The 57,671-nt window shown below is 50.0% G+C and carries 51 protein-coding genes, 7 tRNA genes, 2 rRNA genes and 1 riboswitch (1 of these 61 running past the window's edge); of the genes, 14 read left to right on the top strand and 46 right to left on the bottom strand.

Annotated features, from left to right (window positions below):
• The 9 genes from AC6R1A_RS02120 to AC6R1A_RS02080 form a co-directional block, all read right to left on the bottom strand.
• Positions 1-323, bottom strand: the 5' end (the start) of a protein-coding gene (locus tag AC6R1A_RS02120; RefSeq protein ID WP_487903369.1) for an ABC transporter permease. It extends 616 nt beyond the left edge of the window; the window shows 323 of its 939 coding nt (coding positions 1-323); the start codon lies at positions 321-323; the stop codon falls past the left edge of the window.
• 1 nt (position 324) lies between these two features.
• Entirely contained in the window at positions 325-1,302 is a 978-nt protein-coding gene (locus AC6R1A_RS02115; protein WP_334555460.1) for an ABC transporter permease, read from the bottom strand.
• Between the two features lie 150 nt (positions 1,303-1,452).
• Positions 1,453-3,003 (bottom strand): ABC transporter substrate-binding protein, encoded by a 1,551-nt coding sequence (locus AC6R1A_RS02110; protein WP_487903370.1) that lies wholly within the window; start codon positions 3,001-3,003, stop codon positions 1,453-1,455.
• A 91-nt stretch (positions 3,004-3,094) separates the two neighbouring features.
• Entirely contained in the window at positions 3,095-4,810 is a 1,716-nt protein-coding gene (locus tag AC6R1A_RS02105; protein WP_487903371.1) for a dipeptide ABC transporter ATP-binding protein, read from the bottom strand.
• Between the two features lie 931 nt (positions 4,811-5,741).
• Positions 5,742-5,818 (bottom strand) — tRNA-Pro (locus AC6R1A_RS02100).
• A gap of 3 nt (positions 5,819-5,821) precedes the next feature.
• A tRNA-His gene (locus AC6R1A_RS02095) sits at positions 5,822-5,897 on the bottom strand.
• 94 nt (positions 5,898-5,991) lie between these two features.
• Positions 5,992-6,068 (bottom strand) — tRNA-Pro (locus AC6R1A_RS02090).
• A 4-nt stretch (positions 6,069-6,072) separates the two neighbouring features.
• Positions 6,073-6,148 (bottom strand) — tRNA-His (locus AC6R1A_RS02085).
• Between the two features lie 37 nt (positions 6,149-6,185).
• Positions 6,186-6,262 (bottom strand) — tRNA-Arg (locus AC6R1A_RS02080).
• Positions 6,263-6,575: 313 nt separating this feature from the next.
• Here AC6R1A_RS02080 and AC6R1A_RS02075 point away from each other — a divergent pair.
• On the top strand, positions 6,576-6,989 hold the full coding sequence (locus AC6R1A_RS02075; protein ID WP_487902695.1) for a c-type cytochrome: 414 nt from the start codon (positions 6,576-6,578) through the stop codon (positions 6,987-6,989).
• Positions 6,990-7,102: 113 nt separating this feature from the next.
• Here the strand turns inward: AC6R1A_RS02075 and rep are convergent, their stop codons facing one another.
• On the bottom strand, positions 7,103-9,118 hold the full coding sequence (gene rep, locus AC6R1A_RS02070) for a DNA helicase Rep (protein WP_500630177.1): 2,016 nt from the start codon (positions 9,116-9,118) through the stop codon (positions 7,103-7,105).
• Between the two features lie 220 nt (positions 9,119-9,338).
• Here rep and AC6R1A_RS02065 point away from each other — a divergent pair, with 220 nt between their 5' ends.
• The 4 genes from AC6R1A_RS02065 to ubiK all read left to right on the top strand — a co-directional run bounded on the left by AC6R1A_RS02065 (position 9,339) and on the right by ubiK (position 14,626).
• Positions 9,339-9,920 (top strand): TetR/AcrR family transcriptional regulator, encoded by a 582-nt coding sequence (locus AC6R1A_RS02065; RefSeq protein WP_334555480.1) that lies wholly within the window; start codon positions 9,339-9,341, stop codon positions 9,918-9,920.
• Between the two features lie 18 nt (positions 9,921-9,938).
• Positions 9,939-11,045, top strand: a complete 1,107-nt coding sequence (locus tag AC6R1A_RS02060; RefSeq protein WP_500625331.1) for an efflux RND transporter periplasmic adaptor subunit — start codon at positions 9,939-9,941, stop codon at positions 11,043-11,045.
• A 12-nt stretch (positions 11,046-11,057) separates the two neighbouring features.
• Positions 11,058-14,168 (top strand): multidrug efflux RND transporter permease subunit, encoded by a 3,111-nt coding sequence (locus AC6R1A_RS02055; protein ID WP_500630176.1) that lies wholly within the window; start codon positions 11,058-11,060, stop codon positions 14,166-14,168.
• A 206-nt stretch (positions 14,169-14,374) separates the two neighbouring features.
• Complete coding sequence (ubiK, locus tag AC6R1A_RS02050; protein ID WP_334555452.1) at positions 14,375-14,626, top strand: ubiquinone biosynthesis accessory factor UbiK; 252 nt, start codon at positions 14,375-14,377, stop codon at positions 14,624-14,626.
• A 182-nt stretch (positions 14,627-14,808) separates the two neighbouring features.
• On the opposite strand, the gene ilvC is transcribed toward ubiK, so the two are convergent.
• Positions 14,809-16,293 (bottom strand): ketol-acid reductoisomerase, encoded by a 1,485-nt coding sequence (gene ilvC, locus AC6R1A_RS02045; protein WP_334555451.1) that lies wholly within the window; start codon positions 16,291-16,293, stop codon positions 14,809-14,811.
• Between the two features lie 143 nt (positions 16,294-16,436).
• On the opposite strand from ilvC, the gene ilvY reads away from it, so the two are divergent.
• The gene (gene ilvY, locus AC6R1A_RS02040) at positions 16,437-17,327 is read left to right on the top strand and encodes an HTH-type transcriptional activator IlvY (RefSeq protein WP_334555450.1); all 891 of its coding nucleotides are present in this window, start codon (positions 16,437-16,439) and stop codon (positions 17,325-17,327) included.
• 131 nt (positions 17,328-17,458) lie between these two features.
• Here the strand turns inward: ilvY and hemN are convergent, their stop codons facing one another.
• The 5 genes from hemN to AC6R1A_RS02015 all read right to left on the bottom strand — a co-directional run bounded on the left by hemN (position 17,459) and on the right by AC6R1A_RS02015 (position 22,117).
• Positions 17,459-18,847: an oxygen-independent coproporphyrinogen III oxidase gene (hemN, locus tag AC6R1A_RS02035; RefSeq protein ID WP_500632507.1), complete on the bottom strand. Its 1,389-nt coding sequence runs from the start codon at positions 18,845-18,847 to the stop codon at positions 17,459-17,461.
• 186 nt (positions 18,848-19,033) lie between these two features.
• Positions 19,034-19,525 carry a DUF2489 domain-containing protein gene (locus tag AC6R1A_RS02030; protein WP_487902700.1) on the bottom strand — a complete coding sequence of 164 codons (492 nt, stop codon included), beginning with the start codon at positions 19,523-19,525 and terminating at the stop codon, positions 19,034-19,036.
• 8 nt (positions 19,526-19,533) lie between these two features.
• Positions 19,534-20,103 (bottom strand): Der GTPase-activating protein YihI, encoded by a 570-nt coding sequence (gene yihI, locus AC6R1A_RS02025; RefSeq protein ID WP_487902701.1) that lies wholly within the window; start codon positions 20,101-20,103, stop codon positions 19,534-19,536.
• Positions 20,103-20,741 (bottom strand): class I SAM-dependent methyltransferase, encoded by a 639-nt coding sequence (locus AC6R1A_RS02020; protein WP_487902702.1) that lies wholly within the window; start codon positions 20,739-20,741, stop codon positions 20,103-20,105. The genes yihI and AC6R1A_RS02020 overlap by 1 nt, the downstream gene beginning before the upstream one ends.
• Positions 20,742-21,499: 758 nt before the next feature.
• A complete protein-coding gene (locus AC6R1A_RS02015) occupies positions 21,500-22,117 on the bottom strand; it encodes a c-type cytochrome (protein ID WP_334555445.1) in 618 nt (205 codons plus the stop codon).
• Between the two features lie 148 nt (positions 22,118-22,265).
• Here AC6R1A_RS02015 and yihA point away from each other — a divergent pair, with 148 nt between their 5' ends.
• On the top strand, positions 22,266-22,961 hold the full coding sequence (yihA, locus tag AC6R1A_RS02010) for a ribosome biogenesis GTP-binding protein YihA/YsxC (protein WP_500632508.1): 696 nt from the start codon (positions 22,266-22,268) through the stop codon (positions 22,959-22,961).
• A 554-nt stretch (positions 22,962-23,515) separates the two neighbouring features.
• Here yihA and spfP read toward each other — a convergent pair.
• From spfP to hemB, 4 genes are all read right to left on the bottom strand, one after another.
• Positions 23,516-23,563: a small protein SpfP gene (spfP, locus tag AC6R1A_RS02005; RefSeq protein WP_438356636.1), complete on the bottom strand. Its 48-nt coding sequence runs from the start codon at positions 23,561-23,563 to the stop codon at positions 23,516-23,518.
• Positions 23,564-23,756: 193 nt separating this feature from the next.
• Entirely contained in the window at positions 23,757-26,549 is a 2,793-nt protein-coding gene (polA, locus tag AC6R1A_RS02000; RefSeq protein ID WP_500632509.1) for a DNA polymerase I, read from the bottom strand.
• Positions 26,550-27,158: 609 nt separating this feature from the next.
• Positions 27,159-27,593 carry a GNAT family N-acetyltransferase gene (locus AC6R1A_RS01995; protein WP_334555442.1) on the bottom strand — a complete coding sequence of 145 codons (435 nt, stop codon included), beginning with the start codon at positions 27,591-27,593 and terminating at the stop codon, positions 27,159-27,161.
• Between the two features lie 72 nt (positions 27,594-27,665).
• Positions 27,666-28,709, bottom strand: coding sequence for a porphobilinogen synthase (gene hemB, locus AC6R1A_RS01990; RefSeq protein WP_334555441.1), 1,044 nt, complete (start codon positions 28,707-28,709; stop codon positions 27,666-27,668).
• Positions 28,710-28,891: 182 nt separating this feature from the next.
• On the opposite strand from hemB, the gene AC6R1A_RS01985 reads away from it, so the two are divergent.
• Positions 28,892-29,653 (top strand): TatD family hydrolase, encoded by a 762-nt coding sequence (locus AC6R1A_RS01985; protein WP_500629600.1) that lies wholly within the window; start codon positions 28,892-28,894, stop codon positions 29,651-29,653.
• Between the two features lie 94 nt (positions 29,654-29,747).
• On the opposite strand, the gene tatC is transcribed toward AC6R1A_RS01985, so the two are convergent.
• The 7 genes from tatC to rmuC all read right to left on the bottom strand — a co-directional run bounded on the left by tatC (position 29,748) and on the right by rmuC (position 35,905).
• Positions 29,748-30,488, bottom strand: a complete 741-nt coding sequence (gene tatC, locus AC6R1A_RS01980) for a twin-arginine translocase subunit TatC (protein WP_487902706.1) — start codon at positions 30,486-30,488, stop codon at positions 29,748-29,750.
• A 68-nt stretch (positions 30,489-30,556) separates the two neighbouring features.
• Positions 30,557-30,970: a Sec-independent protein translocase protein TatB gene (gene tatB / locus AC6R1A_RS01975; protein ID WP_487902707.1), complete on the bottom strand. Its 414-nt coding sequence runs from the start codon at positions 30,968-30,970 to the stop codon at positions 30,557-30,559.
• Positions 30,971-30,973: 3 nt separating this feature from the next.
• Positions 30,974-31,213 carry a Sec-independent protein translocase subunit TatA gene (gene tatA, locus AC6R1A_RS01970; protein ID WP_334555437.1) on the bottom strand — a complete coding sequence of 80 codons (240 nt, stop codon included), beginning with the start codon at positions 31,211-31,213 and terminating at the stop codon, positions 30,974-30,976.
• A gap of 44 nt (positions 31,214-31,257) precedes the next feature.
• Positions 31,258-32,892, bottom strand: coding sequence for a ubiquinone biosynthesis regulatory protein kinase UbiB (gene ubiB / locus AC6R1A_RS01965; protein ID WP_500632510.1), 1,635 nt, complete (start codon positions 32,890-32,892; stop codon positions 31,258-31,260).
• Complete coding sequence (locus tag AC6R1A_RS01960) at positions 32,889-33,494, bottom strand: ubiquinone biosynthesis accessory factor UbiJ (RefSeq protein ID WP_500632511.1); 606 nt, start codon at positions 33,492-33,494, stop codon at positions 32,889-32,891. Before AC6R1A_RS01960 ends, ubiB begins: the two co-directional genes overlap by 4 nt.
• 11 nt (positions 33,495-33,505) lie before the next feature.
• On the bottom strand, positions 33,506-34,297 hold the full coding sequence (ubiE, locus tag AC6R1A_RS01955) for a bifunctional demethylmenaquinone methyltransferase/2-methoxy-6-polyprenyl-1,4-benzoquinol methylase UbiE (protein WP_334555434.1): 792 nt from the start codon (positions 34,295-34,297) through the stop codon (positions 33,506-33,508).
• 57 nt (positions 34,298-34,354) lie between these two features.
• On the bottom strand, positions 34,355-35,905 hold the full coding sequence (gene rmuC, locus AC6R1A_RS01950; RefSeq protein ID WP_500632512.1) for a DNA recombination protein RmuC: 1,551 nt from the start codon (positions 35,903-35,905) through the stop codon (positions 34,355-34,357).
• 126 nt (positions 35,906-36,031) lie between these two features.
• Here rmuC and AC6R1A_RS01945 point away from each other — a divergent pair, with 126 nt between their 5' ends.
• A complete protein-coding gene (locus AC6R1A_RS01945) occupies positions 36,032-36,934 on the top strand; it encodes a DMT family transporter (protein WP_500630165.1) in 903 nt (300 codons plus the stop codon).
• On the opposite strand, the gene AC6R1A_RS01940 is transcribed toward AC6R1A_RS01945, so the two are convergent.
• The 3 genes from AC6R1A_RS01940 to ftnA all read right to left on the bottom strand — a co-directional run bounded on the left by AC6R1A_RS01940 (position 36,931) and on the right by ftnA (position 39,164).
• The gene (locus tag AC6R1A_RS01940; protein WP_500632525.1) at positions 36,931-38,124 is read right to left on the bottom strand and encodes a BaiN/RdsA family NAD(P)/FAD-dependent oxidoreductase; all 1,194 of its coding nucleotides are present in this window, start codon (positions 38,122-38,124) and stop codon (positions 36,931-36,933) included. The genes AC6R1A_RS01945 and AC6R1A_RS01940 overlap by 4 nt on opposite strands.
• A 118-nt stretch (positions 38,125-38,242) precedes the next feature.
• Positions 38,243-38,566, bottom strand: coding sequence for a universal stress protein UspB (uspB, locus tag AC6R1A_RS01935; protein WP_334555431.1), 324 nt, complete (start codon positions 38,564-38,566; stop codon positions 38,243-38,245).
• Positions 38,567-38,636: 70 nt separating this feature from the next.
• The gene (gene ftnA, locus AC6R1A_RS01930) at positions 38,637-39,164 is read right to left on the bottom strand and encodes a non-heme ferritin (protein ID WP_334555430.1); all 528 of its coding nucleotides are present in this window, start codon (positions 39,162-39,164) and stop codon (positions 38,637-38,639) included.
• Positions 39,165-39,321: 157 nt separating this feature from the next.
• Between ftnA and uspA the strand changes: the two genes are divergently transcribed.
• Together uspA and AC6R1A_RS01920 are read left to right on the top strand one after the other, a co-directional pair.
• The gene (uspA, locus tag AC6R1A_RS01925; RefSeq protein ID WP_334555429.1) at positions 39,322-39,747 is read left to right on the top strand and encodes a universal stress protein UspA; all 426 of its coding nucleotides are present in this window, start codon (positions 39,322-39,324) and stop codon (positions 39,745-39,747) included.
• A 57-nt stretch (positions 39,748-39,804) separates the two neighbouring features.
• Positions 39,805-40,674, top strand: coding sequence for a carboxylate/amino acid/amine transporter (locus tag AC6R1A_RS01920; RefSeq protein ID WP_500632513.1), 870 nt, complete (start codon positions 39,805-39,807; stop codon positions 40,672-40,674).
• Positions 40,675-40,701: 27 nt separating this feature from the next.
• Here the strand turns inward: AC6R1A_RS01920 and AC6R1A_RS01915 are convergent, their stop codons facing one another.
• A complete protein-coding gene (locus AC6R1A_RS01915) occupies positions 40,702-41,334 on the bottom strand; it encodes a hypothetical protein (RefSeq protein ID WP_500632514.1) in 633 nt (210 codons plus the stop codon).
• A gap of 144 nt (positions 41,335-41,478) precedes the next feature.
• Positions 41,479-42,258, bottom strand: coding sequence for a class I SAM-dependent methyltransferase (locus AC6R1A_RS01910; RefSeq protein ID WP_500632515.1), 780 nt, complete (start codon positions 42,256-42,258; stop codon positions 41,479-41,481).
• 166 nt (positions 42,259-42,424) lie between these two features.
• Here AC6R1A_RS01910 and asnC point away from each other — a divergent pair, with 166 nt between their 5' ends.
• On the top strand, positions 42,425-42,889 hold the full coding sequence (asnC, locus tag AC6R1A_RS01905; protein WP_334555425.1) for a transcriptional regulator AsnC: 465 nt from the start codon (positions 42,425-42,427) through the stop codon (positions 42,887-42,889).
• Between the two features lie 74 nt (positions 42,890-42,963).
• Here the strand turns inward: asnC and tsrA are convergent, their stop codons facing one another.
• Entirely contained in the window at positions 42,964-43,254 is a 291-nt protein-coding gene (gene tsrA, locus AC6R1A_RS01900) for an H-NS-like global regulator TsrA (protein ID WP_500632516.1), read from the bottom strand.
• A gap of 169 nt (positions 43,255-43,423) precedes the next feature.
• Positions 43,424-44,617 carry a multidrug effflux MFS transporter gene (locus AC6R1A_RS01895; RefSeq protein WP_500632517.1) on the bottom strand — a complete coding sequence of 398 codons (1,194 nt, stop codon included), beginning with the start codon at positions 44,615-44,617 and terminating at the stop codon, positions 43,424-43,426.
• Between the two features lie 119 nt (positions 44,618-44,736).
• Here AC6R1A_RS01895 and AC6R1A_RS01890 point away from each other — a divergent pair, with 119 nt between their 5' ends.
• Together AC6R1A_RS01890 and AC6R1A_RS01885 are read left to right on the top strand one after the other, a co-directional pair.
• Complete coding sequence (locus AC6R1A_RS01890; protein ID WP_500630160.1) at positions 44,737-45,678, top strand: LysR family transcriptional regulator; 942 nt, start codon at positions 44,737-44,739, stop codon at positions 45,676-45,678.
• 269 nt (positions 45,679-45,947) lie between these two features.
• Positions 45,948-47,741, top strand: a complete 1,794-nt coding sequence (locus AC6R1A_RS01885) for an aminopeptidase P family protein (RefSeq protein WP_500632518.1) — start codon at positions 45,948-45,950, stop codon at positions 47,739-47,741.
• A 107-nt stretch (positions 47,742-47,848) separates the two neighbouring features.
• Here the strand turns inward: AC6R1A_RS01885 and thiH are convergent, their stop codons facing one another.
• The 12 genes from thiH to AC6R1A_RS01825 form a co-directional block, all read right to left on the bottom strand.
• On the bottom strand, positions 47,849-48,976 hold the full coding sequence (gene thiH / locus AC6R1A_RS01880; RefSeq protein WP_500632519.1) for a 2-iminoacetate synthase ThiH: 1,128 nt from the start codon (positions 48,974-48,976) through the stop codon (positions 47,849-47,851).
• 10 nt (positions 48,977-48,986) lie between these two features.
• On the bottom strand, positions 48,987-49,763 hold the full coding sequence (locus AC6R1A_RS01875) for a thiazole synthase (protein ID WP_500632520.1): 777 nt from the start codon (positions 49,761-49,763) through the stop codon (positions 48,987-48,989).
• Positions 49,764-49,765: 2 nt separating this feature from the next.
• Complete coding sequence (thiS, locus tag AC6R1A_RS01870) at positions 49,766-49,975, bottom strand: sulfur carrier protein ThiS (RefSeq protein WP_500632521.1); 210 nt, start codon at positions 49,973-49,975, stop codon at positions 49,766-49,768.
• Between the two features lie 2 nt (positions 49,976-49,977).
• Entirely contained in the window at positions 49,978-50,742 is a 765-nt protein-coding gene (locus AC6R1A_RS01865) for a HesA/MoeB/ThiF family protein (protein WP_500632526.1), read from the bottom strand.
• Between the two features lie 2 nt (positions 50,743-50,744).
• Positions 50,745-52,007 (bottom strand): thiamine phosphate synthase, encoded by a 1,263-nt coding sequence (locus tag AC6R1A_RS01860; RefSeq protein WP_500632522.1) that lies wholly within the window; start codon positions 52,005-52,007, stop codon positions 50,745-50,747.
• Between the two features lie 10 nt (positions 52,008-52,017).
• Positions 52,018-53,961, bottom strand: a complete 1,944-nt coding sequence (gene thiC / locus AC6R1A_RS01855; RefSeq protein ID WP_500632523.1) for a phosphomethylpyrimidine synthase ThiC — start codon at positions 53,959-53,961, stop codon at positions 52,018-52,020.
• A gap of 161 nt (positions 53,962-54,122) precedes the next feature.
• A riboswitch (TPP riboswitch) is annotated at positions 54,123-54,221 on the bottom strand.
• A gap of 82 nt (positions 54,222-54,303) precedes the next feature.
• Positions 54,304-54,687, bottom strand: a complete 384-nt coding sequence (crcB, locus tag AC6R1A_RS01850) for a fluoride efflux transporter CrcB (protein WP_334555415.1) — start codon at positions 54,685-54,687, stop codon at positions 54,304-54,306.
• A gap of 109 nt (positions 54,688-54,796) precedes the next feature.
• The gene (locus AC6R1A_RS01845) at positions 54,797-56,179 is read right to left on the bottom strand and encodes a multicopper oxidase domain-containing protein (RefSeq protein WP_500646135.1); all 1,383 of its coding nucleotides are present in this window, start codon (positions 56,177-56,179) and stop codon (positions 54,797-54,799) included.
• Between the two features lie 151 nt (positions 56,180-56,330).
• Positions 56,331-56,407: transfer RNA gene (locus tag AC6R1A_RS01840), tRNA-Trp, on the bottom strand.
• A gap of 42 nt (positions 56,408-56,449) precedes the next feature.
• Positions 56,450-56,526, bottom strand: a tRNA-Asp gene (locus AC6R1A_RS01835).
• Positions 56,527-56,582: 56 nt separating this feature from the next.
• Positions 56,583-56,698 (bottom strand): 5S ribosomal RNA (gene rrf, locus AC6R1A_RS01830).
• A gap of 212 nt (positions 56,699-56,910) precedes the next feature.
• Positions 56,911-57,671, bottom strand: a 23S ribosomal RNA gene (locus tag AC6R1A_RS01825); the annotation flags it as partial.

Below are 57,671 nucleotides of genomic sequence, written 5' to 3'. Positions count from 1 at the left end.
GCCAAGAAGCCGATGGTGAGAGACAAACGTGAGCCATACAAAATGGTCGATAGGATGTCACGGCCTTGCTCGTCGGTACCAAGCACAAAGCGCTCTTCCCCGCCGTCCATCCACGATGGAGGCAGTTCTGAGTCCATAATATCAATCGATGACAAATCATACGGATCGCTTGGCGCAAGTACGGGCGCGGCAATCGCGACAATCAAGAAAATCATAAAAATGCTGAAACTTGTCATCGCGACTTTATCGCGCTTGAAGTAGTACAAGAAATCAGACTGTTTGAAACGCTCCCAATGAGAAGGAGCTGCGGCTGTTTGACTCATGTTATGCTCCTTTTCCTGTCAGATTAACCGTTGGGTTGATGATGCCGTAGAGTAAGTCGACAATCGTGTTGGTCACCACAAAGATAAGACCAACAAAAATTACGTACGCCGTAATCAAAGGTGTATCGACTCGGTTGATCGCTTCAAGGAAAAGAAAACCCATCCCAGGCCACTGGAACACCGTTTCCGTCAAAATGGTGTACGCCACCATAGTACCGATTTGTACCCCACCCACAGTCAACACCGGTAGCATGGTGTTTTTCAGTGCGTGTTGGTAATAGATTTTGTTCATCGCCAAGCCTTTAGCTTTAGCGAACTTGATGTATTCCGAGCTCAGCACTTCCAGCATTTCAGAGCGAACCAGGCGAATGAACAGTGGCAACATGATTGACGCCAGAGCCACACACGGCAAGATCAGATGCGCTAAGCCGTCTAAAGTAAAGTAGCCAGACTCCCAGCCGAGCCAGTTCGCAGTCTCACCGCGACCATAGGAAGGCAGCCAGCCAAGTTCGATGGAGAACACATACATCAGCATAATCGCCGTCAAAAAGACCGGAATCGAGATGCCGATACTGCTGCCCGCCATCACCACTTTAGTGAAGAAACTTTTTGGATGTATCGCCGAGTACACGCCAAGTGGAATCGACATAACGATGATGATCATCGTTGCACCAAACACCAACTCTAACGTCGCTACCAGCTTATCGAGAATTACGTCCACTGCAGGACGCTTGAAGAAGTACGATGTACCGAGATCGCCTTGCAGCGCAGCGCCGACAAAACGAGAATATTTGGTAATGAAGGGATCATTCAGGCCTAATTCATCACGCAGCGCTTGGCGCTCCGCCTCTGAAACAGACTGGCCCACCAACTCACGCAGTGGATCACCTAAGTTATCCTGAATGGCAAACGCCACTAGACTGATCACAAACATCACTATCAGTGCCTGAAACAGGCGCTTGACCAGAAACGAAAACATTCCTTGCCCCTTAACTTTCCATGGATTTCAGCCTTGCTAAAGCAGAGGGATCTGCTCGCAAAATTCAGTCTTAATGATGGCGCTTTGCCCGACTGAAACAAAGCAAAGCGCCAAATTCGCTCTCCCATTACTGAGAGCGAGAGACTCTCATTACTTGACCACTAGGTCGCCAAGGTATGGGAAGTTCATAGCGTTGACGATAGGTGCGATGTCCACGTTAGATTTCGCGCCCCACGCCAGGTTTTGCCAGTGTAGAGGAACAAACGCCGCATCGTTGTACAGGATGGTTTCCACTTGTTGTAGCATTTGCGCACGTTTCGCTGGATCCGTTTCTACGTTTGACGCTTCAACCAATTGATCAAGCTCTGGGTTTGAGTAGTGACCACAGTTGTACTGACCTTTACCTGTTTCTTCATTACGCGTCATGGTTAGGAACTCGGAGAAGTTTGCAGAATCTTCGGTATCTGAGTGCCAGCCGATCATCAGCATGTCTGCCGCACACTTATCAAACTCTGGCCAGTATTGCGCTTTTGGCATGGTTTTCAGGTCAACTTTAATGCCGATCTTAGACAGCATTGCCGCCGCCGCTTGAGCGATTTTCGCATCGTTCACGTAGCGGTTGTTTGGCGCCATCATTGTCAACGTAAAGCCGTCCTCGTAACCCGCTTCTTTCATCAGCTCTTTGGCTTTCTTCAGATCGAAGCGTGGCACAAGATCCGCGCTGTAACCTGCATAACCTTCAGGTCCTTGCTGACCCGCAACACTTGCGAAGCCTTTCATGATTTTATCCACAATGCCTTCGTTGTTGATCGCATGAACGATCGCCTGACGAACGCGGACATCTTTCAACGCTTCGTTGCTATTTTGGTTCATTTGGAACGTGATAATACGAGTACCAGGCAGTGTCACAAGATCGATATCTTTGGCGCCTTGTACACGCTTGTGGTCGTTTGGTGCAACCGGCGCAATCATATCAACGTCACCAGAAAGTAGCGCAGCCACACGTGTTGCGTCTTCTTTGATTGGCACTAGCGTTAGCTTGTCAACGTTACCTGTTGTGGTATCCCAGTAATCCGCAAAGCGTTGAAATTCGACTTTCACACCTTGCTCACGAGACGTCACAATAAACGGACCCGTACCAGATACGTTGGTCGAAGCAAACGAGTTACCGTGCTTCACAACTTCCGCTTTGTCTTTGCCATCTTCTGTTTGACCAGAGTAGAACTTGCTGTCCATTGGGAAGATGTAAGTCGCGGTTTGTAGAACCAGTGGGTAAGCGCCTTTAGACACCAACTCCACTGTGTAGTCATCCACTTTCACCATCTTCTCGTACGGTTCGAAGATCGCTTTAAAGTCTGGAGAGTTTTTCAGACGCTCGAACGTCCAAACCACATCATCCGCCGTTAGCTCGTTACCAGAGTGGAATTTCACGCCTTTGCGTAGCTCAAAACGGAATGTCGTGTCATCGACACGTTCCCATTTCTCAGCCAAACGAGGTTCAAAATCCAATTTTTGTGTGTAACGAACTAGCGGATCAAACACCATGTGAGACATTTGCAGAGTACCGCCTGATAGCTGCTCGTGTGGGTCAAGCGACACCGGGTCAGCGTCATAAGCGACAGTAATATCTGCTGCAGCGGCGGCAAAACTTAAGCCTGCTGCCATCAAAGCCACTGCTAGTTTGCTTTTCATGGTTTTCATGCATAACTCCTTATGCGGGATTCATCCCTAGTTGTTGTATTTGCTTCTGTTTAGCTACCCAACAAAACCGCGTTGGGCAAGGTATACGGCTTTAGGCCGTTTTTACTTCTTCTCTTAAGCCGGTGAACTCTGGCATCAGAGAAATCAGTTGTTGACTGTACTCATGCTGTGGTGAGTTAAACAGCTGCTCAGTGGGTGCCACTTCAAGTAGTGTACCCATTTGCATCACCCCAACACGGTCACACATCTGACGAATGACAGGTAAGTCATGGCTGATAAACAGCATAGTCAGATTGAGCTCATCTTGGAGATCTTTTAATAAGTTGAGGATTTGCGCTTGCACCGACACATCCAACGCCGACGTCGGCTCATCACAAATCAGCAAACGTGGACGAGTCGCCAGCGCGCGCGCAATCGAAATACGCTGACGCTGACCACCTGAGAATTCGTGCGGGTATTTCACCCCAGCCATTCGGCCCAAACCAACATGATCCAAAAGATCGTTAACGATCTGGCGTGTTTCGGATTCATTCTTGGTCAGCTTATGGAAACGAATCGGCTCGGCGATGATGTCGAACACCTTCATTCGAGGGTTCATCGAGGTATAAGGGTTTTGGAATACCATCTGCATTTGACGGCGCAGCGGACGACGCTCTTTCTCTGACGTCATCGCAGTAAGGTCAATGCCCTCAAAGCACACTTTGCCCGAGTTCGGCTGATAAAGACCGGCAATCACTCGCGCAATGGTCGATTTTCCTGAACCAGACTCACCCACTAGGCCAAACGTCTCACCTTCAAACACTTCAAAACTGACATTGTTCGATGCTTGAACGTACTCTCGGCGGCTTTCAAATAAAGAGTCTTTGGTGACAAAGCGCAGGTTAACGTTTTCGACCGTCAACAAAGAGCCAGAATAAGCACGCTGATCTTGGCTTTGACCCAACCAGTGATTTTTGACATCCAGTGGCTTCATCTCTTTCGCTTCCTCGATGTAACTCACCAGAGGGAAACGATCGAGTTTGATATCCGAACGAGGTACGGCAGAAATCAAGCTGCGCGTGTAAGCATGATCGGGGTCGCCTAGCACTTTGTTCGTCGGGCCAAACTCCACCAAATCGCCACGGTACATCACCGCCACACGATCGGTGACATTCGATACCACGCCCATGTCGTGCGTCACCAACATACAGCCGACGTTGTTCTTGATACACAATTCGCGAATTAAGTTGAGGATTTGGTCTTGAATCGACACATCCAAGGCCGTCGTTGGCTCATCAGCGATAATTAAATCAGGCTCACCGGCAAGCGCAATCGCGATAACCACGCGCTGGCGCATACCACCAGAGAACTGGTGCGGGTATTGTTTGAGACGGTTTTCTGGCTGAGGAATGCCCACCTGCTTCATCAATGACAATGCACGTTGATACGCTTCGTCGTCCGACACCTTCATATTGGCATGGATGGTCTCGGTGAGTTGCTGCTCAACGGTAAATAGTGGGTTAAGAGAGGTCATTGGGTCTTGGAAGATAAAACCGATTTTTGACCCGCGCACTTTGCGCATTTTTTCTGGTGTCAGTCCGGAGATCTTCTCTCCATCAAGATAGACGTCACCACTTGCGACCTGACCCGGAGGGCTCAGTAAGTCGATCACCGCATTACCTACGGTGGATTTGCCGGCACCCGATTCGCCAACGACGCCAACAATCTCGCCTCTCTCTATATTAAAAGAAAGCGATTTGACCGCTGCGTGTACGCCGTGACGTGACGGATATTCGATACGAAGATTTTTGACTTCTAAAAGTGCCATTAACCAGACCTCTACTGCTGCGGCAGCCTTCTGCCCTGTCTGAAAAGTGAATCCATTCAAAAAACCGGATCAGTATTCCGGCAATTTACAAGGTCATCAATTTGGCAAAAAATTCACAGAAAATCAACAATCTTAGGATAAAAAGTTGAGAACGCACAAATATCAAGCAGCTTAACAAAATATCTATGCACCTTAGCGATACGATGCATTGATCGGACCTGCTGCATTTTGGCCGTCATTTGCACAGTTTTAGCGCACTTTCACTGCGAAACTTTCAGGGTCAACGAGAAGCCGAAAGGCATAGTTATTCACCCATTATTCAGACTGCTCAATTAACAAAAATAACACACATAACCAGTGAGATTATTTTTATCGAGATCAAAAACTAGATATCAATCACGTGAGTGGTGTAATGAATTGAATAATCACTCTAATGCCATAGAAATGGTGGTGGGGGAATAAGGAACGTAGCAGAGCAGTGATTGAGTAAGTATCTGGGTTGTGGGTTGTGGGTTGTGGGTTGTGGGTTGTGGGTTGTGGGTTGTGGGTTGTGGGTTGTGGGTTGTGGGTTGTGGGTTGTGGGAGGGTTGGATAAAACATATAGATGGGACGCAAGAAATAACCGAGATGTGCACAAATTCTGGATCACGTAGATGTAAAAAAGCCCCGCTAATACTAGCGAGGCTTTCTAAAGTGGTCGGTGAAGAGGGATTCGATGCGACTGGGCTTCCAGACCCCGACCCGATATGTGCACAAATTCTGGATCGCAAGATGCAAAAAAGCCCCGCTATGATTAGCGAGGCTTTTTGAAAGTGGTCGGTGAAGAGGGATTCGATGCGACTAGGCTTCCAGACCCCGACCCGATATGTGCACAAATCGGTGATCGTGAGATGTAAAAAAGCCCCGCTAATACTAGCGAGGCTTTCTAAGGTGGTCGGTGAAGAGGGATTCGAACCCCCGACCCTCTGGTCCCAAACCAGATGCGCTACCAAACTGCGCTATTCACCGAAATGGGGTGGCTAACGAGACTTGAACTCGCGACAACCGGAATCACAATCCGGGGCTCTACCAACTGAGCTATAGCCACCATCAATTTTTGCTTCAACCGGCTTCTTGCCGTTGTCGTTCTTACGCGGTGATAAGAACAAACGATCACGCGATTGCCTAATCGTATAAATAAGTGGTCGGTGAAGAGGGATTCGAACCCCCGACCCTCTGGTCCCAAACCAGATGCGCTACCAAGCTGCGCTATTCACCGAGAATGGGGTGGCTAACGAGACTTGAACTCGCGACAACCGGAATCACAATCCGGGGCTCTACCAACTGAGCTATAGCCACCACAATATTTTTTTACCGATACATCCTCCGAGGCAAATGGCGCGCCCGAAAGGATTCGAACCTTCGACCTTTGGCTCCGGAGGCCAACGCTCTATCCAGCTGAGCTACGGGCGCATGCCCTATCGGCGGAGTGGAATAATACGTATATCACACTAGGGCGTCTAGTACTTTTTCAAGTTTTTTTCTCGTTTGACGCCTTTTTGGGCAATTAAAGTGTGATAAACCCCTATTTCCCATTAGATAACCTTGTGGAAGCGGTTATCTTGTTGTTTATTGCAACAAGTTATCAGGATATAATCACCCATTATTTACATTGATTTAACAGCATTATCTGCATTTTACACGCCCTTTGATGCTGCTTAGCTCAATGCCACATTAATAGAATAGGTAAGCACGCACTTACCTTCAGGAATGTAAAGTGAGTTTAATGGATATGTCTCGAAAATTATTAACGGCTCTTATCGCCGCTGTCACCTTTTCCAGCGCATCGATCGCAGCAAGCGTAAGCCAAGAAGAATACGATGCCATTGCTGAGCGCATTAAACCTGTTGGTGATGTTTATCTAGCCGGTGCCGAGCCTGTCGTGGCAGAGCCGAGTGGCCCTCGTGATGGTGCCACTGTGTATGGCACCTTCTGTATTGCCTGTCACGCATCAGGCGTGAGCGGCGCACCGAAAACAGGCAACGCAGATGATTGGGCGCCACGTATCGCTCAAGGTAAAGATGTTCTCGCGAATCATGCCATCAACGGCTTCAATGCTATGCCTGCACGTGGTTCATGTATGGATTGTTCAGATGATGAAATCATCGCGGCGATCGAGCATATGATTGAAGGTCTATAACCCGCCCTTTTATTTTCAAACCTCATTTTTGTAGCGCAATCTCTACAAGCAGAAATGAAAAAGCGGCTGACTTTAGGGTGAGCCGCTTTTTTGTTTATCTTTTTATCGATGAGTTATTTTTTAAACATCGCTCTTAAGTTGGCAATGTGGGCTTGGCCTTTCGCCATTCGCTCTTCTGCGCTTTGCGGCTTTTTGTTGACCTCCCACTCGACATCATCAAACGGCAGTTCATCCAAAAAACGGCTCTGGGTCGGTTTGATCAGCTCGCCAAACTGACGTCTTTCTTTACACATGGTGAAGGTGAGCTCTCGCTGCGCGCGCGTAATACCCACATACATTAAACGGCGCTCCTCTTCGACATTGTCTTCATCGATACTGGTTTGGTGCGGCAAGATGCCCTCTTCGGCGCCAATCAAATAGACGTAAGGAAACTCCAAGCCTTTTGATGCGTGTAATGTCATCAGTTGTACCGCATCACTGTCGTCATCTTCTTCGCCACGCTCCATCATGTCACGCAGCGTCAAACGCTGAACCACCTCTTTGAGATTCTTCTCTTCTTTGTCGTAGTTGTCGCCTTCAAGATCCGCCACAATCCAAGAGTAGAGATCGGAGACGTTCTTCATTCTCATCTCTGCGGCCTTCGGGCTCGAGGAGGTTTCGTACAGCCAATCTTCGTAGTTGATGTCACGCACTAGTGAGCGCACTGCACTGACGGTGTCGCCCCGCTCTGCTTGATCGGCAATCTTCACTAACCAGGTGGTGAAGCGACGTAAGTTTTCTAACCCTCTGCCCGTTAGGTGCTGCTCCAGCCCCATTTCAAAACTGGCCTCAAACAGACTCTTGCCACGCATATTGGCATAACTGCCCAGTTTCTCGAGCGTCACCGGACCAATCTCACGTCGCGGCGTATTGACGATGCGCAGAAAAGCGTTGTCGTCATCTGGGTTCACCAAAATTTTTAAATACGCCATGATGTCTTTGATTTCTGCGCGAGCAAAAAAGGAGGTGCCTCCTGAGAGTTTGTAGGGCACTCGGTTTTGCATCAGCGACTTTTCAATCAAGCGCGATTGATGGTTACCGCGATACAAAATCGCATAGTCACGATAGTCCGTGCGGTTGAGAAACTTATGGGCGATCAACTCCCCAGTCACACGCTGCGCTTCATTGTCTTCATCTTTCGCCATCAACACCTTGAGTTTTTCCCCATCAGGAATTTGCGAAAACAAGGTCTTTTCATACACGTGTGGGTTGTTGGCGATTAAGATGTTCGCCGCGCGCAAGATGCGGCTGGTCGAGCGATAGTTTTGCTCCAGCTTAATCAGGCGCAGGTTCGGGTAATCTTCACCAAGCAAGACCAAGTTTTGCGGTTTCGCCCCTCGCCAAGAGTAGATGGATTGGTCGTCATCACCCACCACAGTCAGGCGGCCACGTTCGCCGACGATCAGTTTGACCAACTCATATTGACTGGTGTTGGTGTCTTGGTACTCATCCACCAGCAGATAACGAATCCGATTTTGCCAACGCTGGCGCACCTCTTCATTAGTGCGCAGAAGAAGCACGGGCAGCGAAATTAAATCATCAAAATCGAGCGCGTTGTACGCCTTCATCTGCTTTTGGTACATCTCAAAACAGAACGCAAACAGCTGTTGCTGCTCACCTTGTGCCAGTGCCTTGGCCTGATCGGGCGTCAGCATGTCGTTCTTCCAGTTAGAGATCGCGCTGAGCAACTGGCGCAGCAAATCTTTATCCCCATCAAGCTGCTTTTCTGTGAGCTCTTTTAGCAGCGCCATTTGGTCTTGATCATCAAACAGCGAAAAGCCGGCCTTGAGCCCTAGCGCTTTGTACTCACGTTTGATGATGTTGAGACCTAGGGTGTGAAAGGTCGACACCATCAAACCTTTGGACTCATGCTTACCCAACGTCTGACCGACGCGCTCTTTCATCTCGCGGGCCGCTTTATTGGTGAAGGTCACCGCTGCAATATTGCGCGCCTTGTACTGACATTGCTGAACCAAATACGCGATTTTATTGGTGATCACACGCGTTTTACCTGACCCGGCACCCGCGAGTACTAGGCAAGGTCCGGAGACATATTTAACGGCTTCGTCTTGTCTTGGGTTCAGCTTCATTGTCGGCTCAATCTACATTGCTCAAAGAGAGTGGAATGGCGCTTATGATAATCGCCACCTCATCATATTGCCATGTTTTCGAGGTCACCGATAAGCTCACCTTCAGCCAACCAATAGGTTGAGTAAAAAATATTTATCAAATAAGTGTCATACTTTGTTGCAAAGATGGCTGGGATTCGATCTATAATGAATGAACGTTCATTCATTAACTGAAGTCATCATGCCGGAATCGTTAAATCCAGATAAACGAGAACAAATTCTCGCTGCCGCAGAAATCCTTGTGGCTGAGTCGGGATTTCAAGGCTTGTCGATGCAAAAACTGGCCAAACAGGCTGGGGTTGCCGCCGGCACCATCTACCGATATTTCGAAGACAAGGAACACTTACTTCGAGAGCTTCGTCTGTCGGTAGCGCAGCGGGTGGCGAACGCCATTCAAGCGGGTGTGGACGATGACATGCCACTGAAACGTCGCTACCGCACGATGTGGCTTAATATATGGAATATGGCTGGTTCCAATCTGAAAACCATCAGCAACCGTATTCAATATGAATCCTTACCTTGTGACAGCGGCCAGTCGACTCGTGAGTTGGAGCGCCAGATGTTCGACAAAGTCGACCTTCTTTTTGATCAAGGGAAAGCAGAAGGACTGTTTAAACCTCTCGCCAACGAGGTACTCGCCGGACTCAGTCTTGAAGCCAGTGTTGCACTTGCACGCAAACACGCTTTAGGACTTTACCCACTGGATCAAGAGGCACTTGAAGCCGCGATTGAAGCCAGCTGGGACGCCATTATCACACATTAACTTGGAGTTCTTATCGGAATGAAAAAGTGGACTTTCTTTATGTTACTTATCGCCGTGCTGCTGTTTGGCAGTGTGATAGGTTTCAATCTCTTTAAGCAGCAGAAGATTGCTGAATACATGGCGAATCGCCCAGAACCAGAGTTTCCGGTGACAGTCACCGAAGTCGCCTCTATCGATTGGGTTCCTGTGATTGAAGCGATCGGTTTTATCGAACCAAACCAAGGTGTCACGGTTGCCAACGAAACCAGCGGTGTGATTGACCAAATTGCATTTGAGTCAGGTACTCAAGTGGAAGAAGGCCAACCTTTAGTTCTGCTCGACTCCGATGTAGAAAAAGCCAACTTAAAAAGCGCCAAAGCGAAACTGCCTGCGGCCGAAGCCAAGTATAAGCGCTACCAAGGCTTGTACCAAAAAGGCTCAATTTCAAAAGAAGCGTACGACGAAGCCGAAGCCAATTACTTCTCCCTGTTGGCGGATATCGAAAGTTTGAATGCCTCGATTGACCGTCGTGAAATCAAAGCGCCATTTGCTGGCGTGGTCGGGATTCGTAACGTTTACCTTGGTCAATACCTGCAAGCGGGTACGGACATTGTGCGTTTAGAAGACACCAGCGTGATGCGCCTTCGTTTCACCGTGCCGCAAACGGACATCTCTCGCATCAATATGGGCCAAGAGGTCGACATTTTTGTGGATGCCTACCCTGCGATTGCGTTCAAAGGCTCAATTACCGCCATTGAACCCGCCGTCAATATCCAAAGTGGTTTGATTCAAGTCCAGGCTGATATTCCAAACAGTGATGGCAAACTGCGCAGCGGTATGTTCGCGCGGGCCAACATCATCCTGCCTAAGCTGGAAAACCAAGTGGCGCTGCCACAAACCGCCATCACGTTTACCCTCTACGGTGACAATGTTTACCTTGTCTCTGAGGAAAACGGTGAGAAGCGCGTTAAGCAGCAAGTGATTAAAGTGGGTGAACGCACCCAAGACATCGCACACATCCTCGATGGGGTGCAACCGGGCGATGTAGTCGTGACATCAGGTCAAGTGCGTCTCAGCAACGGTGCCAAAGTCCGCGTCGTAGAAAGCGATGCGACCACACCACCTGAACAAACCCCTATGCTGTAATGTGGAGGATTCATGCGCTTTACTGATGTTTTCATAAAACGTCCAGTTTTAGCGGTATCGATCAGCTTTTTGATTGCCCTGCTTGGTCTGCAAGCGGTGTTCAAAATGCAAGTTCGTGAATACCCTGAAATGACGAATACGGTGGTGACGGTCACCACCAGCTACTACGGTGCCAGTGCCGATTTGATCCAAGGCTTTATTACTCAGCCTCTGGAACAAGCGGTCGCTCAGGCCGATAACATCGACTATATGACCTCACAATCGGTGCTGGGTCAGTCGACGATTACGGTCAACATGAAGCTCAATACCGATCCTAACGCGGCGCTATCGGACGTGTTGGCGAAAACCAACTCGGTTCGCTCGCAACTCCCCGGCGAGGCGGAAGATCCCACGGTGACCATGTCGACGGGCTCCACCACTGCGGTGCTGTATATTGGCTTTACCAGTGATGAGCTCTCATCGAGCCAAATTACCGACTACCTAGAGCGAGTGGTCAACCCGCAGCTCTTTACCGTCAATGGCGTATCGAAAATCGACTTGTACGGTGGGATGAAATACGCCCTACGCGTCTGGTTGGATCCAGCGAAAATGGCCGCGCTTGGCCTGACCGCTACCGATGTGATGAGCGTGCTCAATGCCAACAACTATCAATCTGCCACCGGTCAAGCGATTGGTGAATTCGTGCTGTACAACGGCAGTGCCGATACGCAGGTGTCGAATGTCGCGGAACTAGAGAATCTTGTTGTTAGCTCGGATGAAGGGGATGTGACCCGTTTAAGTGACATCGCGAAAGTGACGCTTGAAAAGAGTCATGACACCTATCGCGCCAGTGCCAACGGGCAAGAAGCCGTGGTAGCCGCGATCAACGCCGCGCCAAGTGCTAACCCGATCAACATTGCCGCCGACGTGCTAGATCTGTTGCCTCAACTTGAGCGTAACTTGCCAAGCACCATCAAGATGAACGTGATGTACGACTCCACCATCGCGATCAATGAGTCCATCAGCGAAGTCATCAAGACTATCGTTGAAGCGGCGCTGATTGTATTGGTCGTTATCACCCTTTTCTTAGGCTCTTTCCGCGCGGTTCTTATCCCGATTGTCACCATCCCGCTGTCACTGATTGGTGTTGCGATGGTGATGCAGGCGATGGGCTTCTCGTGGAACTTGATGACGCTACTCGCGATGGTATTGGCCATCGGTTTGGTGGTGGATGATGCGATTGTCGTACTGGAAAACGTTGACCGCCATATCAAGCTTGGCGAATCGCCGTTTCGCGCGGCCATCATTGGTACCCGCGAAATTGCTGTACCTGTCATTGCAATGACGCTGACCCTCGGCGCGGTATACGCTCCGATCGCCTTGATGGGTGGCATCACGGGTTCGCTGTTTAAAGAGTTTGCCCTTACCCTTGCCGGTTCGGTCTTTGTCTCGGGTATCGTCGCGCTAACCTTGTCGCCAATGATGTGTTCAAAAATGTTTAAGGCTAATGAAGAGCCCAACAAGTTTGAGCAAAAAGTGCATCACGTATTGGATCGTATGACCAACCGCTACTCACGTATGCTCGGTGCGGTCATGCAGCGTCGTCCTGTCGTGATTGCCTTTGCACTGATTGTGTTTGCTAGCTTGCCGATGCTGTTTAAGTTCATCCCAAGTGAGTTGGCTCCGTCGGAAGACAAGGGCGTGATCATGCTGCTAGGCACGGCGTCATCGAATGCCAACCTCGACTACATGCAAAACACCATGAACGACGTCAACACCATCTTATCGGATCAACCGGAAGTGGCGTACGCGCAGGTGTTTACTGGTGTCCCTAACTCCAACCAAGCGTTTGGTATTGCATCAATGGTGCCTTGGAGTGAGCGCGAAGCAAGCCAAGCGGAAGTCACCAACCGAGTGAGTGGACTGGTGTCAAATGTTCCGGGTATGGCGGTCACGGCATTCCAGATGCCTGAGTTGCCAGGTGCGGGTTCAGGTCTACCGATTCAGTTCGTAATCACCACACCTAATGCATTTGAAAGCTTGTTTACCATCGCGTCTGACATCTTGCTCACGGTGCAATCGAACCCGATGTTCGTCTACTCGAACCTGGATCTAAACTACGATTCAGCGACGATGAAAATCAACATCGACAAAGACAAAGCCGGTGCCTACGGTGTGACCATGCAAGACATCGGTATCACATTGAGCACCATGATGGCCGATGGTTACGTCAACCGTATCGACCTCAATGGCCGCTCGTACGAAGTGATCCCTCAGGTCGAGCGTAAATGGCGTCTCAACCCAGAATCGATGAACAACTACTATGTACGCGCCGCGGATGGCAAAGCTGTACCTCTAGGTAGCCTCATCACCATTGATGTGATTGCTGAGCCTCGCTCGCTGCCACACTTCAACCAGCTTAACTCGGCCACCATCGGCGCCGTTCCGGCTCCGGGTACCGCGATGGGCGATGCAATTGCTTGGTTTGAAGAGACCGCAGTGAATAAATTGCCAAGCGGTTACAACCATGACTACATGGGTGAAGCTCGTCAGTACGTGACAGAAGGCAGCGCGCTATACGCCACCTTTGGTTTGGCGTTGGCGATCATCTTCTTGGTATTGGCGATTCAGTTTGAGTCCGTAAAAGATCCGCTGGTTATCATGGTCTCGGTTCCGCTCGCCATTTGTGGCGCCTTAATCGCCCTTGCCTGGGGCGCGGCATCGATGAACATCTACTCACAAGTCGGTTTGATCACCTTGGTTGGTCTTATCACCAAGCACGGTATCTTGATTTGTGAGGTTGCCAAAGAAGAGCAGCTGCACAATAAACTGAGCAAAACTGAAGCGGTGATGGAAGCGGCGAAAGTGCGTCTGCGTCCGATCTTGATGACAACGGCGGCGATGATTGCTGGTTTGATTCCACTGATGTACGCCACTGGCGCTGGCGCGGCGCAGCGCTTTAGTATCGGTATCGTGATTGTCTCTGGTTTGGCGATTGGTACGCTGTTTACTCTGTTCGTACTGCCAGTGATCTACAGCTACCTGGCTGAGCAGCACAAGCCTCTACCGGTGTTTGTTGAAGATGACGAACTCGAGGCGTTAGCGCGTGAAGATGAGCAGCGCGCCGCGCAGCAGTCGTCATAAAACGCACACGCCCTCATTCAATATCAAAAGGTCACTTCGGTGGCCTTTTTTATTGTGATTCGACGTTTATCGTTATTCGACTTTTATTGCTGTTCGACCAACTATTGCTATTCCACCCACGCGCGCACGCTTTTTACGCAACACTTGACGACTTTCCCCGTCCGATTACGTAGAATACAGACAAGAATAATAGGAGTAGTTGCCACATGTTTGACCCAAAGAAACTGGAACAAATTGCCAAACAAATTCATGACTCTATGCCCGCCCCTGTTAAAGAGCTCGGCGCGGACGTTGACCAAAAAGTACGCCAAGTAATTCAAGGCCAACTCAACAAGCTTGATGTGGTTAGCCGTGAAGAGTTTGATGTTCAAACGCAAGTTCTACTGCGCACGCGTCAAAAGCTAACGGAAATGGAACAAAAGCTCGCAGAGCTTGAAGCCAAACTGGCCGACAAGTAATCGGCTCAGTGCCCACTCTCGAGTGGAATCGCGTACGAAAGAAAAACAAAAGGCTTGGTCTACTGACCAAGCCTTTTTATTAGATGTCGTGTTTTATTTTGTATTTATCACCCCAGTCTGCCTGGAGTTTATTGACTGCGCCAAACTCGCCTAAGCCGATGACGCAGTGAAAATTGCAGTGATTAGCCGCCAACCGCGATGCGTTTCATGTCTGTCATGTAACCACGCAGCTCTTCACCGATGTACTCAACCGGGTGGTTGCGAATGGTTTCATTCACTGCGATAAGCGTCGCGTTGTCCACTTGGTTCGATGTCTCACCTAGGCCTTTACCAATTACATCGGTGTTCACCGCTGGCATAAACTTCTCGCGCAGTAGCGGCGTCGCTACATTCGCAAACAAGTAGTTGCCGTATTCCGCCGTATCAGAGATAACAACGTTCATTTCGTACAGACGTTTACGAGCAATGGTGTTCGCAATTAATGGTAGCTCATGCAGCGACTCGTAGTACGCCGATTCGTCGATAATGCCAGAAGCCGTCATCGCTTCGAATGCCAACTCTACCCCAGCGCGCACCATAGCCACCATCAAAATACCGTTGTCGAAGTACTCTTGCTCAGAGATCTCAACGTCAGTTTCTGGGTAATTTTCGAATGCCGTTTCACCGGTCTCTGCACGCCAGCCTAGTAGGTTAACGTCATCGTTCGCCCAGTCTGCCATCATGGTGCTAGAGAAGTGACCAGAGATGATGTCATCCATGTGCTTGTTGTACAGCGGACGCATCAACTCTTTTAGCTCTTCAGAAAGCTCAAACGCTTTGATTTTAGCTGGGTTAGAGAGGCGATCCATCATGTGCGTGATGCCACCAAACTTAAGTGCTTCCGTGATGGTTTCCCAACCGTATTGCAGCAGTTTACCTGCGTAACCGGGATCGATACCGTCGGCGATCATTTTCTCGTAGCAGACAATAGAACCCGCTTGCAGCATGCCACATAGAATGGTCTGCTCACCCATCAGATCCGATTTTACTTCAGCAACAAATGAAGACTCTAGACAGCCTGCGCGGTGACCGCCTGTACCGGCCGCCCATGCTTTGGCGATGTCCCAACCTTCACCTTTCGGGTCGTTTTCTGGGTGAACCGCAATCAGGGTAGGAACACCAAAGCCACGCTTGTACTCTTCACGCACTTCGGTACCTGGACACTTGGGCGCCACCATGACAACCGTCAGGTCTTCACGGATCTGCATGCCCTCTTCCACCACGTTAAAGCCGTGAGAGTAACCCAGTGCCGCGCCTTGCTTCATCAAAGGCATAACCGTTTCTACAACGTTGGTGTGCTGCTTGTCTGGTGTTAGGTTAATCACTAAGTCTGCTTGAGGGATCAGTGTTTCGTAGCTGCCCACTTCAAAGCCGTTGTCTTTTGCATTTTTGAACGATTGACGCTGCTCGTCGATCGCTGCTTGACGCAATGCGTAAGCCACATCCAGACCAGAATCACGCATGTTCAAGCCTTGGTTAAGACCTTGAGCACCACAACCCACGATGACCACTTTTTTCCCTTTTAGGTAATCCGCTTCTGATGCGAATTCGCTGCGGTCCATAAAACGACAACGACCCAATTGGTCTAGTTGCTCACGTAAGTTCAAAGTATTGAAATAGTTAGCCATGTGGCGCTCCTTTATAGAATTTTTCCGTATCGGTCGGTGGCTTGGCACCGAATGAGTCCATACTAAAGCAGGTATTTAATTGCCTAAAGTGATATATTCACAATTAGTAATTGCAATTAATGCAACAAGGAAATGACGGTTTTATGAATATCAAAAGTCTCCAGCTGTTTATCCATTTGTGCGACAGCCAAAGCTTTGCCAAAACCGCCAGCGCGATGCACATCAGCCCATCAGCGCTCAGTCGACAAATTCAAAAACTGGAGGCGGATACCGGTCAAACGCTGTTCGTGCGAGACAACCGCAGTGTAGAGCTCACCCCTGCGGCAAAAAAACTGCTGCCAGTTGCGCTGTCAATTCAAGGCGAGTGGCAGACGTACCGTGCGCAGCTCAAAGGACAGGACGCGGAGTTGCGCGGCGAGATCCGTCTTTTTTGCTCTGTGACCGCAAGCTACAGTCACCTGCCTGATCTCTTGTCTGAATTTCGTCTCCAACATCCGTTTATTGAATTCAAGCTCTCCACTGGCGATCCTGCACAAGCGATTGACAAGATCATCAATGATGACGTGGACGTGGCGATTTCTGCCTTCCCCGAACAACTGCCAGCGCGAGTCGAGTTTGAAACCATCAGCGAAATCCCTCTATCAGTGATCGCTCCCACCGGCGTGAGTCACTTTGCCCACTCGCTTGGCCAAGACAAACCGGATTGGGCCAACATCCCCTTTATTGTCCCTGAGTCTGGCACGGCAAGAGATCGGGCGAATGCCTGGTTTAAAGCGATGAAGATTAAGCCCAATATCTACGCGCAAGTGTCGGGGCATGAAGCGATCGTCAGTATGGTGGCGTTAGGCTGTGGCGTGGGGATTGCGCCGGATGTAGTGATCAACAACAGCCCAGTCAAAGAGAAGATTCAGCGCTTAAAAGTGGCGTCGATTGAACCGTTTAAACTCGGTGTGTGCTGCAAACGATCGCAGTTGGATAACCCGCTAGTTAAGGCACTGTGGGAGGTGGCACAAGCAACCTATATTGCGCCCTAATGACCATACCTACCCTGCTCCAAGATAAACAAAAGCGCGACATAACGCCGCGCTTATCTCTCTACTGATAGTCTTTCTTATCAAGGGCGAACTGGGCATCCCCTGACTATCTCTCGTTGCCGTCGAAGCATTTAAATCACCCGTGAGAATTGCTGCTGACGCGCTTTGGCTCTTAAGTATTTGTCAAAACACATGCATATGTTGCGGATCAGCAATCGACCACGCAGGGTCACCTGAATCGAGGTGGCGTCTTTCTCCACCAAGCCATCATCGATGAAGGTTTGCAGCAATTGCAAATCTTGCTTGAAGTACTCATCAAACGTGACGTTAAAGCCTTGCTCAATAGCGCGGATATCGAGAGAGAAATTACAGATCAGTTGCTTAATCACTTCACGTCGAAGTAAGTCATCACTATCAAGGACCACACCTTTCCATAAGGCATGGCGCTGGCCACTGACTTGTGCGTAGTACTTTTTCAACTCTTTCTGATTTTGCGCGTAAGCGTCACCAATCATAGAAATGGCTGACACGCCAAAACCGACTAAGTCACAATCACCTTGAGTGGTGTAGCCTTGGAAGTTGCGATGCAGCTCACCGCGGCGCTGCGCCACCGCAAGCTCATCATCTGGCAGCGCAAAGTGATCCATACCAATGAACTGATAGCCGGCGCCAGTCAAAGTGGCGATGGTGTCTTGCAAAATCGCCATCTTCTCTTGGGCAGCAGGCAGATCGTCATCTTTGATTTTACGCTGCGCGGCAAAGAGGCTCGGCATGTGGGCGTAGTTAAAGACGGACAAACGCCCCGGCTGCATCTTCAACACTTGCTCAAGAGTCTTAGCAAACGAGGCTTGGGTTTGCTTAGGCAAGCCATAAATCAAATCTAGGTTGGTCGAGCGAAAACCCAATTGCTTGGCACGCTCAACCATGGCGACGATGAACTCTTCATCTTGCTCTCGATTGACGAGCTGTTGCACCTCTTTGTTGAAGTCTTGCACGCCGATACTCAAGCGGTTGAAGCCTTCGCTGCGTAGGTGATCCAGCATGTCGAGCTCAATTTCGCGTGGATCAACCTCAATACTGATTTCCGCGTCAGTGTCGAAATAGAATTCGGCGCGCAAAATCGCCATCAAACGGCTCACTTGCTCCTTGCTTAAGAAGGTTGGCGTTCCGCCACCAAAGTGCAGTTGGGTGACTTTGCGTTCATGGAGTAACGACGCACGAGTGCGGATCTCAAGCTCCAGCACATCCAAGTACTCATCGGCCTTGTGCGAGTGGCGGGTAATGACCTTGTTGCAGCCGCAGTAGTAGCAAAGCTTATGACAAAACGGGATGTGGATATAAAGCGAGAGAGGACGCTGAGGGTACTCAGTACACGCCATATCGTAATCCGAGATGGTAAAGGCCTCATGAAACTCCAGCGCGGTGGGGTATGAGGTGTAGCGAGGACCCGAATAGTTGTACTTATCAAGAACCGCTTGGTCCCACACGATTTGCTGACTGGCGACAACTGGCTGCGACATGATGATATTCCGTTTGGGCTATAGGCCATGACTGAGCTTGGCTCTAGCAAAAAAGAGACGTCTTATTATGGCCCGCTATTTTGCCATACAAGTTGGCAACCCGTAGAGCGGCACGAGGAATTTTGAGCAGCAATGCTCAGTTTTGATACCTCGATCACTGCCACTTTGGGGTGATCGAGGTGCGAATTAGCCGATCGTCTGAATATTGATCTGGTTATTCAAAGGTTGAACGTGCTTTTGCAAACGAGTTAACTCAGCCACAATCGCGTCTTCAAGACGGGATTCTGCTTTGTGTCGCTCTAAATTTTGCTTCATGCGTTCTTTTTTCGGTAAGGCTTGACGCTCGTCACCACGAGCCATCTCTTTGACAATATGGTAAAGCTCAGAGGTCGCTGGGTACTCACTGTCAAAGTCGACGCGCGATTCCCCTTGGACGTAATCCATAATGTTGTAGAGGCGAATGCTGATTTCTGATAAATCGCATTGGCCCTGGATGCCGGCTAAACACAAGGTGCTGACACTCTCAAAGATATTGGCGTTGCGCTTGTCGATCGCCAGCTTTTGATGGTGCAGTTGCAAAGCCTTTTGCTTTTTCAGTTGCAGCAACAGGTACCCTGCGTAAGAAGCGAGGCCGAGAATGACAGCGCCACCAGCGATGGCTAACAAGGTGACATTCATTGGGCGTGTTATCCTTTAAATTGGTTTAAATCCAAGTCTTCGAACTGCGAGAGAAGTTCATCATCGGTGGCCAATTTCTTGCTCGACTTTTTACTCGCAGGCACAACAGGTTCACTCTCTTGCTCTGCGTCGTCGTCCATCTCGTCGTCTTCTTGGTAGAGACCAAGTTGCTTCATCAGCACTTCGATACGCTCTAGCTTCTCATCGACGTATTTCTGTAGACCGGCGCCTAAACTCTCACCGTTGTCGAGACGGTCAAGCAACACGTTCAACTGCGCGTCGTTTTCCAGCATCTCCAGCTCTTGCTCCGCATTGAGACGGCGCTGCGCTTTGGTCTGCTTTTTCGGCGCATCCACAATCAGCGGAATCTTCTTTTTGCTGCCCAAACGTGGGTCACGCGCGCCGCCCGAAGTGTGCTGCTTCGCTTGCTTGGCTTCTGAGTTACGGTTACCGGTCTTTAGACCTTTGCGTTTTTTGTCTTTCTTACGTAGACGTCCTTCAACATCAGACTCTGTACGATTACGAACGACAATCAGGTCACCATTGCCACCTGATCGGGCTTTTTTACTACGGCTCATTACTGGGGTTTCCTCAGTAAAATTACATCATTTCCAATAAATTCTAGCTCGAGCTGATCCCGCTCTGCCAAGTAGGCAAACGTCGCACGACTAAAGAAGATCACGTGGGTGGGATCATTCTTGTAGTGCCAGTTTGCAAACGCGTCGACATCGATGACCATCTTCGTCATCAACCCTATCCAGCCACCAGGCTTAACCAAATTTAACCATTGCTTCCACACGATGTCGGGCTGATACAAATGCTCGATCACTTCGGTGGAGGTGATGAAGTCGTATTGTCTCTCTAATACCGTCACATCAGGATAATAGTAAAGATCATACACACTCATCGTGTGTCCCTGCTCCTCCATCATCAATGACAATGTCGGGCCAGGGCCACAACCAAAATCTAACCCGTGAGAATGGGGCGCCACTCTGTGTAACATGGGGTCAGCCACGCGCGATAAAAAGCGCCGGTAACCGACATCGCTGGGCGAGTTCTCATGTTGATCATAGTGGGCTTTTTCTGTCGCCGCATCCAACCTTTGCAAAGCCGGTACAAACACCAACTGGCACTGCGCGCACTGTAAATAGTCACGACGTTTATCAGAAACATACGCGTGGGTATCCACACTGTGACAAAGGGGACAAGGTTCCATAATGACATCCTCAAACAGGGATGCGAAACATACCAGAAACTCGACCTAGAGTGGAGGGCTATTGTACAAATTCCCATCAATTGATGAAAATATTCTCTATGAGTGAAAGAAAAGAAATGGCGAATATGTCGCGATGTAGAAGAGATAAAAAAAGCGATAGGAGCCCTATCGCTTTCTAAATGCCTGACGGCGAAACTGTGTTGCATCGATATCAATGCATCAAATGTCCTTTTGTTTTTGGTGCTTTCCCTGCAAAAGGTGTTGTTTTTCACTGTCCGAGTGAATTTTGGCTTTCCGTTGGCGACGTCCCGTCACTGAGCTCATCCTGAGCCTGATCCCTTTCGCTGTCTAAACCATCAGACAAGTCGATCATCCATATCCAGCAGGCATCCTGCCTACCCTTTCCATATCAACTGCCGAGTTTCCGTTACTCGCATCCGTGGAGACCATCTTGGTCTGTCATCCTGATTCAGCGCCCTGCCGATGTGTTCACTCTACCCCAATGATTCGCTCAGACAATCCGGCTCAGACTTTTATTGCACTTTTTTTTCGCTCTTGTTTTCCACTCTTTATTTTTCATTAGGTTAGCGAATTGTCCGTCTGAATTACGTCATTCGATATAGCCAATGTCTCACAACATCGATAGCGAGATGGCGTATCGAGCAGAAAAACGGGGTGTGATCGAGCTCAAACGAAACAGCCCAAACCGATCGGCTTGGGCTGTTTCTCTACTGCGATGCTCGAACAGGCTGAGGTGATCAGTGCAGACCGCCTACGTATTTGGATAGGGTTTCGATATCATCATCCGTTAACTTTTTCGCAATATCACGCATCATGGCATTCATGTCATTGGCGCGTGTGCCGTCACGGAATTTTAGTAATTGGGATTTAATGTAATCGGCGTGCTGACCGGAGATCTTAGGGAATCCAGACAGTTCAGTACCGTTACCACGCGGGCCGTGACATGCGATACACGCCGTCAAACCGCGCTCTGCATCGCCAGCGGTGTAAAGGGTTTTGCCTTTCTCCACCACATTTTCAGGTGTGGTGTTGTGCGAAATAGGCAGAGAAGCGTAGTACGCCGCAAGATCTTGCATGTCCTGCTCTGACAATGGCATCGCCATGCCACTCATCACAGGGTCCATACGGCCTTGCTGGCCATTGCTGGTCATACCCAGTTTCAGGTCTTTTAGCTGCTTTTCGATATATTTAGCATGCTGACCTGCCAATTTCGGGTACATGGCGAGTTGACTGTTGCCATCAGCACCATGGCAGGCAACACACGTTTGAGATTTTGCTTTACCAGCTTCGATGCTGCCTTGGGCCCACACAGAGCAGCTGGCTAAAAGACTCAAGATTAGCGCTAATTTCTTCATGACATTCCATTATAATTATCAAGCTTCCAGTACCACTCTGCGTTGCCACTCATGGTACAATAGGCGACCTTATGCCGAGCACGGTTATTTTACACAATTTCACAAAAAAGTAATCAATCGACTACACAAAGTCGAGATGGAGTTAACAGTGAGCGTAAAAATTCATTATCAAAACACGCATTTCATCACCAGTGCACCTGATATTCGTCATATGCCAGAAGATGAAGGCATCGAAGTTGCGTTCGCAGGACGTTCCAATGCGGGCAAGTCCAGCTCGCTCAATCGACTGACCAACCAAAAGAGCTTGGCGAAGACGAGTAAAACACCTGGCCGTACTCAGCTAATTAACCTATTTAAGGTTGCAGACGGTTGTCACATTGTCGACTTGCCGGGCTATGGCTTTGCCCAAGTCCCACTTGAGATGAAGAAAAAGTGGCAGAAATCCCTTGGTGAATACCTGCAAAAGCGTCAATGCTTGAAAGGGTTAGTGGTACTGATGGATATTCGTCATCCGATGAAAGATCTCGACCAGCAGCTGATCTACTGGGCGGTCGATTGCGGCATTCCAGTACAAGTTTTGTTGACCAAAGCGGATAAACTGAAAAGTGGCGCGCGTAAAGCGGCCGTATTGAAGATCCGCGAAGCCGCCCTTGGCTTTGGTGGTGATGTCAGCGTCGCCGCCTTCTCCTCATTGAAAGGACTGGGCGTCGATGTGCTGCGCAATAAACTCGATGAGTGGTTTGCCCCAGCCTTTGCCGAGAGTGCGCTTGAGGTGCTCGCAGAAGAGGAAGCAACCTCCGCTGACGAGTCAGCCGACGAGCAACCGTCAGATCCAAACGCCTAAAGCGTTCATCCCACTCATATCCAATCACATATCCAATGAATAGGCTCTATCCATCGATAGGGCCTTTTTTCTGTCTCAATAGAAGCGCTGAACGTGAGGTGCGGTGAGTTAGCCAGCGAAACAATAAAAACGTTAACGCCAAAAACAAAAATCCCCACCATCCTGGCGGGGAAACGGGAGAGAAATAACTGGTAATAATTATTATGCGCCTAGCATAAGCCAAGCCCGCTAAAATGCAATCGCCCTACTGCTGAAGTCACAGCGCAAACAAAAAACCAATTATCCCATTAATTACAATCACTTATAAATATATATAACGAAAAATATGCACACCTACACACATGATTTCTGAGTCAAAATAACCAAAGTGTGATTGGTGTTTTCCTACATCTGATGAAAAGAAAACAAAACGAATGAAATCAGCTGACAGGCGATAAGCCAAGTGAATGGAATAGAGAATAAAGGCGTGTTTTTAGGCAGGATGTTGAATTATTGGGATTTTTCTTTCGCACAATAAAAAACGCCCCAGTCAAAAACTGACTGGGGCGGCTGAATCAGCCTAATCCAATAACGTGAAACAAAAGGTCTGAAAGATAGAACATCTTACCTCTGTACCCTACGCCTCTTAATGTACAACAATTGGTCAGAAAGTGAAACCTTTTTTGTAATTTTTTTTCATTAAAGTTTTATTAAGCAACATTTGATATAGCTATGCCGGATCTTATTTAGAGGCAAAAAAAAGTCAGCGTTTGTGCGCTGACTCAACTTATTTCACCAATTTAGTGCAAATTATGCTTAGTGTGCCTGATCCCAGTTGTCTCCATGCCCTACTTCGGCGATCAGAGGGACATCTAATTGTGCAGCCGATTCCATCAATTCTTGTACTTTACTTTCAATTTCGGCTAACGATGACTCTTCGACCTCAAACACCAGTTCATCATGCACTTGCATCAATAATTTCACTCGGCCTTGGCCTTCGTTTTGGATCCACTCATCGACAACCAGCATCGCTTTCTTGATGATGTCGGCGGCCGTGCCCTGCATTGGTGCATTGATCGCGGCACGCTCTGCTGCTTTTCGGCGCATACCGTTGCGTGATGTGATCTCAGGAAGGTGCAAGCGTCGACCAAACAAGGTTTCTACATAACCTAGCTCAGCCGCTGTGCTGCGCGTGTCTTCCATATACTGCATAACGCCTGGGTAGCGCTCGAAATAGGTATCCATGTATTGCTGCGCTTCACCACGAGGAATCCCTAGCTGCTTGGCCAAACCAAAGGCACTCATCCCATAGATCAGGCCAAAGTTGACGGCTTTCGCTCGGCGACGCTGCTCACTGGTCACTTGCTCGATATCGACGCCAATAATTTCAGCGGCGGTCGCAGCGTGGATGTCTTTACCTTGTTGGAAGGCATCAAGTAACGCTTTATCGCCTGACAAGTGCGCCATAATGCGCAGTTCAATTTGCGAGTAGTCGACCGCCATGATTTTGTACCCGTGCGGCGCGACGAACGCTTGGCGAATACGGCGTCCCTCTTCGTTACGAATCGGGATGTTTTGTAAGTTCGGATCGGTTGAGGACAAACGCCCTGTCGCCGTGACAGCTTGATGGTACGAGGTGTGTACTCGGCCCGTTTCAGGATTGATCATCTTAGGCAGCTTATCGGTGTAGGTCGATTTAAGCTTCGCCATACCGCGATACTCTAAGATTAGCTTCGGCAGTGGATAATCCAGCGCAAGCTCTTGCAGCACCTCTTCGTTGGTCGATGGTGTACCCGATGGTGTCTTCTTCACTACAGGTAGTCCCATTTTCTCAAACAGAATCGCTTGCAGCTGTTTAGGTGAGTTCATATTGAACTCTTGCTCTGCCACCTCGTAGGCTTTTTGTTCAAGCTCATCAAGACGCTTTGCGATCTCTTGAGATTGCGCAGCCAGCTTCATGTCATCAATCAAGACACCGGTGCGCTCAATCCGCGATAGGACAGGCACGAGCGGCATCTCTATGGTTTCATAGACCGACTTTAGCTTGTCGTCTTGCTCGATGTTTTCCATCAAGCGATGGTGCAGACGCAAGGTGACATCCGCATCTTCTGCGGCATAAGGCGCCGCTTGGTCCAATTCAATTTGGTTAAACGTCAGCTGCTTTTTGCCTTTACCCGCGATCTGCTCAAACGAGATGCAGCTGTGTTGCAAAAAGCGCAGCGCGAGGCTGTCCATGTCATGCTTACCGCCGACACTGTTGTAGACATAAGACGCCAACATGGTGTCATGTTTGATGCCTTTCATGTCGATGCCATAACGTGCCAGCACACTCGCATCGTATTTTAAGTTCTGGCCAACTTTGGCTTGCGATTCATCTTCGAGTAAAGGCTTGAGCTGTGCGAGTACCCAATCTCGGTCAAGCTGAGCCGGCGCATCAAGATAGTCATGCGCGACAGGCACATACGCCGCGACACCTTCTTCGGTCGCAAAAGAGACACCTACTAAATTCGCCACCATGTAATCGAGGCTGTCGGTTTCCGTATCGAACGCAAACACCTTGGCTTCGCGTAGAGCGTCTAGCCACTTAGCGAACTGCGCTTCATCCAAAATAGTTTCATACTGACTGCGATCGATGCTCGCTGCGGCGACATTGAGCTCCGGCGCTTTGGCTGACGAGCTGACTTCACGTTGCCCGGATTTTTCGTTCGCTTCCACTACGCCCGTGCCGCCTTCGAGCAGCTCATTGAGCCAAGATTTAAACGCCAGCTCTCCATAGAGTTTGACCAGTTCATCCTTATTCGGCACAGACTTCACCAACGCGTCTAAACTCTCTTCGAGCTCAACGTCGAGCTTAATCGTCGCCAGCTCGTAGGAAAGGTAGGCATTGTCTTTGTTATCCAGCAGCTTTTTCGCCATGGTTTTCGAGCCACGGAAACCGAGCGCGGCAATGTCATCCAATTGTTGGTACAGCTTGTCTAAACCACCAATGCCTTGTAGCAAAGCTGTCGCGGTTTTGTCACCCACGCCAGGGACACCAGGAATGTTATCGACTTTATCGCCCATCAGTGCGAGGTAGTCGATAATCAGCTCAGGGCCAATTCCGAACTTCTCCACCACCCCTTCTCTGTCCATCACCACGTTAGTCATGGTGTTGATGAGGGTCACGTTGTCATCCACCAGCTGAGCCATGTCTTTATCACCGGTGCTGATCAACACCGGCATACCCGCTTGAGACGCTTGATGCGCCAGCGTACCGATCACGTCATCGGCTTCCACGCCCGGCACACAAATTAAAGGAAGCCCCATAGCACGAATCACATTGTGCAAAGGCTCGATTTGGCAACGCAGATCATCCGGCATAGGCGGACGATTGGCCTTGTACTCGGCGTACAGATCATCGCGAAACGTTTTGCCTTTCGCATCAAAGACCACCGCGATACGATCACTGGCAAATTGACGCATCATACTGCGCAGCATGTTCACCACACCATAAACGGCGTTGGTTGGGATCTCCCCGTTGCTCATCGTGCCTGGGTAAGCATGAAATGCGCGATAAAGGTAAGAAGAGCCATCAATTAAGATCAAAGGGTTGTCTGGGATACGAGCCATAGTTTGTTATCTGCCTGTCCAAATTTCTGCTTAGGATGCCATGACTCAAGCAGTGAATCCATGTTCTGTCGAGGAATCGCGATCACACAGCGTGTTGGTGATCGCCTCTTGTCTTGCTCACGCTGTGGATAAGTCTGTTTATACTATTTTCCACTGCGATGTGAAATTTGACAAAATGATGCTAAGTAACACCTTAAACCATTGTAATACAACAAAAACAACCAAGATCGATCATGCAAGGATCGATCTTTTTGAGATCTTCAACTGTGGAAAAGACACCTGGTGTCCTTTTATTCACCTCAAATAGCAGGCATAAAAAAAGCGACATCGTGAGGATGTCGCCTAGCAGAAAAGGTCAAAGCATGTTCATGCGAATCACACTTTGCCGTAAAGCTATAAATTACACTGGAAGCAATGTGAGCAATGTCGTGTCAAAAGAAACGTGTGCAAGTTCGTTAGAGTCTGGCATCACCTTTTCCATATCGAATCCGGTTCTACCACGTCCTTGTGAACTTCTCTCATTCCCTAAGACGAGATAAACAATAACCATTCTCATTTATCCCGTCAATAGTTAAATGAGAAAAAATCTCATTTAATTTTTATGACCACTCACATCGTCTTTACAAAATGAATGCGCGACTCGATTAAAGGTGCTTTTTCTTCAAAGTGTTCGATCAGATAGCCATTGCGCAATAGCAATCTCAGCATGGCTGGAAATTGGTTGCGAGATTTCACTTTCAAGCGCAGATAGCCCTGCTTCGCCACCCACGCCTCTTGTACGTCGAGCAGCGTTTGCGCCACGCCTTTATTGCGCGCTAACGGCGATACGCCGCCAAACCAGCTGTAGAATGTCTCAGCATCGAGCTCGTAGCCAATTTTGAAACCGAGCAACTGCTCCCCTTCTTGCGCCACTTGAATCAAGTAACGGCGCCCTTTCAACCTCGCCGCCAAGCTCTCAACCGTTTCCTTTTGAGCAAATTCATTGATTTGGTTGACCACCTCGACACACTCTTCTAACGTGCCTTCTCGATACTGCACACTCATTGCGATCTCTTCTCTGGGTTAGGTTAAAAAGAAAAAGGCCGGCATACGCCGACCTCAGTATTGTCGCTTCGCTTACTCTTGCTTTAAAAACGTCGCCGCTTGCGCTTGCTCCTGCGCCAACCATTGCGCCACATCTTTAGCAAAGTAGGTCAAAATGCCATCGGCCCCCGCCCGTTTAAAGCACAGTAGGGATTCCATCACAGTGTCGCGCTCTTTAAGCCAGCCATTGGCAAACGCGGCTTTGTGCATCGCGTATTCACCGGAAACTTGATAAGCAAACGTCGGTACTTGCAGCTCAGATTTCACACGGCGAACCACATCCAGATACGGCATGCCCGGCTTCACCATCACCATATCGGCGCCTTCGTTGATGTCCATCGCCACTTCATGAATGGCTTCATCACTGTTGGCCGGATCCATTTGGTAGTTCTTTTTGTTGCCGCCTTTAAGGTTACTCGCCGAGCCAACCGCATCGCGGAACGGGCCGTAGTAACAAGAGGCGTATTTCGCCGAATAGGCCATGATTTGGGTATTGATGTGACCCGCTTGCTCTAGCGCTTCACGAATCGCGCCAATGCGGCCATCCATCATGTCAGAAGGCGCGACCACATCCGCCCCTGCTTCGGCGTGCGATAGTGCCTGCTTGACCAATACCTTAGTGGTTTCATCATTGAGTACGTAACCTTCGTCATCGATGATGCCATCTTGACCGTGGGTGGTGAACGGGTCGAGCGCCACATCGGTGATCACCCCCATCTCTGGCACATGCTCTTTGAGCGAACGAACGGCACGCTGAACTAAGCCCTCTGGGTTGTACGCTTCTGCCGCGCACAAGCTTTTGGCATCTTGGTTCACCACAGGGAACAGCGCAATGGCGGGGACACCAAGCTGCGCGAGGTATTGCGCCTCTTCTAACATTAAATCAATGGAAAGACGCTCAATACCCGGCATCGAATCGACAGTTTCTCGGCGATCTTTGCCCATCAGAATAAACATGGGATAAATCAGATCATTCACTGAGAGTTGATTTTCTGCCATAAGGCGACGACTGAAATCATGCTTACGCATACGACGCATGCGACGGCCAGGAAACTGACCTTGAATAGAAACTGACACTCGATTCTCCTTGTGTGGTGAAAGTGCTTGTGTCGCATCATATCACTCCCGCTCTCTTGCACCAGCCAACAAGGCGAAAAAATCACGCAAAATACGACCTAGGCAGATTGGCGCCATTTGCTGCATCTTCTACTCAGACAGGTATACTGGCTCCATTGACGTTTTATCCAGAGACACATCCCATGATCGACACCCATGCCCATATCTACGCCAGTGAGTTTGATGGCGATCGCGACGCCGTGGTGGCCCGCGCATTGGAACAAGGCATAGACCGCATCTTATTACCTAACATCGACCTTGATTCTATTGGCCCTATGTTGGCCACGGAGCGTCAGTTTCCCGATGTATGCCGCTCGATGATGGGGCTCCACCCTTGCTACGTCGATGGCAATGTTGAGCAAACCCTTGCGCAAATTCATGCCTGGTTTAGTCAACATGCGTTCATTGCCGTGGGCGAAATTGGCATCGATCTCTATTGGGACAAAACCTATCGCGCCGAACAAGAACACGCGTTTGTCACGCAGCTGCAATGGGCCAAAGCAATGGATCTACCGGTGGTGATCCACACCCGTGACTCCATTGAAGAGACCCTCACTCTGCTTGAAAAAGAGCAAGACGGGTCCCTCAGCGGGGTTTTTCACTGTTTTGGCGGTAGTCTCGAGGAAGCCAAGGCAATTAATGAGTTGGGTTTTCACCTTGGCCTTGGTGGCGTCTCCACCTTTAAAAATGGTGGGATGGATAGCGTCATCCCACATTTGGATATGAGTAAAGTGATTCTGGAAACCGACTGCCCTTACCTCGCACCTGTGCCTCATCGCGGTAAGCGTAATGAGCCTGCCTACACCCATTTGGTTGCGCAGCGTGTTGCCAGCCTTCGCGATATCTCGGTCGAGGAAGTAGACGCGATTACTACCGACAATGCCAAGGCCTTGTTTAGGCTATAGCCAGCAACGCGTGTTCCCCTCGACTCTTTAGTGCCAAGATATTGGACTCGATAAAAAAGGCTTGCCCATCGGCAAGCCTTTTTTATATCAGCGACTACTCGCTCTGTTCGTCCTCTTTTCGCACATAAAAACGGGCGAAAAACAGGCCGACTTCAAACAACAAACACATGGGTATGGCAAGTAAGGTCTGAGAAATCATGTCTGGCGGTGTCAGCATCATTCCCACCACAAACGCGCCGACCACAATATACGGGCGCTTCTCGCTGAGGCTTTTAGGATTGGTTGCGCCAGTCCAACACAGCAAGATGATCGCCACTGGCACTTCAAAGGCGATACCAAAAGCTAGGAAGAGAGCTAACACGAAATCCAGATAGCTGGAAATATCCGTCGCAAACTCAACGCCACCGAGTGAAATCGCAGTAAAGAAGCCAAACACTAGCGGGAACACGACAAAATAGGCGAACGCCACACCACAGTAAAACAGCAGTGAGCTGGAGAACATCAGCGGCATGATCAATCGACGTTCATGCTTGTAAAGACCCGGCGCCACAAACGCCCACACTTGGTACAAGATGAAAGGCACCGCAATAAAGATGGACGCAATCAGGGTGAGTTTGAGCGGAGTAAAAAACGGCGACGCCACATCGGTGGCGATCATCGTCGCCCCTTCAGGCAGGCGCTCCACCAAGGGCGCTGAGACAAATTCGTAAATGTCGTTGGCAAAGTAAATCAAACCAACAAACACCACCAATACCGCCACGAGTGCGCGCAGCAAGCGGTTTCTCAGTTCGAGAAGGTGGCTAATCAAAGGTTGTGTCTGCTCAACAGAAGACATGAAGACCTCAACTATTGGGAATCAAAAGGAGCAGCGATTGGCTGCCCCTCAATAATCAGAGTGGTGAACTACTCAGGCTTTTTATCTGTTGTAGCCGGGGCAACATGCAAAGACTCTGTGGCGTCGGCGGAAGGCGCTTTTGACGCTGCCTCTTCAGAGGGCTCAGTCTTGGCAGGCTCGTCGCTTTTCTTGGCATAAGGGCGCTGCACGTCTTGCGCGGCTTGCTTTAACTGGTCAACGGAGGATTTCAACTCTGGCGAGAGATCTTCCATGCCCATCTGCTCAGCTTTACGCAAATTCTCTTGCAGCTCTTGCACCTTAAGCTCATGGGACAATTCGTCTTTGACGCTGTTTGCCATGTTCTTGGCCGCACCGACAAAACGAGTGACACTGCGAATCGCATGCGGCAATCGCTCAGGGCCGAGAACTACCAGCCCCACCACAGAGATCAATACCAGTTCCCAGAAACCGATATCAAACACGAGTTATGCCTGCTCTTTGTCTTTTTTAGTGTCAGCAGTGGCGTCTGTTTTCTGCTGTTGCTCGATGTTTTTTGGCTCAAAGTCGGCGTCTTTCTTTGCAGGCTCTTCGTCGTTCATCGCTTTCTTAAAGCCTTTTACCGCACTACCTAAATCGCCACCAATGCCACGCAGTTTCTTCGTACCAAATAGAAGTACCACAATCACCGCAATGATAAGCAGTTGCCAAATACTAATACCACCCATTCTTTTTACCTCGGGTCTAACTGTTGAATTCTTAAGTTTACCGCCTAACGACGGTAAGCTCGCCAACTAAGCAACCAAAATGTGACGCCACCTAAGGCGCTGACCATAGACAGTTGCTCATACGGAGTGTTGACCAATATTGCCGAGCATACGACTAATGTTGCGCCAACACCAAACAAAAATTTCCCTGTCGCTTGCTGACGCTTCGACTGACGATACCCTTGATAGAGTTGATCGATACGCTGATTCATCATCTTGCCTTGGCGCAGGCTGTCGTAGAGAAGCTCTGGCAACTCTGGCAGCTTTTCCGCCCAAAACGGCGCGCGATCTTTCACCGCATTGATCACCGCTTTTGGCCCGACTTGGTTCATCATCCACTCTTCAAGGAACGGCTTGGCCGTCTCCCACAGATCCAACTGAGGGTAGAGTTGACGACCCAGTCCTTCCACATACAGCAGCGTCTTTTGCAACAACACCAGCTGAGGTTGCACTTCCATATGGAAGCGTCTTGCGGTGTTAAATAGGTTCAACAACACATGACCAAACGAGATCTCACACAGAGGTTTGGCGAAAATCGGCTCACACACGATGCGAATGGCAAATTCAAACTCATCAATATTGGTTTCACGTGGAACCCATCCCGACTCGACATGCAATTCGGCAACGCGGCGATAATCTCGATTGAAAAACGCCAGAAAGTTTTCCGCAAGATAGCGTTTGTCTTCGCTATTGAGTGTGCCAACGATGCCACAATCTAACCCGATCCAACGCGGATTCTCTGGGTGCTCACGTTCAACAAAGACGTTACCCGGATGCATGTCCGCATGGAAAAAACTGTCTCGGAAGACCTGAGTGAAAAACACGCTGACTCCACGCTCGGCCAACAGCTTCATGTTGGTGCCATTGGCGACCAAGCCCTCGATGTCCGACACTTGGATGCCATATATTCGCTCAGAAACCATGACAGTTTTATTACTGAAATCAGTAAAGACTTCAGGCACGTACAGCGATTCACTGTTGTCGAAGTTACGTCTCAGCTGGATGGCATTCGCCGCTTCTCGGCGCAAATCTAGCTCATCGAGCAGGGTTTTCTCGTACTCGCGCACCACCTCGACGGGTTTGAGGCGTCTTGCCTCTGGCAGCATCTTGGCGACAATGCGCGCCATACGGTACATGAGTTTAAGATCGGCATCGATCACCGGTCGAATATCGGGCCGAATGACTTTTAACACCACTTCTTGTTGCGTCGACTTGAGCTTCGCCGTGTGCACCTGTGCAATCGATGCGGACGCCAGCGGCTCAATATTAAACTCGTCAAACCAGGTTTCAATTGGACCGCCCAATGCCTGTTCGATGGTCTGCTTAGCCAGATGGCCGTCAAAGGGGGACACTTGATCTTGCAATAGGGCAAGCGGATCGGCGATATGAGGAGGAAACAGATCGCGCCGAGTAGACATCATCTGTCCAAACTTGATCCACACCGGTCCAAGTTCTTGCAGTGCGAGACGCAGTCGCTCGCCTAAGGTTTTGTCCGGATGCTGATTACGAATCCAAAACAGACCCTTTCGTGCCAATAACGGCGCTTTGGCGAGTTGATGATTGGGCGCCAGCTCATCCAATCCATATTCGAGCTGCACCTTGATGATGCGGTAGAGGCGTTTTAGCTCCGCTAACGTCATACTCGCTCCAGTAGTTGATTCAATTTCGCTTCCACACGCGCCGCTTGGCTCTTGATCTCATCCACTTGGTCGCAGAAATGCGCCACTTCTAACGGCGGCGGCGCCAAACGCCACTCTTCGGTGACCACTTGCGCAAGGTAATCTTGCTGGTGACGAAGCTGAGTGCGGGCGAACTGGCCAATCTGCGTCACGCCTTGCACTAAGGTGTGCGCCACAACATCGCCGGTGACACGTGAGATCCACTCTTCAATATCGGGTTTGCATTGGGTGATCAATTGCGAAAAGCTCTGCGCCAGTTGGATGTCGCCATCCAGATCCAACTTATCCTGCTTGATGAGTTTGGTGATATTGGATTGATCTTTCAGCTCAGGCAATACCGACACATTGAGAGATAAGGTGCAATCGGGTGTGCCTTCGTAGTGGGCTAACACATCGACTTGTTGACTGAAAACGAAGGTTAAGCGCTTATCGAACTCTTTGAGATGCACTTGAATGACCTGACCTTTCAGTCGCGCCAGTCGGCGCACCAGATCAGGATCATCTTGAATGAGAGTATTCAGTGACGTTTCGATGACCGCCGTCATCAGAGGCTCAAAAGGCATGCTCGGCTCCTTTAGAACTTGTAGCCGCGGTGCAAGGCGACAATGCCGCCCGTTAAGTTGTAGTAACGCGTATTTTCAAAGCCCGCGTCGTCCATCATCCCTTTTAACGTCTCTTGGTCAGGGTGCATGCGAATGGATTCCGCCAAGTAGCGGTAGCTTTCTGCATCATTGGCCACCAGCTCACCCATTTTCGGCAGCAAGTGGAACGAATACGCATCGTAGACTTTAGAGAGTGGGTCAAAGACAGGTTTGGAAAACTCCAGCACCAACAGGCGACCGCCAGGTTTCAGTACGCGGTACATCGAACGCAGCGCTTTGTCTTTATCGGTTACGTTACGCAGACAGAAGCTGATCGTAATTGCGTCAAAGTAGTCATCGGGAAACGGCAGTTCTTCAGCGTTCGCTTGAACATAGTGCACATTGCCCACAATGCCGATATCGCGCAGTTTGTCACGCCCGACATTGAGCATCGAGTTGTTGATGTCAGCGAGTACGACGTGGCCTTTGTCACCAACAATACGAGAGAACTTCGCTGTCAAATCGCCAGTGCCACCTCCTAAGTCGAGGATGCGTTGTCCAGGACGGGCACCGCTGCAATCGATGGTAAAGCGCTTCCACAAGCGGTGAATGCCTCCCGACATAAGGTCATTCATAATGTCGTATTTGGCGGCCACTGAGTGAAACACTTCCGCTACCTTGGTGACTTTTTCCTCTTTCGCTACCGTGGTAAAACCGAAGTGGGTCGTTTCTGCGTCTTGCTGAGATTCTAGAGCTGTCGTCGATTGCACACTAATATCCGTCATTATGATTCCTCTTTTAGCAGTGCTCTCTATTCAATACGGCCAAAGCACTGCGGGCGATTAGTTTACTTTATCCTCAGCCGGATGTCTTTCTAGTAAGTGGTCATTTTCACCGCTAAGCTGTGATTCTGGCAGCGTTTCTTGCTCCGCCAGTTCCACCAAATTCATCGAGATTGGTCGTTTGACCTCCACCCCTAATTGCTTAAAGCTCTCCGCTTGTCGAATCACGTTGCCGCGCCCAGTCACCAGTTTATTCATGGCGCCTTGGTAGTTTTGATTGGCCTTATCTAAGGCGCCGCCGAGGCTCTCCATATCATCAACGAATAGGCGCAATTTGTCGTAGAGCTTACTGGCTCGCTGCGCGATGATTTTCGCGTTTTGGCTCTGTCTTTCGTTGCGCCACAAGTTATCGATGGTGCGCAGTGCCACCAGCAAAGTGGTCGGACTGACGAGAATGATATTGTGCTCCATCGCATCTTTGACCAAGCTAGGGTCGGAGGAAATCGCTACTTGGAAGGCAGGCTCGACGGGGATAAACATCAACACATAATCCAAGCTCTGAATGCCTTTGAGTTGATGATAATCCTTGTGTGAAAGCCCTTTGATATGGCTGCGAATAGCGAGTAAGTGCTCACCTAAGGCCTTGTCACGCTGCTGATCGGTCTCGGCATTAAAGTAGCGCTCATAGGCGACCAGCGCCATTTTGGCGTCAATCACCACCTGCTTATCATTGGGCAGATGCACAACCACATCTGGCTGATAACGCTTACCCGCTTCGTTTTGCAGATTCACTTGGGTGTGGTACTCATGCCCTTCCCTTAGGCCAGACTCAGCCAATACTCTCGCCAGAACCACCTCTCCCCAGTTGCCTTGCTGCTTGTTATCACCTTTGAGAGCTTGGGTCAGGTTGAGCGCCTCTTTGGCCATCTGCTCGTTAAGGCGCTGCAAGTTCTTCAGCTCATGCACTAAGGTGTGGCGCTCTTTGGCTTCCACAGTAAAGCTGTCATTGACTTGCTTGCGAAACCCTTCCAACTGCTCTTTGAGCGGCGACAGTAAGGCATCCAAACTCTGTTTATTTTGCTGATCAACGCGCGCCGTTTTCTCATCAAACAGCTGACTGGCGAGGTGTTCAAACTGCTGTTTTAGCCGCTCTTCGGCTTTCTCGAGCAGGGCGAGTTTCTCTTGATTAGCTTGGGTGATCTGCTCATGACGAGCTTCTTGCTCTCTCAAGGTCGCTTCGAGCTGCGCCTTTTCATCACGCATCAGACCAAGTTCGTCGAGGTATTGCTGACGCTCTTGCTTAACGCTGTCAAAGTAACGCAGCTTCTCTAGCACCGCCATCAACTTGCCGTGAGACTGCTTGAGCTCAAATGCCGCTTTGTCCCGCGCTGCATCCAACGCTTCCAGCTCTTGCTCGGCCTCCGCTAAGGCGTTTTTTAACTGGGTGATTTCACTGTGTGAGAGTTGTTGCTGAGTATCAAGCTTGGCACTAAGCAATTGCTGTTGCAAGCGCATTTTCTGGGTGACCCACCAACCGACGACGACGCCACTGGTGACGGCGCTGCCAGCCGCGGTGATAAGAAGAGAAGCGTTATCAAAAATCCATTGCATGAGCGGCGTACATTCATCAAATTCAAGTCATTTGATGGTATTTCACTACTGGATAAATGTCCAGTTTGTAGGGCAATTGGCCTACCGTTAGACTAGCGCATCACTTCACCGTTTTTTAGGCTTACTATGAATGAGCGCCGCGCGCTGGGCTTTGGTTTGTCTGCTGTTTTGCTCTGGTCGACAGTAGCCACCGCGTTTAAATTAACCTTAGCTGAGTTTACTCCAATCCAGATGCTGACGGTCGCCAGTATCGTCTCTGCCCTCGCCTTAACCCTCATCTGCGCCGTGCAAGGCAAGCTCAATACGCTGGTGACCACCTTGACCGCCAATCCGGGCTATTACCTATTACTGGGGATCATCAACCCGCTGGCGTATTACATCATTTTGTTTAAAGCCTACGATCTCCTGCCTGCCTCACAAGCGCAGGCGATTAACTACAGCTGGGCAATCACCCTCACCCTAATGGCGGCGGTATTTTTAGGTCAAGCCATCCGTAAGCAAGATTGGGTCGCGTGCTGTTTGAGCTACCTCGGCGTCATTGTTATCGCCACCAAAGGCAACGTATTGGCGCTCGATTTTGATAGCCCGCTAGGGGTTGGGCTGGCGTTGCTCTCAACGCTGCTGTGGGCAGGGTATTGGATCTTAAACACCAAAAACAAAGCCGACCCTGTGGTCGGCGTGTTGCTCGGTTTTCTCGTCGCGATCCCTTTCGCTCTAGGGCTGACGTGGTGGGAAGGAGCTAGCTTTGCCGCCATTTCTCCTCAAGGTTGGCTGGCGGTCAGCTATGTCGGACTGTTTGAAATGGGCGTCACCTTCGTCTTGTGGCTCAGCGCCTTAAAATCCACTCACAATACCGCGAGAATCAGTAACCTTATCTTCGCCTCGCCGTTTATCTCTTTGATCTTACTGGCGACCATCATCGGCGAAGCCATTCACCCCAGCACTCTCATCGGCCTTGTGTTGATTATTGCCGGGCTCGTCATTCAACAGGTGAAGTGGAAAAAGAAAGCGCAATGGGCGCGAGATTAAACCCACTGCCCCGCTACATAACCGGAGCTCCAGCACCACTGGAAATTGTAGCCCCCTAGCCAGCCGGTGACGTCGACGACTTCGCCGATAAAGTAGAGGCCTGTGATCGCTTTGCACTCCATGGTTTTCGACGATAAGTGATCGGTATTGACGCCGCCTAGGGTGACCTCGGCGGTGCGGTAACCTTCTGTCCCATTGGGGGCAATGCTCCAATGCTCTAACGTGTTAGCCACGTCTTCCAGAGCCTTGCTGCTAAATTGCTTTAGCGGTTTGTCTTCAAGGGTTTTGCGCTCGATCAGCACTTCAACCAGTCGCTTGGGGAGCACTTTCGCTAAGGTGTTTTTCAAGGTTTGATTAGGGTGTTTTTCCAATGAGCGCGTTAGCAAAGCTTGCACATCGACATCGGGCACCAGGTTCACTTCAACCGCTTCGCCCGGGGTCCAGTAGGAGGAGATTTGCAATACCGACGGGCCAGACAGACCACGGTGGGTAAACAGCAGCGCCTCTTTGAATTTGGTGTTGTTTTTAGCGGTGATTTCAACCGGAATCGCAATCCCTGACAGCTCAGAAAAATCGTCTTTGTCTTCTTTATGCAGCGTAAACGGCACCAAGGCCGCACTGGTTGGAAGGACCTCAAGGCCGAACTGCTCTGCCACTTTGTAACCAAAGGGGGTTGCGCCAAGCTTGGGCATCGACAGGCCGCCGGTGGCGATGACGAGGGATTCGCACTCAATCGCATGGCCATTGGTCGTCAGAGAAAAGCCATTGGCTTGCTGCTCGATGTTGTCAACGGCTTGCTGGTAGCGAAATTGGATACTCGGTTTATCGCACTCGGCGAGAAGCATTTTAACGATGTCTTTGGAGTCATAGTCACCGACACAAAACAGCTGACCATGATCGCGCTCTTCAAACTCGATGCCGTATTTGTAGATCATCGAGATAAAGTCCCAGTTGGTGTACTGTGCCAAGGCCGATTTAACAAAATGCGGGTTGCGTGACAGGTAGTGTTTGGCAGACACATCGTAGTTGGTAAAGTTGCAGCGGCCGCCCCCGGCGATGAGGATTTTTCGGCCCGGTTTCTTAGCATGATCCAGCACTAACACGCGACGGCCCCGCTCTCCTGCTTGGGCGGCACACATCAGGCCCGCCGCACCGGCGCCAATCACTACTACATCAAACTTCTCTGCCATGGTGGTTACTAACTCTGTCATGATTCAATAAAAAAGGATGTGCACTGAGCACATCCTTCGCAATAGGTGGCTATTTTAACGGCTATTGCCTACCTTGCCAATTTAAAGGCGCCGATCATCAAAGAATAAACGCTGCCAGTAAGGTCACCGCGAGCAATGAGGTGGTGAGTATGAACAGCTCTCTGACGCGATCACATTTGCCCGTGAACACTTCATCGTGATGATGGTGATACTCTTTGCTTTTGATGTAATGGAACAGGCGTACCTGCTTGGCCATATTGCCGTGCGTGGTAAAGAAACCGTTGCCGTCGACTTGCTGGTACAAAAGAGGATGCGCCTCGCGCATGATGTATATCAGAGAACGCAGTGCAGTGAGGTAACGGGCCATGTTCACCGCCGTTACAAGCATCAACGTGAATAGAATGGTGTCTGCATTGATCATCTTTTCCTCCCTACATCTTCATAGGTTACCGAAGAAAAGACGATCCCATCAGAGCATCTTTCGCTGACAATTATTCAGCGGCGGTATCCATAATAGAAGATGAACCTTCTTTTGCTAAAGCAGCTAGGTCTTTATCGATGAAGAACAACGCCTTACCATCTTCACCAACCAGTTCTAGCTTGTCTAAAATCCCTTTAAACAACTTCTCTTCTTCGTGCTGCTCTGCAACGTACCACTGCAAGAAGTTGAATGTTGAGTAATCTTGAGAAGTAAACGCAACGTGAGCCAATTTGTTGATTTTTTGCGTAATCATTTGCTCATGTTCATAGGTCTCGCGAAAGACTTCACCTAGGCTCTCAAATTCATGTTTTGGTGCATCAATGGCACCTAGAATCGGCATTGCCCCCGTCTCACTCACATACGTGAATAAACGCTGCATGTGCTCCATCTCTTCAACGGCGTGTTTGCGTAAAAATTCGGCCGCGCCTTCAAAGCCTTTGTCCTCACACCAAGCACTCATTTGTAAGTATAGATTGGATGAAAAGAATTCGAGATTAATTTGCTCATTCAATTGCTCGACCATCGCTTGTGACAGCATTTCGCACTCCTACTAAGTCTATGAACTTAAACTGACTATATCATGCTAGCCACCATAACACTTTGTATGGTGAATGTGGATATGAGATCACCTTGGCAAAAAATTGAGCAGCGAGGTGCTAATCTAACTTTAGGCGAGCGAAATAAGAGGATTCGGTATGAGCTATCAACACATTCTAGTGGCCATCGACCTGTCTGAAGACAGCAAACTGCTGGTAGACAAAGCGGTCTCCTTGGCCAAGCCGCTCGACGCGGCGGTCTCATTCATCCACATTGATGTCAACTACGCCGAGTTGTATACCGGCCTCATCGACATCAACCTGGCGGAGACGCAACATCAAGCTATTGAGGCATCGCAAAAGCAATTGCAAAACCTTGCGGACCACGCCAACTTCCCCATTAAACATACCCTAGTTGGCAGTGGCGACTTAGGTAATGAGCTTTGCGATACCATTCAAGAGTTCAACGTCGATCTTGTGGTGTGTGGCCACCATCAAGACTTTTGGAGCAAACTGCTCTCCTCGACCCGTCAGTTGATCAATTGCTCACCGGTCGACATGTTGGTTGTACCACTAAAAGACTGATTCAAGGGATGAATTGAGATAAAATAATTAGATAGTTTTTGATAATGAGTCTTAATCATGTTTTATCTCTCTTCGGTCACCTTGCTGTGGGCGTTCTCCTTCAGCTTGATTGGTGTCTATTTGGCAGGCCAAGTCGACGCGTGGTTTTCGGTTTTAATGCGCGTCGCCTTAGCGAGCTTGGTTTTCCTACCTTTCCTGAAATTTAAAGGGGTTAAGAAATCCCTGATTGCCAAATTGATGGTCGTTGGCGGCTTTCAACTTGGCTTGATGTACTGTTTTTACTATCAATCCTTCCTGCTTCTGTCTGTGCCAGAAGTCTTGCTGTTCACGGTGTTCACGCCGATTTACGTGACGTTAATCTACGATCTGCTCAAGGGTCGCTTTTCGCCTTGGTATTTGGTCACCGCGGCGATCGCAGTGGCTGGCGCTGCCTTTATCAAGTTTGCCGGGGTCAATGAGCATTTCTTACTTGGCTTTATGGTGGTGCAAGGAGCCAATCTCTGCTTTGCTATTGGCCAAGTGGGCTACAAATACTTGATGGAAAAGCAGCAAGTCGCCCTGCCACAGCATACGGTCTTTGGTTACTTTTATTTGGGCGCGCTGGCTGTGGCACTCATCGCGTTTGCGCTGATGGGCAACAGTGAGAAATTGCCAAGTACGGCAACACAATGGGGCGTTCTGACCTACTTAGGCTTGATTGCGTCTGGGTTGGGCTATTTCGCGTGGAATAAAGGCGCGACCATGGTGAATGCTGGTGCGCTGGCGGTGATGAATAATGCGTTGGTCCCCGCTGGGCTTATCGTCAATATCGTGATCTGGAATCGCGATGTCGACCTAACGAGACTGACCATTGGCGGCGCTATTATTGTCCTTTCACTTTGGGTCAACGAAACCTGGGTGAAAAAGCGTGTAACCAACGCCGCGTAAATCCAAAGTCTAGCGCCTAGTCTAAGGTTAATGCACCTTGGCTTGGCGCTTATCTGTCTCCGCTAAGCCGGTTGGCCAAGAGGGGATTACGTCTAACTTGGCCTGCAGTTTAGCCTGCTTTTTACTGAGTTTTTGCTGTTTTTTCAGCGTTTTTAGCCACTTCTTCTGCTGCTTATAAGCACGTTTGAGCTCTTTTCTCGCTTTCTTGAACGCCTTTTTATCCATCAAATCGAACGTCTCTACTACCGGCATCAAGGAATTCACGGACGTCAGGGTATTTAACTCAACGTCAGCTTTGCGTGCTTTCACTCGCGCAATGACGCGCTGCACGGCTTGCGCTTTTTGCTCTTCACGCTTTGTCTCGATCGCTTGAGCGACATTCTGCGTATCTGAAGGCGCAGAAGCCACTGCCGCTTGTTGAGGTGCGAATAGTGCAGATTCAGCTCGCGCAGAGAGAGGCTTAAGGATTTTAGGTGTATGAGTCGTTGGCTGGGTATGGGCAGCCGCCGCAATTGACGCCGGTTTGCATAAGTGTTGTTTACTGTGACTGGCACGCGCACAAGAGCGGCAGACAAACTTGGGTTCAACCACGAGCTTTTCTATCTCCCCCAAACTGTGTGCGACTTGTTTACGACTCAACTTGCACAAACGCTTTGCCATCGACTTACCTTAAAAAGAATACGAATAGTTCTTAGTAAGATATATAGTCATCAGACGGGCTTGGCAAGCGTTATTTTCCACCGCCATAAAGCACGGTGTGGTGAGTATAAATAGAATCAGGCACTTAGCTCATGGCCGAATTAACTAACTCATGGCTGCATTAACATAGACATCAAAGCGGTTTTTCTTGGTCTCTATCGCCATCGCCGGTTTGACACCATCTAGCCAATCAGCGTAGTCGGGGCGTTTGACCACCACTCTTTTCGTCGCCAGCGCAAGGGCTGGCGTGAGTAGGCCGTCTGCGTCGTGATCGGCGCCCACAAGCGTTTGAAATACGCGCATCTCTTTTTTCACTAACGCGCTTTTCTTTTTGTTCTCAGGATGAGGGTACATGGGATCTAGGTAGACCACATCAGGGCGCACAAAATCAGGCTGACTTGCGAGCGTTTCCAGCGCGTTGTGGCTCGATGCGTGCAGCAGTGACATTCGCTCACTGACCCAGACGCCGATTTCTGGGTCCTGTTTGGCGCGTTCTAAGCCATCATCCAGTAGCGCCGCCACCACAGGGTGACGCTCCACCATCTGCACCTGACAGCCCAAAGAGGCCAATACAAACGCATCTCGCCCAAGGCCAGCGGTGCCATCAAGCACTGTCGGCACCACGCCTTTGTTGAGCCCGGCCGCTTTGGCGATCGCTTGCCCTTTTCCGCCCCCAAACTTGCGGCGATGCTCAGCGGCGCCTCCCGCCAGGTCGACATAAATCGCCCCTAATTTAGGCTCATCGGTTTTGCGAAGTTCCAAGCGCTGCGCCGTCAGCACCAAAGCAAACGGACTGGTGTCACTGTGGCTAAGCCCCCAGCGAGCAGCAATATCGTTCAGTTGTTGGTTCTGTTCAGGGTGTTCGCAGAGAAGTTGCAAATCCACTATCGGCTCCGGTGTAGGTCAGTGTTGAGGGACGCGTGCGCGTCAGTGTAATGGATTTTAGCTGGCTCTACCTAACAGTTTCCCCACTTCGCTACGAACAAATCGCCATTGATGTCTTCGCCCGTTCGCGGCAATAATAGTCTTTCTATTTTCAACAAGGCTGACTATGCAAGCTCACTCCACCAAGCTCGATGACCTCGACAAAGCGATTTTGAAAACCTTAATGGAAGATGCGCGGACGCCCTACGCCGAAATGGCGAAGCAATTTGATGTCAGCCCTGCAACCATTCACGTTCGAATAGAAAAGATGAAGTCAGCCGACATCATTCAAGGCACGGAAGTGATTGTCGATACGAAAAAACTCGGTTACGACGTCTGCTGCTTTATTGGTATTAACCTCAACGCGGCGCGCGATTATCACTCAGCTTTGCAAAAACTCAATGCTCTAGAGGAAGTGGTGGAAGCGTATTACACGACGGGCGCGTACAACATCTTCGTCAAATTGATGTGTCGCTCGATTGAGGAGCTGCAACACGTACTGATCGATAAGTTGCAAGCCATCGACGAAGTGCAATCCACCGAAACCCTCATCTCTTTGCAGAACCCCATCAATCGCAACGTCAATCCATAAAAAAAGCTCGCGTTGTGCGAGCTTTCTATCCAATCTAACTGAACGAATCCAACTGACCCGATCGAATCGGCAGGTTATTTGCCTTGGTTTTCCATGTACTGCTTGAGCTGCTCCGCTGAGATGCCCTGCTGGGTAAGTTGCTTTGCGATGATGTCTAGCTGCTCGCCTTTACGTGACTCAATCACTTGCTGAAAATGGAACACGATATCGCGCAACACATCGAGCGGGACTTGCTTGGCGGCACTGCGAATACGCTCGCTGCTCTGATTGCCGAGCTCGTGAATTAATTTACCAAACATCACTTTCTCTGGAGACTCTTCAAGCTGCTCCATCAAACGCGCTTTTTCGTACGTCGTCATCGACATGGTGGTGGTTTTTCCATCGTTACAAGATTAACTCGCCTCAATATACAAGGATATTTTGCCTTGTAAAGCTAAGCGCGCCCTTGCCTAGTGATGTGAGCAAGGTGTCGACAACAACTTACTCATAGCAGCTTATTTATTACGGTTTACTCATAACATCTATTCGTAACACCTACTCATAACAGTAGTGCCACTCTCTGCCCGCTTTGGTCCACAAAATCAGTAGCGCAGGTGTGATGATGAGCATCAATGAGGCGATAAGCACTTGCGGCTCCCACCCAAAACGCTGCATGGTGCCGACGACTAAGCCCGCTCCACTCATTTGGAACAGCCCGAGTAGCGCAGCGGCGGTGCCCGCTTTGTCACCGAACGGGGCAAGCGCCTTACCAGCCGCCGCACCGAGAATCCACGCAAAACCAATCGAGGATAGGAAGATTGGCAGCATAAAGGCAAAGGCACTTGCTTGCGTCGCCATTACTAGCATCACGATACCGCCTAATCCCAACAACAAGATGCCGACATTGAGCGTGGTGTGCGTGCCGAACTTATCCATAAATCTAGGCGCTGTCATGCACGCGACAATGTTGATCACCGCATTGATTCCAAACCAAAAGGTAAAAGCGTTCATGCTTAAACCAAGATTTTCCATCAGCACCACGGGGGCTGAGGTGACATAACCGAGAATCACCGCCATCGCCAACATACACAAGGATGCGTGGAACAAAAACGTCGGTGTACTCAGCACTTGCCAATAGCGTCGTAGACGAAATACCGGCGCGGTGCTGACTTGCGGATTGGTCTCTTTAAGGCCAAACGACATCGCCACCAGACCAATCAACGCGAATCCGGCCATAAAGCTGAAGTTGGCGCGCCATCCAAATTGCTGAGTGAGCCATGCACCAAGAATCGGCGCCAACGCAGGGATAAAACAGATGGCTCCGTTGAGATAGCTGATCATCTTGCCACTTTTCTGTGGACCGAACATATCGCGAACTGTTGCAAAGGCGGCCACCGATGTCGCGCACGCTCCTAAGCCTTGCAGCAAGCGCGAAACCAGCATCCACTCGATGTTTTGAGCACTCCACGCCAATAAAGCGCTCGCGGCGTAGATGCTGATCCCACCTAATGCAACAGTTCGACGTCCTAGCTTATCCGCCAGCGGGCCAGCAAACAGTTGGCCGACCCCCATCGCGAACAAAAACCATGTGATAGTATCTTGTGCTAAGGCGTGTTCCACGTGAAACGCTTGAGAAATTTGTGGCAACGCAGGCAGATAAATATCAATTGCCAGCGGGCTAAACAGCACCAACAGGGTCAAAAGAATGAATTGAAGTTTGCCGTAGATGATCGGGTTGTCAGCGTTCACTGCTCGCCTCTTTTAAAATGATTATGCACAAGAAAGGATGAAACTCGGCAAAGTCTAAGTTAGTCTAGATATGACATCCAATGACAAATCATCATTTAAGTTATTCCTTAGGGAAATGTATGAATATAGAGAAGCTTGCTCGCTTAGATTTGAATTTACTGGTGTGCCTCAAGATTCTTACTGAAGAGCTGAATGTAACACGTGCCGCTCACCGATTATGCCTCAGCCAATCTGCGGTCAGTAAGAACCTCGCCAAGTTGCGTGACCAATTCGATGACCCTCTGTTCGTGCGCCAAGCGTATGGGCTAAAGCCGACGCCCAAAGCCCTCTTTCTTAAGCCTAAATTGGATGCGCTGATCCATCAGTTAGAGCTACTGACGCAACCCGAGCAGTTTCAGCCTGACAGCAGTGATTACAAGTTTCAAATCGCCGCGGTAGAGAGTGTCTACCCGCTGATTCTGCCCCACTTTCTACCCGAGATTTTTAAACGCGCCCCCGGGGTCACCATCAGCACCCACTCTTGGTCCGATCAAACCTTTAAGCTGCTGCAAAAAGGCGAAATTGATCTTGGTATTACCGGCAAGGACATCGACATCAATGATGCCAAGCTGACTATGTTGCCGCCGAGTGATATTAGTGAACAAGAGATCTACCGTGATAACCAGATGTGTTTATTGCGCGCGGATCACCCTGCCTTGAGCCGTCCTTGGACGTTAGAACAGTTTCTTAGCCAACGTCATGTTCAAGTACGCTGCGATGGCAACGATCGCTGGCTACTTGATTATCGCCTTGCCGACATCGGCAAAGAGCGCGATATCGCCATCACTGTGCCGGACTTCAACAGCGCCGCCAGTCTGTGTTCCTACACGGACTTTGTCTTTACCGCGCCAAGCCACTTCGTCAAGCTTGCCTCGAAACAGCTTAACCTCGCGGTGCTGCCACTGCCGTTAGAATTTCCGCCCATGGCCTATACCCTGTTTTGGCATCGCGACCGAGAGAACGACCCGGCCCTTGCCTGGCTCAGACAAATTATCCGCGAAAAGACGACCGCGTTACGATAACCGCGCTACGTTAGCCGCGTTGCGATAACCCCGTGCAATGCTAGTCACGTGACGACAACTGCGCTGATTTTACGTCACGTAGTCAGTTAACCTTACCCCGCGATCCATACCCGGCTATCGATGCAGACCATTTGCAGCGCTCTGGTAAAAGGAGTAGCTTAATGGCCATAGTCCAAGCCCAAAACGTGATTCGCCCGCTCATCAAGATGCGCGGTCATTGCGAGTCTAAGACGTCGGATGGACACCTCAAATAACTGAAGGATTCACAGATGCTAAACACCACTGAACAACGATTGACAGCCATCAAAGAGTGGCTGGTTCAGAACAATATCGATGCCCTTTTTGTGCCCCATGAAGACGAATACTTGGGCGAGTACATTCCTGCGCACAACGAACGCCTGCATTGGCTAACCGGCTTCACTGGTTCAGCCGGGGCCGCGGTGGTCACACAAACAAAAGCAGCGGTATTTGTCGATGGTCGATACACGGTGCAAGTCACCAAGCAAGTCCCTAGCGAGCTGTTCGAATACCGCCATTTAATTGAAGAGCCGGCATTAGACTGGCTGCTCAGTGAGCTACAACCCGGCAGCGTCGTCGCCATTGACCCACGCATGCACAATGCAGGCTGGCTGGAGTCTGCGCAAACCAAACTGGCGGACAAACTTGAACTCAAGCTGTTAACAACTCACCCCATCGACGCACTGTGGCATGATCGCCCAGCCGCCCTCGAATCACCTGCGCGCTTAATGCCGATTGAATCCGTCGGTCAAACCTCATCATCCAAACGTGAAGAGATTGCCAAGCAACTGACAAAGCAGAACCTTGATGCTGCAGTCGTGACCGCGCTCGACTCTATCTGCTGGCTGCTTAATGTGCGTGGCCTCGACGTCTCTCGCCTGCCCGTATTATTGTCTCACGCGATTATTCACCGCGACGCCAGTGTCGATTTCTTTATTCGCCAAGAACGTCTGCCGCAAGGCTTTGCTGAGCATGTTGGTACCGGTGTCAGAGTTCATGCTCCCGAGTCCCTGGAGTCTATTCTTAACTCGCTTAATGGACGCCGAGTATTACTTGACCCAGCGACGAGCAATGCGTGGTTTAAATTGACACTGCAAAACAGTGGCGCGCATGTCGTAAGTGCAGCCGATCCTTGCTTGCTGCCGAAAGCGCAAAAAAATGCGGTCGAAATTGAGGGCATGAAAGCGTGTCATGTGCGCGATGGCGTCGCCATGGTCAAGTTCCTCTCTTGGCTTGATAACGAAGTCGACAACGGCCAACTTCACGATGAAGCCTACCTAGCCGACCGTTTAGAAGCGTACCGTCGTGAGGATGAAACGTTAGTAGACCTAAGTTTTGATACCATCTCCGCAGCAGGCAGCAACGGGGCAATGTGTCACTACAACCACGAAAACCAACCGACCCCGGGTCAGTTGAGCCTGAACTCTCTCTACCTTGTCGACTCTGGCGGCCAATACCTCAACGGAACGACGGACATCACACGTACTGTGGCCATCGGTCAACCTAGCGACGAGATGATCAAGCAGTTTACCTTAGCGCTCAAAGGTCATATTGGTGTCGCACGTGCCCGTTTTCCAAAAGGAACACGCGGCTATCAAATTGATACCCTTGCCCGTCAACACCTATGGGCAGAAGGCTTTGACTATGACCACGGTACGGGCCACGGTGTCGGCCACTTCCTCAGTGTCCATGAGGGACCAGCAAGCATTTCCAAACGACAAATTGATGTGGCTTTGATGGAAGGTATGGTGCTCTCCAATGAGCCCGGTTATTACCGCGCCGATGCGTTTGGCATTCGTATTGAGAACTTAGAACTCGTAGTGGAAACTCCAACACAAGGTGATTTCCCTGTATTGAGCTTCGAGTCACTCACACGTTGCCCGATTGATAAGCGCAACATCAACATTGATATGTTGACCAAACCAGAGCTCGCTTGGCTTAATGATTACCACCAAAAAGTGTGGAATGACCTCAGCCCATTGGTCGATGGTGAGGTAAGAACGTGGTTAGAGCGCGCAACATCGCCCATCGCTCACCGCGACTAATCGTGCTTTGAACACTCGGTAGATCTGCATATCGCGTGAAGTTGAATGAAAAGGCTCTCAACATGAGAGCCTTTTTTAATTGTGGCGTGGTTGTTTCACGTGAAACATTATCCTGAATAGATTGCGTTCCAGTCTCGCCAAACCGGGTCATACCCTTTCGAGCGTAACGCCTGCTCGACTGATTCAGCACTTCGCTCATCGCTGATCTCAAACTGCTCCAACTCGACGTCTTGCATCGCATATCCGCCGGGTTGTGTTTTTGATGCGGCGGACATGGATGTCACACCCAGTGGCAACACATTGTCCCTAAACTGCGGCGACTCTCGTGTCGATAACGAAAGCTCAACCGTCGGATTCAACAACCGATAGGCACAGATTAACTGAACCAACTGCTTATCACTCATCACGGATTTAGGTTGAATCACCCCTTCCGATGCATTGCCCTCACAAGGACGAAGCCGTGGAAAAGAAATCGAGTAACGAGTTTGCCAGTAGGTACGCTCTAAGTAGTCAAGGTGTGCGGCGACATAAAAGCAATCCGTGCGCCAATCGTCCAAGCCGATGAGCGCGCCTATACCGATCTTATCGATCCCTGCTCTCGCCAAACGATCCGGCGTTTCCAAGCGATAGTCAAAATCTGTTTTGTTGCCCCTCAAATGGTGCTGAGCATAAGTGCGACGATGGTAGGTTTCCTGATAGACCATTACTGCATCGAGGCCCAAGGATTTCAGTTCACGGTACTGCCCTTCATCAAGCGGCTGTACTTCCATTGCCAAGTAGTTAAAGTGCGCTTTAACAAGTGGCAGTGCGCGGCGAAAGTAGTCCATCCCCACTTTGGTTTGGTGCTCACCGGTGACCAAAAGCACACTGTCGAATTTCATCGACTTAATAGCGTCTATCTCTGCCGTGATTTCTTGCTCTGTCAGCGTACGGCGTTTAATGCGGTTCTCCATTGAAAAACCACAGTAGGTACACGCGTTGGCGCACAAGTTGGAGAGATAAAGCGGGATATACAATCCAATCGTGTTGCCAAACCGTTTGCGCGTGAGCGCAAAGGATTGCTGCGCCATTTGCTCAAGGTAAGGCTCTGCCGCAGGTGAAATCATGGCTTTAAAATCTTCGAGATCACGCTTAGATTTCGCCAATGCGCGTTCCACATCCTGATGTGTTTTCGCGTAAATCGACAGCCTGATGTCATCCCAGTCCATGCGTTGATGAATCGATACAAAACTCATTCTGCGTCCCTCACTCTAGGAAGGCGGTTAATGGGCTAGAGGCAACAGCATGGGTGACCTGACCAGCCAAGCCGGATTCAAACGCTATCCGCCCGCTTTCCACCGCCATCTTAAACGCATGCGCCATAGCAACTGGATTGCTCGCTGCCGCGATCGCGGTATTCACCAACACCGCATCTGCGCCTATTTCCATCGCTTTTGCCGCATGAGACGGAGCACCAATCCCGGCATCGACGATGACGGGGACACCAGCTTGGTCGATGATGATCTCCAAAAAGTCTTGCGACGCCAGCCCTTTGTTCGAGCCTATGGGAGCACCTAGAGGCATCACTGCTGCGCAGCCCACCTCTTCTAAACGCTTACACAACACTGGGTCTGCGTGGCAATACGGCAAAACAATAAAGCCATCTTTGACCAACTGCTGTGCCGCTTTGAGGGTTTCAATTGGGTCAGGCATCAGGTATTTGGGATCAGGATGAATCTCGAGTTTAAGCCACTGTGTGCCCAAGGCTTCACGTGCTAAGTGTGCGGCGAAAATGGCGTCTTGTGCAGTTTTTGCTCCAGAGGTATTCGGTAATAGATTCACGCCAGCGGCAATCAACGGCGCTAAGATATCATCTTGCTTATCATGGATATCGACGCGCTTGAGCGCCATAGTCGCCAGTTGCGATCCCGACGCCTCAATAGCGCGCGCCATGGTAGTACTGTTCGAAAACTTACCCGTGCCGGTAAACAGACGCGAGTCAAACACTTTGCCCGCGATAGTAAGCGGTGTTATTGGCGCCATGATCAGCCTCCTGCAATGGCTTGAAATAGTGCGATGGCATCGCCTTGATGGACGATATGTCTGCCCCACTCGCTGCGCGGAACGACACAGTTATTGATGGCAAACACACACCCCACCTCCACGAGCGATAACTCAGCAATGAGCGCCGTTAATGTTGTCCCTGCTTGAGTCGTATGTGTTTCACCATTGACGGTGATAGTGATGGGTTCCATGTTCATTCCTTAACGATGTTTGACTGACACACATGACAAGTGGCATCCACTGAGATAGTTAACGTCTGCCAGCGCATCGTGAGTCCATCAAATAGGTGTAATGTCGATGGGCTAAGTTGTGGCTCATCAAGGACTAACCATTGAATCGCCGCCAGCGCTTGGTAATTACCTAACGTCCCTACCACCGGACCTACCACGCCAAGTTCACTGCATTTTTGACCAGAAGGAAGTGAATCGAACGGGTATAGGCAGTGGTAGCATGGACTATCTTGCTGATAGTCAAACAACGCGAACTGCCCTTGCCACCCAATGGCCGAGGCCGAGATCAAAGGTGTCCGGTTTTTGAAGCAGAGCCGATTGATTTGCTGGCGCGTTTCAAGGTTGTCTGTGCAATCAAGCACGATGTCGGCAAGCATGATCTCAAGCGCAAGCTGGGTATCATCGAGCCGCTGCTCAATCGCACGAAGGCGGATCAAAGGGTTGAGGTTCTCTAATTGACTCTTAGCCGCCAACGCTTTGCTCTGCCCTTGGTCATCGTTTCGATAGATGACTTGGCGCTGAAGATTGCTTAGCTCGACACTGTCATCATCCACCAACACCAATTTGCCCACACCAGCGGACGCTAAATAAAGGCTTGCCGCCGACCCGAGGCCACCACAACCAATCAGCAACACATGAGCATTCGCCAACTTAGCTTGTCCTTGTTCGCCCCATTGCGGCAACGACACTTGTCTTTGGTAACGTAAGAACGCCTCGTCAGACAGCATAGTCATCCCTGCTCTCCTACTTGCTTGTTTGCCTTCATCAACTCAGTAAAAGCCGCAATGACCGGTTTTGGGTCGTCGGCGAGCGTAATCGCGCGCACGACAGCCAGGCTTGAGACGCCGCACTGCCACACCATCGCAGCGTTACCTTGGTCGATACCGCCAATCGCAACCGTAGGAAAGCCCGTACCTTGCGAGCGAGGAATTGAATCAATCAACTGTTGATAAAGCTTCAAGCGCACCAAACCTTGCGGCTTTGAAGGCATAACTTTGGTCGTAGTTGGGAAGATATGCCCGAGTGCGATGTAGCTTGGCGCAATCTGCACAATACGCAGCAGTTCGTAATAGCCGTGTGTCGAGAGCCCTAAAGCGATACCTGCCTGTGACAATGCCTGCAAGTTCGACGCTTCAATATCTTCTTGGCCAAGGTGAACACCGAATGCACCGTGCTTTATCGCCAACTGCCAATGATCGTTGATAAACACGTGTGCTTGATATTGCTGACCCAATGCAATTGCACGAATTACCTGCGCTTCCAAATCGGCTTGCTGTGGATCTTTGATGCGCAGCTGTATAGTTTTAATGCCTAGAGGCAGCAATCGTTCAATCCAACGGACATCGTCGACCACCGGATAGAGACCCAACACCTCTTTCGCCATAGAGGGAAAAGAGATCGCGCGGCCTTCAGTTTTCCAACCGACACGAATGCCGAGAGTTTCGTCTTCCAGGACAGGCGTAGGAAATTGCTCAAAACAACATGGCCATTGAGATGTTTCACGTGAAACATGCCCCATCGCACGTGCGAGCGTCAGTGCATCTTCAACGGGAAAATCGAGCGCCCGCAAGGTGATAAACCATGCGAAGTGCTGTGTAGGATCAAGCGCCATTTGGTGGACATTAAGCGCACGCACTTCAGCATGAGCACGCGTGCTGTGTTGCCAAATATCGAGCACGCGCCCTTCGCACCTTGCGCCAATAACGATCGCATGCGGGGCATAGTCCGCCAGCGAGACATCACCCTCTGCAACTGAGTACACCAGTTGATGGATGTTTTGTTCGCTGTCGTCACTGAGAGAGGAAGACTCAGAGACTTGCGTATCCCGAGCAATCCAAACAGAAGAAGACGCACCGCGCAGTTCAACCGTCGACTCAGCCCCTTCAATCAACTGAATCTCTCGTGTGGCAAACCCTTGCTCGCCGGCTAATGCCAAGCATTGCGCGATATCATCGCGCAATGTGGGCTCTGAGTGAGGAATCACAATTTTCATCGTCGCGTTCCTACGACTCTGCACTTTCAGGCTGCGCGGCAGGATGATACAACTCAGAACCCGATTGACGGAACTCCTCTGACTTTTGGCGCATCCCTTCAAGTGGATCATCGAGCATTTTAACGGAGATGGCTTGGTCGGCTTCGACTTGTTGCGTGTCTTTAGCGTACTCGCGCACTTCCTGAGAAATTTTCATCGAACAGAATTTTGGTCCACACATTGAACAAAAGTGAGCCACTTTGCCCGACTCTTGCGGCAAAGTTTCATCGTGGAAAGCTCGCGCTGTATCAGGGTCCAGCGACAAGTTGAACTGATCCTCCCAGCGGAACTCAAAGCGAGCTTTTGAGAGCGCATTGTCACGAACCTGAGCACCAGGGTGGCCTTTAGCCAAATCCGCCGCATGCGCCGCGAGTTTATAAGTAATCAAGCCCGTCTTAACGTCTTCTTTATTGGGTAGACCCAAGTGCTCTTTCGGCGTCACATAGCAGAGCATCGCACAGCCGTACCAGCCGATCATCGCAGCGCCAATGCCAGAGGTAATATGATCGTACCCAGGGGCAATATCGGTCGTCAGAGGACCCAAAGTGTAGAATGGCGCTTCGTGGCAGTGCTCTAGCTGCTCATCCATATTGGCTTTGATCATGTGCATAGGTACATGCCCAGGGCCTTCAATGATCACCTGCACGTCATACTCCCACGCGATCTTAGTCAGTTCACCCAACGTGCGTAGCTCAGCAAACTGCGCTTCATCATTGGCATCGGCCACCGAACCTGGACGCAAGCCATCACCGAGCGAAAGCGCGACATCGTACTTGGCACAAATTTCACAAATTTCGCGGAAGTGGGTGTAAAGGAAGCTTTCTTGATGGTGAGCGAGACACCACTTAGCGATGATCGAGCCGCCGCGAGAGACAATACCCGTGACACGTTTGGCCGTCATCGGCACATAACGCAACAGCAAACCGGCATGAATCGTGAAGTAATCGACGCCCTGCTCAGCTTGCTCAATCAAGGTGTCTCGCATCACTTCCCAGTTGAGGTTTTCTGCAATGCCATTCACTTTTTCAAGCGCTTGGTACATAGGCACGGTGCCGATCGGAACTGGGCTGTTACGTAGAATCCACTCTCGAGTCTCGTGAATATTGCGTCCGGTCGACAAATCCATCACCGTATCGCCGCCCCAACGTGTTGCCCAAACCAATTTCTCAACTTCTTCCTCAATGGAAGAGGTCACAGAAGAGTTACCAATATTGGCGTTCACCTTGACCAAGAAATTGCGACCAATAATCATTGGCTCCGCTTCCGGGTGGTTGATGTTGGATGGAATGATGGCACGGCCCGCGGCCACTTCTTGGCGGACAAACTCAGCACTGATGTCCTTTGGCAAGTGGGCCCCAAAGCTTTGACCTGGATGCTGTTGGTTCAACACCTCATCGCGATAACGAGCACGCCCCATGTTTTCACGCAGAGCGATGTATTCCATTTCCGGTGTAATCACACCTTGACGCGCGTAGTGGAGCTGAGTAACACACTGACCGCTTTTCGCACGGCGAATGCGAGGTAAGTTACCATAACGCAGCTCGTCTAGCGTATCGTCTTCCAAGCGCTGTTTGGTGTATACCGAACTGACCTCATCGAGCAGCTCCGTATCACCGCGCTCTTCAATCCACTGATCACGTAGCTTAGGCAGGCCCTGGTAGAGGTCAATCGTATGGTCAGGATCGGTATAAGGACCAGAAGTGTCGTAAACGCGAATCGGCTCATTGGGCTCAAAGATCGGCGCGTCTTTAGTACCGCCAATCAAGCTGTCAGCGAGGGAGATTTCTCGCATAGGAACACGAATATCAGGTCGTGAACCTTCTACATAAACCTTGCGTGAATTAGGGTACGCCTGTACCGAGAGGGTATCAATAAACTGTTTGGCTTCCAGTCTCGCTTGTTTGCGATTCGACATAGCATTTTTCCTTGCTCTTTATTGCTCGTAGGAGCATGAGTGTTAGAGATAAAAATGCTTGGCGGAAAGATGCGACAAGAGGGCGATCTGACGCGGGTACCTATCTGTAGATAGATCGCATGACGCTCAGATCAGAGAGAACGAATCCTAGATTAGGAGGGTCGATATCTTCTCTTGTTCCCTTCGCAGGTATTAACCTGATCAGGTTCAACGGATCCCGAATAAACGGTCTCAGCCTTATGGCACTCCGACAAGTGAACCGAGTATATAAAAACGGCTTGGATAAACCAAGCCGACCTGTGTAAATTTTGTCTAGTGAGGCTCAAAGCACCTCTAAGCAAGCTAGCTTTTGATCAGCAGTTGAAAGCCCACCCAAGCGGCAGAGATGCTTAATACCACATTGAGTAAGACATTGAGTCCCATCTTGAAAAAGGCGCCCTGCTGCATGAGTAAAACGTTGTCCATCGAAAACGTAGAGAACGTTGTCAAAGCACCAAGAAAACCGAGCCCGATGATCTGTCTCCATGGTTCAGTCGCAAGGTTGCCATTTTCAAACGCGGCGATCAGTAAGCCCATCGCCAGTGAGCCGACTACGTTAACAGTTAGCGTACCGTATGGAAAACCTCGCCCCAGTAATGTCGCACACAGCTCAGACACTAAATAACGAGAGCACGCACCAACGGCGCCACCCATGGCAATAAACCCTAAAATTGCAAACTGACCCATAACCCCTCCAAATTTATGGCGTTAGTGTAGCGCCAAACAGACAAAAAAACAGACTTCAGATCAATGTAATGACGCTAAACACTCTGTTAGATTTAAAAAGTTACAGGAGTCACTTTACTTCGATATAGCCCATCAAACCGGTTTTCATGTGCTCTATGACATGACAGTGATACATCCACCGACCGGGGTTGTCCGCGACGAAAGCCGCTTTGGCACGACCATTCTTGCCCAGTAGTACCGTATCCGTATGGAACGGCTCTAGGAGCGGCTTACCGTCCATTTCGAGCACGGTAAAGGTATGGCCATGAAGATGAATAGGATGATGGTACTGAGTGACATTTTTAAGATCGAAGATGTAGGTTTTGCCTAGCTCCAACTGCGCCAGCGGCGCAGGAATCGAATGACGACTCATCCCCTGCCACGCCACCTTGTTGGTCAACCAAAAGGTTGGACTCGCCTTGCCATCTTTGCCTACGGGCGTTACCGCACCTTGCCACTCAAACACAAAGTCAATCTCTTCAGCGTTGGGTAGATCGAGCGCGGGCACAGGGTTAAGAGGAAAACTTGGCAGCGCTTGACCCTGTGGCAAATCAGACGCGACGACATCAAATTCACACAGAGGAAAAGGGAAACGCCCCTTCATTTGACGAACAAACACTTTGTTGCCAGCAGATGGCGCAATCAGACCAAGATCCACCCTCATACCCGGTCCAATTTTATGCTGAGAGAGCTCAATTGGCGTGGTGACCGGGTTACCATCAATAGCCAGTATCCAAGCCTCTGCCCCTTCAATCGCAATTGGATAGGTAATGGTATTGTCGACATTAGCAATGCGTAAGCGAGTGGTCGCGTGCGCTTTAAGCGTATATACAGGCTCATGAACGCCATTCACACTGCTCCACTCCCCTGGCGTGCCCATCCGAGCACTTAAACGTGGGATCATTCTCTCCTTCCACTGCCCTTGACTGTCGATGTGCCAATGCTTGAGCATTAACGCATGCTCTTCATCAAAAACCACGGGGTCGCGCTCTTCAACAATAATCAGTCCAACGAGTCCTCGCCCTAACTGTTCAACGCTGTTCATGTGTGGGTGATACCAAAACGTGCCTGCGTCAGGCGGAGTGAATCGATACTCAAACGTCTCTCCCGGCATGATAGGCGCTTGACTGAGAAAAGGAACGCCGTCCATCTCGATCGGTATTCGCAAGCCGTGCCAATGTATGGTGGTAGGCTCTGACAGTTTGTTCGTGAAACGAATCACGACCTCTTCCCCCTGACGACAATAGAGTGTCGGCGCAGGGATCGCACCATTAAACCCCAGTACGTCGGTTTGATACCCAGGGACGAGTTCGGCCCGGCTAGGCTCAGCAGTGAGCTCGTAAACATAGCCTTCTCGAGTCCGAGTTTGCCGAGTCACCGAACACGCAGGAATCATTGAGAGAGCAGACAAAGCAAGTGAAGATTGAAGAAATTGGCGACGACTCAAAGCCATAACGGTAAACACCTAAAACAGACAAGACGTATAATGTAGCAAAATACTGCGAATGATTCTCAGTGCAATGAGCGATTTGTGGTTTTGTCGCGTGCAAGATTAAAAAACGGAGACAAAAAAGGCTCTAGTCTTTCGACTAGAGCCTTAGATATGGCAGGGGTGGAGAGATTCGAACTCCCAACACGCGGATTTGGAATCCGCTGCTCTGCCAATTGGAGCTACACCCCTAAAATTAGATTCAAAAAAACCTCGATAAACGAGGTTTATAAGTGGCGGAGTGGACGGGACTCGAACCCGCGACCCCCGGCGTGACAGGCCGGTATTCTAACCAACTGAACTACCACTCCGCAGTGGTCTATTTAAAGTCTTATCTCAATAGTGCTTTAAACAGATAATGTTCAAAGCCTGGCGATGTCCTACTCTCACATGGGGAAACCCCACACTACCATCGGCGCTAATTCGTTTCACTTCTGAGTTCGGCATGGAATCAGGTGGGTCCAAATCGCTATGGTCGCCAAGCAAATTTTGTTTAAGTTCCTAGAAGCTAGTGCCTAGTTCCTAGAACTTAATAATTCGGAAAGCTGTTAATTAAAGTCTCTAGTGCCTAGATGCGAGTTCCTAGACATACCTTCTAGGAACTAGGAACTATTCACTAGGAACTGAATTCTCGTTCATTCACACATTCAAGTTTCGTTCTTTCATTGAGTCCATCAAAACCCTTTGGGTGTTGTATGGTTAAGCCTCACGGGCAATTAGTACAGGTTAGCTCAACGCCTCACAGCGCTTACACACCCTGCCTATCAACGTTCTAGTCTCGAACAACCCTTAAGGATACTTAAAGTATCAGGGAAGACTCATCTCAGGGCTCGCTTCCCGCTTAGATGCTTTCAGCGGTTATCGATTCCGAACTTAGCTACCGGGCAATGCGATTGGCATCACAACCCGAACACCAGAGGTTCGTCCACTCCGGTCCTCTCGTACTAGGAGCAGCCCCCTTCAATCTTCCAACGCCCACGGCAGATAGGGACCGAACTGTCTCACGACGTTCTAAACCCAGCTCGCGTACCACTTTAAATGGCGAACAGCCATACCCTTGGGACCGACTTCAGCCCCAGGATGTGATGAGCCGACATCGAGGTGCCAAACACCGCCGTCGATATGAACTCTTGGGCGGTATCAGCCTGTTATCCCCGGAGTACCTTTTATCCGTTGAGCGATGGCCCTTCCATTCAGAACCACCGGATCACTATGACCTGCTTTCGCACCTGCTCGAATTGTCATTCTCGCAGTCAAGCGGGCTTATGCCATTGCACTAACCTCACGATGTCCAACCGTGATTAGCCCACCTTCGTGCTCCTCCGTTACTCTTTGGGAGGAGACCGCCCCAGTCAAACTACCCACCAGGCACTGTCCTCACCCCGGATAACGGGGCTAAGTTAGAACATCAAACATAGGTGCTGGAACTACCTGTGGGAAAGTTGCACTTAACCTT

Source organism: Vibrio sp. R10-SG3-ISO3 (genome assembly GCF_059834225.1).
The sequence above is the reverse complement of the archived record's forward strand: the minus strand, read 5'-3'. Positions and strand labels throughout refer to the sequence as shown.

What these genes read in the sequence shown, in the direction of transcription:
- AC6R1A_RS02055 (WP_500630176.1), top strand. Translation starts at nt 11,058, where the DNA reads ATGCGCTTTACTGATGTTTTCATAAAACGTCCAGTTTTAGCGGTATCG.
- AC6R1A_RS01890 (WP_500630160.1), top strand. Translation starts at nt 44,737, where the DNA reads ATGAATATAGAGAAGCTTGCTCGCTTAGATTTGAATTTACTGGTGTGC.
- yihI (WP_487902701.1), bottom strand. Translation starts at nt 20,103, where the DNA reads ATGAGCCGTAGTAAAAAAGCCCGATCAGGTGGCAATGGTGACCTGATT.
- AC6R1A_RS01860 (WP_500632522.1), bottom strand. Translation starts at nt 52,007, where the DNA reads ATGAAAATTGTGATTCCTCACTCAGAGCCCACATTGCGCGATGATATC.
- AC6R1A_RS01940 (WP_500632525.1), bottom strand. Translation starts at nt 38,124, where the DNA reads ATGGCAGAGAAGTTTGATGTAGTAGTGATTGGCGCCGGTGCGGCGGGC.
- polA (WP_500632509.1), bottom strand. Translation starts at nt 26,549, where the DNA reads ATGGCTCGTATCCCAGACAACCCTTTGATCTTAATTGATGGCTCTTCT.
- AC6R1A_RS01875 (WP_500632520.1), bottom strand. Translation starts at nt 49,763, where the DNA reads ATGGCGCCAATAACACCGCTTACTATCGCGGGCAAAGTGTTTGACTCG.
- AC6R1A_RS01885 (WP_500632518.1), top strand. Translation starts at nt 45,948, where the DNA reads ATGCTAAACACCACTGAACAACGATTGACAGCCATCAAAGAGTGGCTG.
- ubiE (WP_334555434.1), bottom strand. Translation starts at nt 34,297, where the DNA reads ATGACGGATATTAGTGTGCAATCGACGACAGCTCTAGAATCTCAGCAA.
- uspA (WP_334555429.1), top strand. Translation starts at nt 39,322, where the DNA reads ATGAGCTATCAACACATTCTAGTGGCCATCGACCTGTCTGAAGACAGC.
- AC6R1A_RS02015 (WP_334555445.1), bottom strand. Translation starts at nt 22,117, where the DNA reads ATGAAGAAATTAGCGCTAATCTTGAGTCTTTTAGCCAGCTGCTCTGTG.
- rep (WP_500630177.1), bottom strand. Translation starts at nt 9,118, where the DNA reads ATGAAGCTGAACCCAAGACAAGACGAAGCCGTTAAATATGTCTCCGGA.
- AC6R1A_RS02065 (WP_334555480.1), top strand. Translation starts at nt 9,339, where the DNA reads ATGCCGGAATCGTTAAATCCAGATAAACGAGAACAAATTCTCGCTGCC.
- uspB (WP_334555431.1), bottom strand. Translation starts at nt 38,566, where the DNA reads ATGATCAATGCAGACACCATTCTATTCACGTTGATGCTTGTAACGGCG.
- AC6R1A_RS01995 (WP_334555442.1), bottom strand. Translation starts at nt 27,593, where the DNA reads ATGAGTGTGCAGTATCGAGAAGGCACGTTAGAAGAGTGTGTCGAGGTG.
- AC6R1A_RS02075 (WP_487902695.1), top strand. Translation starts at nt 6,576, where the DNA reads ATGGATATGTCTCGAAAATTATTAACGGCTCTTATCGCCGCTGTCACC.
- thiC (WP_500632523.1), bottom strand. Translation starts at nt 53,961, where the DNA reads ATGTCGAATCGCAAACAAGCGAGACTGGAAGCCAAACAGTTTATTGAT.
- AC6R1A_RS01845 (WP_500646135.1), bottom strand. Translation starts at nt 56,179, where the DNA reads ATGGCTTTGAGTCGTCGCCAATTTCTTCAATCTTCACTTGCTTTGTCT.
- AC6R1A_RS02115 (WP_334555460.1), bottom strand. Translation starts at nt 1,302, where the DNA reads ATGTTTTCGTTTCTGGTCAAGCGCCTGTTTCAGGCACTGATAGTGATG.
- AC6R1A_RS02020 (WP_487902702.1), bottom strand. Translation starts at nt 20,741, where the DNA reads ATGGAACCTTGTCCCCTTTGTCACAGTGTGGATACCCACGCGTATGTT.
- AC6R1A_RS01945 (WP_500630165.1), top strand. Translation starts at nt 36,032, where the DNA reads ATGAATGAGCGCCGCGCGCTGGGCTTTGGTTTGTCTGCTGTTTTGCTC.
- AC6R1A_RS01985 (WP_500629600.1), top strand. Translation starts at nt 28,892, where the DNA reads ATGATCGACACCCATGCCCATATCTACGCCAGTGAGTTTGATGGCGAT.
- AC6R1A_RS02105 (WP_487903371.1), bottom strand. Translation starts at nt 4,810, where the DNA reads ATGGCACTTTTAGAAGTCAAAAATCTTCGTATCGAATATCCGTCACGT.
- AC6R1A_RS02110 (WP_487903370.1), bottom strand. Translation starts at nt 3,003, where the DNA reads ATGAAAACCATGAAAAGCAAACTAGCAGTGGCTTTGATGGCAGCAGGC.
- thiS (WP_500632521.1), bottom strand. Translation starts at nt 49,975, where the DNA reads ATGGAACCCATCACTATCACCGTCAATGGTGAAACACATACGACTCAA.
- crcB (WP_334555415.1), bottom strand. Translation starts at nt 54,687, where the DNA reads ATGGGTCAGTTTGCAATTTTAGGGTTTATTGCCATGGGTGGCGCCGTT.
- ilvC (WP_334555451.1), bottom strand. Translation starts at nt 16,293, where the DNA reads ATGGCTAACTATTTCAATACTTTGAACTTACGTGAGCAACTAGACCAA.
- ubiB (WP_500632510.1), bottom strand. Translation starts at nt 32,892, where the DNA reads ATGACGTTAGCGGAGCTAAAACGCCTCTACCGCATCATCAAGGTGCAG.
- thiH (WP_500632519.1), bottom strand. Translation starts at nt 48,976, where the DNA reads ATGAGTTTTGTATCGATTCATCAACGCATGGACTGGGATGACATCAGG.
- tatA (WP_334555437.1), bottom strand. Translation starts at nt 31,213, where the DNA reads ATGGGTGGTATTAGTATTTGGCAACTGCTTATCATTGCGGTGATTGTG.
- AC6R1A_RS02030 (WP_487902700.1), bottom strand. Translation starts at nt 19,525, where the DNA reads ATGAATGTCACCTTGTTAGCCATCGCTGGTGGCGCTGTCATTCTCGGC.
- tatC (WP_487902706.1), bottom strand. Translation starts at nt 30,488, where the DNA reads ATGTCTTCTGTTGAGCAGACACAACCTTTGATTAGCCACCTTCTCGAA.
- AC6R1A_RS02060 (WP_500625331.1), top strand. Translation starts at nt 9,939, where the DNA reads ATGAAAAAGTGGACTTTCTTTATGTTACTTATCGCCGTGCTGCTGTTT.
- AC6R1A_RS01960 (WP_500632511.1), bottom strand. Translation starts at nt 33,494, where the DNA reads ATGCCTTTTGAGCCTCTGATGACGGCGGTCATCGAAACGTCACTGAAT.
- ubiK (WP_334555452.1), top strand. Translation starts at nt 14,375, where the DNA reads ATGTTTGACCCAAAGAAACTGGAACAAATTGCCAAACAAATTCATGAC.
- rmuC (WP_500632512.1), bottom strand. Translation starts at nt 35,905, where the DNA reads ATGCAATGGATTTTTGATAACGCTTCTCTTCTTATCACCGCGGCTGGC.
- hemN (WP_500632507.1), bottom strand. Translation starts at nt 18,847, where the DNA reads ATGTCGCAGCCAGTTGTCGCCAGTCAGCAAATCGTGTGGGACCAAGCG.
- AC6R1A_RS01920 (WP_500632513.1), top strand. Translation starts at nt 39,805, where the DNA reads ATGTTTTATCTCTCTTCGGTCACCTTGCTGTGGGCGTTCTCCTTCAGC.
- AC6R1A_RS01865 (WP_500632526.1), bottom strand. Translation starts at nt 50,742, where the DNA reads ATGCTGTCTGACGAGGCGTTCTTACGTTACCAAAGACAAGTGTCGTTG.
- tsrA (WP_500632516.1), bottom strand. Translation starts at nt 43,254, where the DNA reads ATGTCGATGACGACGTACGAAAAAGCGCGTTTGATGGAGCAGCTTGAA.
- AC6R1A_RS01915 (WP_500632514.1), bottom strand. Translation starts at nt 41,334, where the DNA reads ATGGCAAAGCGTTTGTGCAAGTTGAGTCGTAAACAAGTCGCACACAGT.
- ilvY (WP_334555450.1), top strand. Translation starts at nt 16,437, where the DNA reads ATGAATATCAAAAGTCTCCAGCTGTTTATCCATTTGTGCGACAGCCAA.
- ftnA (WP_334555430.1), bottom strand. Translation starts at nt 39,164, where the DNA reads ATGCTGTCACAAGCGATGGTCGAGCAATTGAATGAGCAAATTAATCTC.
- asnC (WP_334555425.1), top strand. Translation starts at nt 42,425, where the DNA reads ATGCAAGCTCACTCCACCAAGCTCGATGACCTCGACAAAGCGATTTTG.